The sequence below is a fragment of the Streptomyces sp. NPDC024687 genome (assembly GCF_055559055.1).
On record NZ_JBVHLJ010000014.1, the window covers coordinates 111,023 to 167,474 of the forward strand.

The following is a 56,452-nucleotide window of genomic DNA, read 5'->3' on the forward strand; positions in this document are numbered from 1 at the left end:
CCGGGTGGGGAAGTGCCGGTACAGGGTGCCGGGACCGACACCGGCCTCCTTGGCCACCGCCTCCAGGGAGGTGCCGACGCCATGCCGCAGGAAATGACGCTGCGCGGTCTCCAGCAGGGCAGCGCGGTTGCGCTGGACGTCCGCGCGGGGCCTGCGTTCGCGCTGTGCACCGGCGCTCATGCGCCCTCCTGCCTGCCGTCACTCTGCGGCGCATCAAAACGGATGCAGCCTCCGTATGCCTTCGAGAGTAAAACGGAGGCGGCATCCGGTCAAATGGGCGGCCAGAGCGCCGGGCTCGGACAGCGGCCAGGACGTGAGGAGGTGAGCTGCACCCGGTGTCCGATGACGGAGAGCAGTTCGAGCTTGCTGTGGCTCTCAGTGCCGGGGCGGGTGGTCAGCACGACCAGGGTCTGGGCGCGGTTCTCGGTGTAGAGGAGCTGGGCGTCGACGTCGATGCGGCCGAGTTCGGGATGCAGGACGGTCTTGCAGTCCTCGTAGCGCTGGGCGACCTCCTGGAGTTCCCACATGCGGACGAACTCGGGGCTGTGTTCCTGGAGTTCGGCGAGGATCCGGGCGGCTCGGGGGGTGTCGCTGCCATTTGTCAGCGCGGCCCGCAGGCGCGCTGCCTGGGCCCGGCCGTGGCGTTCGTGGGACTCCTCGGGAACCGTCAGACGCTCGGCCGGGTCCATGAACCAGCGGTAGAAGCCGCTGCCGGCCAGACCGGTGTGGCGGGTCAGGTCGCCGAGCAGCGCGACGGCCGGCGGGTTCATCGCGAGGGTGTCGACCAGGTCGGTCTGCACGAGGGCCGGAGTGTCGTCCAGACTGTCCAGGACCCGTAGCAGGGTCGGGCTGACGTGTTCGGAGCGGCGGAAGCGGGCCGGGGCGTTGTGGCCGATGAGGGCGAAGAGATGGTCGCGCTCGTCCAGGGTCAGCCGCAGCGCCCGGGCGAGAGCCGCGGTGATCTGCACGGAGGGCTGCGGAGCACGCTGCTGCTCCAGCCGGGCGTAGTAGTCGGTGGACATGCCGGCGAGCTGGGCGACCTCCTCACGGCGCAGGCCCCGGGTACGCCTGCGCGGCCCCTCGACCAGGCCGACGTCGCCGGGGCGCAACGTCTCACGCCGACGGCGCAGGAAGTCGGCCAGTTCCTTCTTGTCCATGGCCCCATCCTCGCCGCATCCCACCCGGCTATCCAGAGACCACCGATCCATGGTTGAGCAGTCGGGCGCTCGCAGCGAGACGGCCTGATGGCCGCGTGACCTGCATGACCTGCATGACCCCCGGGAGATTCGCCGACCGTCGGCGGTGCGCCGCAGGCCATCGGCGTGGAGGACGGCCTGCGGGGACGGCCTGCAGGGTGAGCCTTGTAGGTCGGTCAGATGCCGCTGAGCATGGCGAGGACGTCGTCGTAGGAACCGTTGGCCACCGCGTCGCGGAGGAACCGGGCGCGCTCGACGACCAGCTCCTTCGTGTCCGGCTTCTCACGCAGCAGCTCGAGGGTCTCGGTGAGGAAGTCGTCCAACGGCATGGAGTTCTCGTCGTCCTGCTGGCCGAGCAGAGTCGTGCGCACGCCCGGCGGCACCACCTCGATCACCTGGACGCTGGCGTCGGCACCGGCGAGCTGGATGCGCAGGCTCTCCGAGAAGGAGTGCAGCGCTGCCTTGGTCGCGCTGTAGGTCGGCGTGATCGGGAACGGTACGTACGCCAGCGCCGAGGTGACGTTCATGACGACCGCGTCGTCCTTGCCCACCAGCAGCGGCAGGAACGCGTACGTCATCCGGATCGTGCCGAGCAGGTTGATCGTCACGTGATCCTCGGCGACCTGGAGTCCGGCCGGGTCGAGGACGTTCTCCCGCAGCATGATGCCGGCGTTGTTGACCAGGACGTTCAGTCCCGGGTGGCTCGCCGCCACGGTCTCGCGGGCCCGGGCGATCGAGTCGGGGTCGGCGACGTCGAGGACGAGCGCGTCGATGCCCGGGTGCTCGGCCGTGATCTCGTCGAGGAGCTCCTTGCGCCGGCCGGCGACGATCACCTTGTTGCCGGCCTCGTGCAGGCGCAGGGCCAGGCCGAGGCCGATACCCGAGGTGCCGCCGGTGATCAGGATGGTGTTGCCGGTCATCTTCATGGGGGGTCTCGCTCCTTCGTTACGGCGGGCCGGTGAGCGCCCACGGCTTCGAACGTAGGGGCGCCCGCACAGGGGCGGGAGAGGAAGGTTTATCCATGGATCGGCCGTCTCTGCCTCGTGAAGCGGCTGTACGACGGTGCCCTGCCACTCGTCGCGGAAGGACTCGGCGACCTGCCTGGAGACCGAGTCGGGGCCCAGGGAGGAGGAGTCGATGTGCAGCTGTAGGACATCGAGCGGATGCTCACCCTCACCGTGCGCCGGCGCCGGCTCCACGACTCCGCGCAGGCGGTGGCCGTCCGCCCTGTCACACCGGCGGCCGTCTGCCCGCCGTGAGCAGATGCCCGCTCGCCCCCAGCAGTGTCGGCTCCGACTCGATGTGCCGGCACGCGGCCAGCACGGCCTCGCGCCGGTCCGGGTCGTCCAGCCAGTCCTCGAGGCCGGCCATCAGCCAGGCGACGCCCTCGACGCCGTACTGGCCCTCCACGGCCAGTCGCGCGTCGGTGAACTCCTCGGTCACCTCGTCCGGCGCGGCGAAGTGGGCGACGGTGAAAAAGCCCTCGTCGTGGTGGGGATGCCGGCCGTCCACGAGGACGGCGTCGGTGCGTTCGCGGTGTGCCGGGGTGAAGTAGCACTCCTCGCGCAGCAGGTCGTGCAGTTGTGCGTACCGGTTGATGGTGGCCGCGACCACGAGCCCGCCCGGCCGGACCACCCGGACGGCCTCGGCCAACGCCCTTACCCGGTCTGCCTGTTCGGGCAGGTGGTACAGCGGGCCGAGCAGGAGCACCACATCGTACGAGGAGTCGGACGCGGCCAGCTCGCGCGCGTCCCCGAGTCGGGCGGAAACCCCCGGCAGCCGCGAGGCCTGTTCGACGTGGAGCGGTACGGGGTCGACGAGTTGGACCGTGTATCCGTCCCGCGCGAGCCATTCCGCGTGCACTCCGCTCCCGCCGCCGACGTCCAGTACGCGAGCGGGTGCGGCCGGCAGCAGTCTGCGCAGTACGTCCTGGGTGCGCCAGAACTCCAGCCGCCCGATGGGTGTTCCGCCCTCTCTGAGCCGGGCGTCCTCCTTGCCCCGGGCGTAGTAGGCGAGGATCTCCTGGCGCATCTGCGGCGGTGTCTCGGTCATCGCCTCATGGTGCTGATCCATGGCCCGAGCCGACAACGGAATTTCAGGAACCGCGTGCCGTCACCAGTCCCGACTCGTAGGCGAACACGACCAGTTGGGCGCGGTCCCGGGCGCCCAGCTTCGTCATCGCCCGGCTGATGTGCGTCTTGGCCGTGAGGGGGCTGATCACCATGTGCTCGGCGATCTCCTCGTTGGTCAGGCCGCGGGCTGCCAGGGCGGTCACCTCGCGTTCGCGGCGGGTGAGGCATTCCAGGCCGGGCGCGGTGGACCGGTCGGGTGGGCGGGAGACGAACTCGCCGATCAGGGTGCGGGTGACCGCGGGGGACAGCAGGGCCTCGCCCCGTGCCACCACTTCGATGGCCTGGAGCAGGTCGGCCGGTTCGGTGTCCTTCAGCAGGAAGCCGCTCGCGCCCGCCCGCAGCGCCTCGAAGACGTACTCGTCGACGCCGTAGTTGGTGAGGATCACCACGCGGACCCCGGCCAGCTCCGGGTCCGCGGCGATCCGCCGGGTCGCCTCGATGCCCGTCATCACCGGCATCTGTACGTCGATCAGCGCGATGTCGGGCACCTGCGCGCGCACCAGCTCCACGCCCCGCTCCCCGTCCGCCGCCTCCCCGACCACCTCGATCCCGTCCTCGGCGTCGAGCAGGGCCCGGAACCCGGCCCGCATCAATGCCTGGTCGTCGATGAGCGCCACCCTGATCACGCCCACACCTCCACGCGCCCCACCATGCCGCCCTTCGCCCCGATCACGCCGACTCCCGAAGGACCCGCACAGGGCCCACCCCCGAGAGCCCACCCACCGAGAACCCCGCCCACGCCCGCGCACAAGACCCCGCGCATACCGGGGACCAGTTCCGCACCCCGAGAAGCCACCCTCCGCTCACACCGACTCCCCCACCCCCAACGGCAGTTCCGCCCGTACCGAGAACCCGCCCTCCTCCCGCGGCCCGGTGTGCAGCGTCCCGCCCAGTGCCGTGACGCGTTCGCGCATGCCGGTCAGGCCGTGGCCGGGCTGCGGTGGGCAGTCCGGACGGGCGGCCCCGTCGTCGTCCACGCGTATCGCCACGTCGTCCTTGCCGTAGGCCAGTTCGACCCGTACCTTCGCCGGGCCCGCATGCCGGGCCGCGTTCGTCAGGGACTCCTGGACGATCCGGTACACGGCCCGGTCCAGGGGAGCGGGCAGGGCGCACTCCTCGCCCGTCACGCTCAGTTCGACGGCCAGGCCCGCCGCCCGCGCCCGTTCCACGAGCAGCGCCGGGGTGCCGGTCGGCTCGTCGGTGCGCAGGACCTCCAGCGTGGCGCGCAGCTCGCGCATGGCCTCGCCGCCGGCCTCCTGGATGGCGAGCAGAGCGGGAGGAACCTCCTCGCCGCGCTTGCGCGCCAAGTGGACGGCCACGCCGGCCTGGAGCTTGACGATGGAGATGCTGTGGGTGAGGGAGTCGTGCAACTCCCGGGCTATCCGCAGCCGTTCCTCCCCGGCGCGGCGCAAGGCCGCCTCCTCCCGGGTGCGCTCCGCCTCCAGGGCACGTTGTTCGGTCTGGCGCAGATACGCCTGCCAGTTGCGGCCGGCGAGACCCGTCACCACCGCGCACACGAACCAGCCCGCGAGCAGCGCGGTCTTCTCGATCGCCTCCTGGGCCGTCGAGCCGGTCGCCGCGTACGCCCCCAGGAAGATCCCGCTCGCCCCGGCCGCCCAGCCCCGGTGCCCCAGCTGGGACGCCAGATGCACGGCGGCGAAGACGGACAGCGCGCCAAGCGGTCCGGGGTGTGCGTGCAGGACGTACGCGGCCCCGGTCACCGTGGCCACGGCGAGCACCACGAGCGGGACCGCGCGATAGAACGCGAGGGCGACCGCACTCACCACGAGGAGCCCGTGGTCGAGGGCGGTCGTGTCCGTGTCGAAAGCCGCCACGGTCACGACGAGGGCGCCGACCACGACCGCGAGGGCCAGGTCGGCGAGCCGCTGGGAGGTGGCCGAATCGACCGGGTGCCCGCTCATGCCCACACGCTAGACCGCCGCACCGACACCGGCGTCAGCCCTGTGGACAACTCCTTGTCTACTCCCCCCGTAGTAGCCCCGGACCCGCCCCGCACTCGTCGGCGCAGCGCCAACTCCCTTCAGCCGTACGACGACCGGGACCCGTACCGGAGCGCACGCTGCTGTGCATGTCCACACCCTTCCGCTACACCGAGCCCCTGCCGCCCAAGGCCGCCACCGGCCGTGTCGCCGAGGTCTACGAGCAGGTGTCCCGCGACTTCGGCATCGACGAACCCGCCACCTTCGTGGTCCTGTCCTCCGCACCGGAGCTCCTCGCCCCCACGTGGGCGCTGATGCGCGAGTCTCTGATCGCGGGCCCCGGCAACCGCACCGGCAAGGAGCTGGCGGCGCTCGGGGTGTCGCTGGCCAACCGCTGTCCGTTCTGCGTGGACGCGCACACCATGCTGCTGCACGCCACCGGCGACCACGCACTCGCCGAACGCGTCGCCCGAGGGGAGCGGCCCAAGAACGAGGAGCACGCACGCGTGCTGGAGTGGGGCAGGCACACGCGCGTGCCGGGCGGCCTCGACGCAGCGCCGTACCCGTTCCCGCGCGAGCACGCTCCGGGCTACCTCGGCACCGCGTTCGCCTTCCACTTCATCAACCGGATCGTGTCCGCCCTGCTCACCGAGAACCTGCTGCCGGGCAACGCCCAGCGCTTCCGGGCCGTCCGCTCTCTCGGGGGCCGTACCCTCGCCCGGACCGTACGCCGGTCCGCCCGGCCCGGCGCGTCGCTCCCGCTGCTCGACCTGCCCGACCCCGGCGAAGCCCCCGCGTGGGCGGACGGTACGCCTGTCGGACTCGCGTACGCGGCGCTGCTGCGGGCGGCCATGGCGGGCGCCGGCCTCCTCGGCGTCGACGACCAGGACCTCGTGGAGGAGACACTGCTGGACTGGGACGGGTCGCACCCGCCGCTCGATCTCAGCGGCTTCCCGGACCGGCGGGAGCGCCCCGGTGCGCGTCTGGTGCTGCTGGCCGCGCTCGCGCCGTACCGGATCACCGACGAGGACGTGGCGGCCTGGCGGCGGCCGGAGCACACCGACGAGCGTCTGGTGCACCTCGTGGCCTACGGGGCGTTCCTGGCCGTGGACCGTGTCGAATCGGCCCTCCACCGGCCCATCACCCGGACATAAACGGACACATGACGCATCGATGGCAGGGTGCGGTGACGGCACAGGTACGGAGCGAGTTCAGACTTCCGCCCCACAGGCAGACATGTGAAACTGGCGTCCCGTCCGCAGTGCGGACCCCTCCGCACCGTCCGTCCCCCACGAAAAGTGCGCCGTGCGAAATCTTTCCCTGCCGCTCGCGCTCACCGCGCGCATCTCGCCCGTAGTCGTGCTCGCCGCGGCGGGCTGGGCGCTGACGTCGGGCCCGGCCACCACCACGCCGGCCGCCGAGAAGGAGTCGGCGCCGCGGTCCGCCGGCGAGTCCCCCTCGGGCGCGTCCACGGCGGCACCCACGAAGCGGTACGCCGCCGCGCCCGCGCCCTGCGGCAGCATCAGCACGGCCACCATCAAGTCGCTCGTGCCGGGCGCCAAGACGGCCGGCAAGGAGATCCCCTCCACGGACACCGCGCTGCGCCGCACCTGCTCCTGGAACGCGCTCAAGGGGTACGACTACCGCTGGCTCGACGTGTCCTTCGAGATCACGGAGTCCGATGTGGCGGCCGCCAAGTCGTACAAGGAGAACATCTCCGAGAAGAGCGGCGGCGGGAGCGTGCCCGGGGTCGGCGACGCGGGGTACTCGGTGGTGAACCTCACGACCCAGGACAAGCAGCAGACCCGCGAGGGCGTGGTCATGATCCAGGTGTCCAACGCGCTGGTGACCGTGACGTACAACGGCAGCGACTTCGAGTCGAAGAAGGCGCCCAGCACGGACGAGATCAACAAGGGCGCCATCAAGGCCGCCAAGGAAGCGGTGGCGGCGCTGGAGAGCGGTCGGAAGACCTGAGTCGGTGGACCCGGGGCCGATCCGACCGCCCTCCACGCGCGCGTGACGCGCACGGTCAGGCCGCGATGCCCTCCTGCTCCCTGCCCTTCGGCAGCATCAGCGCGATGTACAGCAGCAGGGACGCGCTCAGGCCCACCGCCCAGCCGTAGTCGGCCAGCGGCTTGAGGAACGGGATCAGACCGTCGGTCGGGAACGGCCCGGTCTTCTTGCCGTCCGCGCCCACAGCCGAGTACGAGCCGCCGACCGCGAGCAGACCGCCGACCACGAAGGCGGCGATCGCCCGCCAGTTCCAGCCGTTGGTGTACCAGTAGCGGCCGCCGGGCGTGTACAGGTCCACGAGGTGCAGGACCGTGCGCCGCACGATCCAGTAGTCGGCGATGAGGATGCCCGCCACCGTGCCGAGCAGACCGCCGACCACGCCGAGCCACGTGAAGATGTAGAACTCCGGCGTGGAGATCAGCTTCCACGGGAAGATCAGGACGCCGAGGACGCCCGTGATCAGCGCGCCGGTGCGGAAGTTGATGAACTTCGGGGCCAGGTTGGACAGGTCGTACGCCGGTGAGACCACGTTCGCCGCGATGTTCACGGAGACGGTGGCGACCAGCACGATGACGAGCGCGAAGAGCAGACCGAAGGCGTTGTCCGTCTTGGCGGCCAGCGCGACCGGGTCCCAGATGGCCTCGCCGTAGATGGCCTCGGATCCGGAGGTGACCAGCACGGCGAGGACCGCGAACAGGGTCATGGTGGTGGGAAGTCCCAGGGCCTGGCCCCAGGTCTGCGCCTTCTGACTGGCGCCGAAGCGGGTGAAGTCGGGGATGTTCAGCGACAGAGTGGCCCAGAAACCGATCATGCCCATGAGGGACGGGAAGAAGACCGGCCAGAAGTCCGCGCCCCAGCCGAGCTTGGACGGCTGGTCGAGCAGCGCGCCGAAGCCGTCGGCCTTGACGGCGATCCAGATCAGCAGCACGAGGGCGCCGGCGATCACGAAGGGCGCGGCCCAGTTCTCGAAGTGCCGCAGGAAGTCCATGCCGCGGTAGATGATCGCGATCTGGAGCGCCCAGAACAGCACGAAGCAGAGCCACAGGGGCCAGGGGTTGCCGGCGATCTCGGCCGCGTTCTCCCAGTGGCCGCCGGTGAGCTTGGAGCCCAGCGCGAAGATGCCGCTGCCGCCGATCCAGGTCTGGATGCCGAACCAGCCGCAGGCCACGGCTGCCCTGATCAGCGCCGGGATGTTGGCGCCGCGCAGCCCGAAGGAGGCACGGGCGAGGACCGGGAAGGGAATGCCGTACTTGGGTCCGGCGTGCCCGGTGGCCAGCATCGGCAGCAGCACGATGATGTTGGCCAGGGCGATGGTGAACACGGCCTGCTTCCAGTCCATGCCGAGTGCGACCAGGCCGGAGGCCAGGGTCCAGCTGGGGATGCAGTGCGCCATGGAGATCCACAGGGCCGCGAAGTTGTACGTGGTCCACTTGCGCTCGGAGACCGGTACGGGACGCAGGTCCTCGTTGGCGAAGGGGCTGTCGGTGGGGAAGGCCTCGGGGGCGAGTTCGACGCGGCCACCGGCGGACTGCGGTATCGGCGACCCCGGAGGGACTGTTTCGGTCATGGCAGGCCAATCGATCAGAGCGGGACGGGAAAGGCCGTGCGGGGGCCTTGGGCCCCTCTCCGCCCCGGGACGGCGGGGCTGAGAGGGGAGAACAAGGTGTGGGGGGTCGGGGATCGCATATCAGGCGTTGAGCGCGGGGATGACCTTCGAGCCGTACGCGTCGATGGTCGCTTCCTGGGCGTCGTGCATGTCGTAGACGGCGAACTGGTCGACGCCCAGGTCACGCAGCGCGTTCAGCTTCTCGATGTGCTTCTCGACCGGTCCGATGATGCAGAACCGGTCGACGATCTCGTCGGGCACGAACGCGGTGTCCGGGTTGTCGGCCCGACCGTGGTGCGAGTAGTCGTACCCCTCGCGGGCCTTGATGTAGTCCGTGAGTTCGTCGGGGACGGCGGCCGAGTGCTCGCCGTACTTGGAGACCAGGTCGGCCACGTGGTTGCCGACCATCCCGCCGAACCACCGGCACTGCTCGCGCGCGTGGGCGAGTGCCTCGGGCGAGTCGTCCTCGGTGACATAGGCGGGGGCGGCGACGCAGATCTTGACCTCGTCCGGCGAGCGTCCGGCGGCGACGGCGGCGTCCTTGACCGCCTTCACCATGTACTCGGTGAGATACAGGTCGGCCAGCTGGAGGATGAACCCGTCGGCCTCCTCACCGGTCATCTTCAGCGCCTTCGGCCCGTACGCCGCCATCCATACGGGGAGTTCGGCGCCCTCCTTGATCCACGGGAACCTGATCACCGTGCCGCCGAGGTCGGCCTCCTGGCCCGAGCCGAGCGCCCTGATGACCTTCATGGCCTCGCTGATCCGGGCCAGCGTGTTGGGCGTACGGCCTGCGACGCGCATCGCGGAGTCGCCGCGGCCGATGCCGCACACCGTGCGGTTGCCGAACATGTCGTTGAGGGTGGCGAAGGTGGAGGCGGTGACCTCCCAGGTGCGGGTGCCCGGGTTGGTGACCATCGGGCCGACCTTCAACTTCGTGGTGTTGGAGAGGATCTGGCTGTAGATCACGAACGGCTCCTGCCAGAGCACGGCGGAGTCGAAGGTCCACCCGTAGGTGAAGCCGTTGCGTTCGGCCCGCTTCATCAGGCTGATGACCTTCGATGCGGGCGGATCCGTCTGCAGGACGAGTCCGAAGTCCATGGGCGCCACTCCTAGTTGAGGTACTGACAGGTGGAGCGGGGGGTGTACGTGCCGTGCCCGGCGTGCCCGGTGTACTCCCGCTCGGTGATGACGAGTTCGCCGCGCGAGAGGACCGTCTCGACCCGGCCGGTGAGGCGCTTGCCCTCGTAGGCCGAGTAGTCGACGTTCATGTGGTGGGTCTCGGCGGAGACGATCTGCTCGGCGTGCGGGTCGTAGATGACGATGTCCGCGTCGGCGCCCGGGGCGATGGTGCCCTTCTTCGGGTACATGCCGAACATCCGGGCCGGGGTGGCGCAGGCGATCTCGATCCAGCGGCGGCGCGAGATGTGCCCGTCGACGACACCCTGGTGGAGCAGGTCCATGCGGTTCTCGACGCCAGGGAGGCCGTTGGGGATCTTCGAGAAGTCGCCGCGGCCGAGTTCCTTCTGGCCCACGAAGCAGAAGGGGCAGTGGTCGGTGGAGACGACCTGGAGGTCGTTGGTGCGCAGGCCCTGCCAGAGCTTGGCCTGGTGTTCCTTCGGACGCAGCGGGGTGCTGCACACGTACTTCGAGCCCTCGTAGTCGGGCTCCGCGAGGTTGTCCGTCGAGAGGAACAGGTACTGCGGGCAGGTCTCGCCGAAGACGTTGAGCCCCTCGTCACGCGCGCGTGCCAGCTCGGCCACCGCCTCCATGGCCGAGACGTGCACGACGTACAGGGGCGCGCCGGCGACCTGCGCGAGCTTGATGGCGCGGTGGGTGGCCTCGGCCTCCAGGAGCGCCTTGCGCACCTCGCCGTGATAGCGGGGGTCGGTCTCGCCGCGGGCCAGCGCCTGCTCGACCAGTACGTCGATCGCGATGCCGTTCTCGGCGTGCATCATGATCAGGCCGCCGTTCTCGGCGGAGCGCTGCATGGCGCGCAGGATCTGGCCGTCGTCGGAGTAGAAGACGCCGGGGTAGGCCATGAACTGCTTGAAGGAGGTGACCCCCTCCTCCACCAGCAGATCCATCTCCTTGAGCGTCTCCTGGTTCACATCGGAGACGATCATGTGGAAGCCGTAGTCGATGGCGCAGTTGCCCTCGGCCTTGGCGTGCCAGGCGTCCAGGCCCTCGCGCAGGGTGTGGCCGACGCTCTGCACCGCGAAGTCGACGATCGTGGTCGTACCGCCCCAGGCGGCGGCCCGGGTGCCGGTCTCGAAGGTGTCGGAGGCGAAGGTGCCGCCGAACGGCAGCTCCATGTGGGTGTGGGCGTCGACGCCACCGGGGATGACGTACTTCCCGGTGGCGTCGATCGTGCGGTCCGCGGTCCAGCTCTGGGTACCGGGCACGGCGAGGGCGGCGATGCGGCCGTCCTCGATCAGCACGTCGGCGTGGATCTCGTCGGACGCGGTGATGACGAGGCCACCGCTGATGACGGTACGGCTGCTCATGTTCCCTCTCCTGCCAAGGTGGTCGGTTCGGTCAGGGTGCGGTCAGCGGGGGGTAGGCGTCCGGGCGGCGGTCCCGGTAGAACTGCCAGCGGTCGCGGACCTCCCGCAGCTTGGCCATGTCCAGGTCGCGGACGACGAGTTCGGTCTCCTTGTCGCTCGCCACCTCGCCGACGAACTGGGCCTCCGGGTCGACGAAGTACGTCGTCCCGTAGAAGTCGTTGTCGCCCAGCTCCTCCACGCCCACCCGGTTGATCGCGCCCACGAAGTACTCGTTGGCGACGGCCGCCGCGGGCTGCTCCAGCTGCCACAGGTAGGCGGACAGTCCGCGCGAGGTGGCCGACGGGTTGAAGACGATCTCGGCGCCCGCGAGGCCCAACGCCCGCCAGCCCTCCGGGAAGTGGCGGTCGTAGCAGATGTACACACCGATCCTCCCGACCTTGGTGTCGAAGATCGGCCAGCCGAGATTGCCGGGACGGAAGTAGAACTTCTCCCAGAATCCCGGGACTTGGGGGATGTGGTGCTTGCGGTACTTGCCGAGGTACGAGCCGTCCGCGTCGATCACCGCGGCGGTGTTGTAGAGGACGCCGGGCTGCTCCTCCTCGTACATCGGCAGGATCATGACGATGCCCAGTTCCTTGGCCAGCGCCTGGAACCGCTTGACGATCGGGCCGTCCGGGATCTGCTCGGCGTACTCGTAGAACGACTTGTCCTGGACCTGGCAGAAGTACGGCCCGTAGAACAGCTCCTGGAAGCACAGGACCTGAGCACCCTGCGCGGCCGCGTCCCGGGCCGCCTGCTCGTGTACCTGGATCATCGACTCCTTGTCGCCCGTCCACGCGGTCTGGAAGAGGGCGGCACGAATCACTCTGCTCATCGGGACCTCCGGTCACTCGGTGTGCGAGAAGACTAGGAAGTCCGAAAAGCTGCTCTGAGTTGCACGGTGTCACGTCCGCGGGCCTTGGGCGTGCCACGGTGTCACCCTGTCGTGAGCCCATGTTTCACCGCCGTTTTCCCAGGTCGTGGCATGTTTCAGCCCTGTTGCGCGTCGTGCGCGAGAAGTGCGATGTGCACCGAGGCGGCCTGCTCGAAGTCGTCGAGGTCGACGCCGAGCCGGCCCTGTATGGCTTCCAGCCGCCGGTACAGCGCGGGGCGGGAGACGTGGTGGAGCTGGGCGGTGCGGGACTTGTTGCGGCCGGTGGCGAGGTAGGTGCGCAGCACCGCCAGCAGATCGTCTCCCGCCGCGCACAGCAGTCCGTCCAGCTCGCGCTCGGCGAAGGACTGCACGTGCGGGTCGTCCCGCAACAGCCGTATCAGGCCGCGCAGATGGACGTCCTTGAGGCGGACGACGGCCGGGAGGTCGAGCACCCCCGAAGCGACGGCGTCCGCGACATGCCGGGCCTCGCGCATGCCGGCGGGAACGTCGTCCCACACCGTACGAGGGTCGGCCGCCGCCACGACCATCCCCGTGAGCCGCGCCGCGAAGTTGGCCGTGAGTACGGCGGCGTCCTGGTCCCGGGCCAGGCTCAGCAGGACGGCGGTGGCCCCGTCGGCGAGTTCGGCGACGATTCCCGGCAGCCCCAACAGCCGTAGCACCCGGTCGAGTTCCGCCGGGTCACCGTCCCGTACGACGAGCGGCACGAAGGTGCGCCGGTTGACGGGCAACCCGGCCGCCCGCGCGCGGGGCAGCAGCTGCCGGGCCGGTACGACCCCGCTGACCAGGTCGGTGAGCAGGCTCTGCGCGGACTGTTCCTCCCAGGTGTGGGCGGAGGTGCCGCCGAGCATGCGGTGCAGGACGAGGGACTCGGCGGCTCGGTCGGCGAGGAGGCGTCCCGTGGCCGTGTCGCCCCGGTAGCCGCACAGCATGATCTGGCCCCAGCGTTCCCCGCGCCCGGCCAGTTCGGCGCGGATCCAGCCGTCACCCTCGCTGCCGCCGGCCTGGCGGGCGATGCGCTCCCAGTCGCGCAGCACGTCGTCCACCGCGGACCGCTCCCCCGCGGTGGCGAGCACCCGGTGGGCGAGGTTGGTGACGACGACGGGACAGCCGCTGTGGTGGGCGATCTCGTCCAGCATCCGCTGGAGCGGGGCGCCCGCGGTGATGAGTCCGGTGAGGGCGGTGCGGACGGCCTCGGACATGCTGACGGCGGCGAACTTCCGCCGTACCAGCCGGGCTTGGACCTCCTCCGTCAGCTCGGCGAAGGGAAAGGGCCGGTGCAGGACGACCATGGGCAGCCCGCACCGTTCGGCGGCCCGGCGCATCACGTCCGGCGGGGCCGGGAAGGCGCGGCCGAGTCCGAGGACCACGGCCGCGGCCTCCGCGCGGTGCAGGGACCGGATGTACTCGGTCTGCTTGTCGTCGTCACCGGCGAGCAGCACGCCGGTGGTGAGGACCATCTCGCCGCCGCTGAGCATCACGCCGACGTCGGCGGCCTCGGCCACGTGCACCCAGCGCACGGCCCGGTCGAGCTGGCCGGCGCCGGCCACCACCTCGGGCTCCCCGGCGAGCACCCGTTCCAGCATGAGGACCTGGCGGACCGACAGGGTCGGCTCCAGAGGTTCCAGGGGCTCCAGGCGCTCCAAGGTGGTGCTCATGACGGTGTTCCCTTGCTGTGGACCTACTGGATGGTGCTCCTCAGAGCGTGTTCGAGGATCGCGGCGCCCTCTTCGGCCTCCGCGACGGTCAGGGACAGGGGTGGGGCGATCCTGAGGGCGCTGGTGTTGTGCCCGCCGCCCTTGCCGAGCAGCAGCCCTTCGGCGCGGGCCGCCTCCAGGACGGCGGACGCGGCCTGCGGGTCCGCCTCGTCGGTGCCGGGCTTGACCAGCTCGACGCCGAGCATCAGACCGCGCCCGCGCACCTCCCGTACGCCGGGAACCTGCGCGGCGACGGACCGCAGCCGCTCGAGGAGCAGTCCGCCGACCCGCCGGGCGTTGCCCTGGAGGTCGTGTTCCAGGAGGTACGTCAGGTTCGCGAGGCCGGCCGCCATGGTGATCTGGGTGCCGCCGAAGGTCGAGATGCTGTTGGAGTCGAGGCAGTTCATGATCTCGCCGCGGGCGACGACTCCGCCGATGGACATGCCGTTGCCGATGCCCTTGGCGAAGGTGAGGATGTCCGGCGGGCCGGACTGCCCGTGCGCCTGCCAGCCCCAGAAGTGGTCGCCGGTGCGGCCCCAGCCGGTCTGCACCTCGTCGGCGATCCAGAGGATGCCCCGCTCCTGGAGCACTTCGCGGAAGGCGGCGTAGAGGCCGTCGGGCGGCGAGGTGAAGCCGCCGACGCCCTGGATCGGCTCGGCGATCAGGGCGGCGGGCGGGCGGGTGTGGCCGAGGAGGTCCTTGAGGTCGTCGACGCAGGCCGCGATGAAGTCGTCGTCGCCGAGGGAGGCGTACGGGCCGCGGGTGCGCACGCCTCCGTGGACGTACAGCGTCTGCAGCGGGGACAGCGAGGTGGGGGACCAGCCGCGGTTGCCGGTGATGCCGACCGCGCTGAAGGAGCGGCCGTGGTAGCTGTTGCGCATCGCCAGGATGGTGTTGCTGCGGCGGTAGGTCGTGGCCAGCAGCAGCGCGGTGTCGTTGGCCTCGGTGCCGGAGGTCGTGAAGAAGACCCGGGCGTCCGGGATGCCGGACAACTGGGCGACGCGCTCGGCGAGTTCGACCATCGGACGGTTCAGGTACAGGGTCGACGAGTGGATGATCCGCCCGGCCTGTTCGCTGACCGCCTTGGTGATCTCGGGCAGGGCGTGCGCGGTCATCGTGGTCAGGATGCCGCCGAAGAAGTCGAGGTACTTGTTGCCCTCGGAGTCCCAGACGTACCGGCCCTCGCCGTGCGTGATCTCCAGCGGCTGCTCGTAGTAGAGGGCGAGCCAGTCGGGCAGGACGGCCCGGTGGCGTCCCAGCAGGTCCTCGGTCACGGCTGCACCAGCCCTTCGTAGGCGTCGGGGCGGCGGTCGCGGTAGAACGCCCACTGCTGCCGCACTTCTTCGACGAGGTCGAAGTCCAGGTCGCGGACGACCAGCTCCTCCTCCTTGTCGCTCGCCGTCTCCCCCACGAACTGGCCGCGCGGGTCGACGAAGTACGAGGTTCCGTAGAAGTCGTTGTCGCCGTACTCCTCGACGCCGACCCGGTTGATGGCGGCGACGAAGTACTCGTTGGCGACGGCGGCCGCGGGCTGCTCCAGGCGCCACAGGTGGGAGGAGAGCCCCCGGTGCGTGGCGGACGGGTTGTAGACGAGCTGGGCGCCGTTCAGGCCCAGCTGCCGCCAGCCCTCCGGGAAGTGCCGGTCGTAGCAGATGTAGACGCCGACCTTGCCGACGGCGGTGTCGAAGACCGGCCAGCCGAGGTTGCCGGGCTTGAAGTAGTACTTCTCCCAGAAGCCCTTGACCTGCGGGATGTGGTGCTTGCGGTACTTGCCGAGGACGCTGCCGTCGGCGTCGATCACGACCGCGGTGTTGTAGTAGAAGCCGGACTGCTCGACCTCGAACACGGGCACGACGATCACCATGCCGGTCTCGCGGGCGAGTGCCTGCATACGACTCGTGGTGGGGCCGTCGGGCACCGGCTCGGCCCAGCGGTAGTGCTCCGGTTCCTGGACCTGGCAGAAGTAGGGGGCGTTGAACACTTCCTGGAACCCGATGATCTTCGCGCCCTGTCGGGCCGCCTCGCGGGCGTGCTCCTCGTGTTTCGCCACCATGGACTCGGTGTCGCCGGTCCAGGTGGCCTGGACCAGAGCGGCACGTACGACGTTGGCCATGAGCTGCTCCTTCGGCGGGACGTCAGAGCCTCTACGCCCGTAGATGTAGCCGTAGAGGGACGAACGTAAGCCTCCTGGAGAGGCTTGCCAAGACCATCGTCGTTAACCCGCGAAGTCGATCACGTTTCACACTCCAGTGGAGGAGTGACGTGCCGGGCCGGCGGGATTGTGGGGGACCTGTCAGGCGGAGAATCCGGCGACCCGCAGGGCGTGCACCAGGTCCCAGTGCCGCTCGTCCGAGACACCTCGCGCGGCGGCCAGCAGGAGCGGTACGAGGGTCCCCGGGCCCGGCTCGGCGCTGCGGGCGGCCTCCTCGGGGGTGCGGACGCGGACGTAGGCGTCGAGGAGCGCGGTGACCTCACGGCGGCGGCCCTCTGCGGCCAGCGCGAGCACGGCGGCGCCGATCTCGCCCGCGGGTCGCGCGACCCCCTGCCTGAGCACCTGCTCGCCGTCCGCGCTCCGCCCGGCCGCGACCAGGGCGTCCGCGGCGGCCACCAGCCGGTCGGCGGGGAGCGAGGCGGCCTCCCACAGCAGGGACGCCCAGTCGGCGCCGAGCCCGGCGTGCTGAAGCTCCGCGGCGAGCAGCGGGAAACGGTCGGCGGGCCAGTGGGCGACCTCGACGAGCAGGGCGTGCGCCTCGCCGGTACGCCCCTCCGAGCGCAGCCGCACCAGCGTGGCGACCGTCTCGGCGGTCTCCCGCCACGCCACCACGTCCGACGGCTCGGCCCACTCCTGCTCACGCACCGCCGGCACCTCCGCGGCCCCGGCGAAACGGGCCCCGCGCAGACTCCGTCCCTTCGCCACCGGCGCGGCGGGCAGATCGGGCACGGCGGCCGGGGGTACGGCCACGGGGGCACCGCCCTCGTCGCCCATACCGGCGAAACGGGCACCGCCACGCCGGCGCTTGCGCTTGGGGGCGGCTGCCTCCGGCGGCGGGGCAGGGGTGGGCTGTTGCGGGGGTTCCACGTCGTGGCGGGTGACCTGCGCCGGGGCCTGCGGGTACGGGGCGTATCCCGAACGGGTCACTTCAGTGGCACCGTGTTGCGGCGGTACGTCTCCGGGGGCATCCGCCCAGGTGGGGGCTGTCGACTGCGGTGCGTGCCCTGGGTGGAGCGCTTCGGCGTCTGTCTCCCTGACCGCGTCGCGCTGCTGCGGCATGTTCGGGAACTCGGCGCCTCGACCGCCGCCGGCAGCGCCACCCCCGAAGCCCCCCTCCCCGACCCGGCCCCGTCGGATCGCCCGGGCCTGGTCGGTCATCGCGCGGTGGTCCAACTCGGCTATCCGGGACTGGAGTTCGGCGCAACGCCGTACGGCGCGCTCGTGGTCGTCGCGGGCCCAGGCGAGGTCCAGGCGGATGGCGTCGGCCTCCTCCTGGGTGGTGGCGGTGGCGAGCCGGCGGCCCAGTTCGGCCTGCCGTTCCGCCGCGTAGCGCTGTTCGCGGAGCATGACGTCGAAGCGGTCGCCGAGGGCGTCCCGGCCGCCGGGGCGGGCGTCGTGGGCGGCCTGGGCGGCGGCGTGCAGGGGGCGGGCCCGCTCAGCCTCGGCGTGGGCCACCTCGGGGCCGTACTCCGCGGCGAGGTCCTGCAGGAGCGCCTCGACCACGTCCCAGGGCGGCACTTCGCGGCCGTCGAGGCAGGCCTGCATACCGTCCGGGTCGCGCTGCCAGAACACCGCGCACCAACCGGCGCCCTGATCCAGGCGCGCCAGTACACCGTCCAGATAGGCCACGAACTCCCGCATCCGGCCCGGGAGTTGATCCACTGCCATCGCTCAACTCCCGTTAGACCGGAGCACTCCGGTCCGTAAGGCAACACCAGCAGTGTTACGAACGGGCTACAGGCAGTTTGCAAAGGCGCAGCAGGTGCCTCCCGGCGCGCTCCCGGTCACTGAGCGAACTCCCGTCACACGCCCGCCAACTCGCACAGTCCGGCCAGCTCGTCCATGGACAGCCCGAGCGCCCGGGCGAGCGCGGCCACCGTGAAGAACGCCGGCGTCGGAGCCCGTCCGGTCTCGATCTTCCGGAGGGTCTCCGGGGAGATCCCGGCGGTCGTCGCGACCTCCGTCATGCTGCGGCCGCCGCGGGCCTCGCGCAGCAGCCGGCCGAGCCGTTCGCCGCGTTCGTGTTCTTCGGGAGTGAGAGGGGTGCGCACCATGGCCCCCATTCTAATACCGGTATAGTAATTGGCATGGTGGAGCTGAAGACGGATACCTCGATGGATGCCATGTACGAGGCGGGACAGGTGGTCGGGCGCGCCCTGACCGCCGTACAAGAGGCCGCTGACGTGGGCGTTTCCCTGTTGGAGCTGGACGAGGTGGCGCGTGGGGTGCTGCGGGAGGCCGGGGCGTCCTCGCCCTTCCTGGGCTATCGCCCCACCTTCGCCACCACTCCCTTCCCCGCCGTGATCTGCGCCTCCGTGAACGACGCGATCGTGCACGGCATCCCGACCGGCTACCGGCTGCGCGACGGCGACCTCGTCTCGATCGACTGCGGTGCCCAACTCGGCGGCTGGGCGGGGGACTCGGCGATCAGCTTCACCGTGGGCAGGCCGCGCCCCGCCGACCTCCGGCTGATCGAGACCGCGGAGCGGGCGCTGGCGGCGGGGATCGAGGCGGCGGTCGTGGGCAACCGCATCGGCGACATCGCGCACGCCATCGGCACGGTGTGCCGGGACGGCGGGTACGGCATCATGGACGACTTCGGCGGCCACGGCATCGGCCGCCGTATGCACGAGGACCCGCCGGTGCCGAACGAGGGGCGCCCGGGGCGGGGGCTCGCGCTGCGGCACGGCATGGTGCTCGCGATCGAGCCGATGCTCATCGCCGGCGGCACCGACGAGTACCACACGGCACCGGACGGCTGGACGCTGAAGACGAACGACGGTTCGCGCGCGGCGCACACCGAGCACACCGTGGCCATCACCGACGTGGGACCACGCGTCCTGACGGCGCGCTGAGCAGGCTCTCCGCAAGCGCTCGGTGGACCGGCGTCGGCCCGCCGAGCGCTGCGTGTGCCCCGCTCCCCCATCCGTGCGAAGGTGTAACCGGCTGACACCCGGGTTACCCGGCCCCGGCACGTCGATCAGCGAGGGGTGTCCCCGGCCCGCGCGGGGATGCCGGATGGGAACGCCATGACCAGCGGATTCAGCGGACCGGAAGGCTATGACGCCTTCGGAGAGTTCCTCGCCCGTTTCTTCGGCGGGCCGCGTCCCGGCCCCCGGCAGATCAACATCGGCCAGTTGCTGAGCCAGCCGGCCAGGGAGCTGGTGCGGGGCGCCGCGCAGTACGCCGCCGAGCACGGCAGCCGGGATCTGGACACCCAGCACCTGCTGCGGGCCGCCCTCTCCGCCGAGCCGACCCGGACCCTGCTGAGCCGGGCCGGAGCCGATCCCGACACGCTCGCCTCGGAGATCGACGAACGCTCCGGCCCCGTCCAGCACCAGCCGGAGGAGGCCCCGCCGCCCACCTCGCTGTCCCTCACCCCGGCCGCCAAGCGCGCCCTGCTCGACGCGCACGAGCTGGCCCGGGCCCGGGGCGCCGGTTACATCGGCCCGGAGCACGTGCTCAGCGCCCTGGCCGCCAACCCCGACTCGGCCGCCGGGCACATCCTCAACTCCGCCCGGTTCGCCCCCACCGGCCTGCCTCCCGAGGCGGCCCCGGACGGGGGACAGCCGAGCGGTGAGACACCGCGCGGCACGAGCACGCCCACCCTCGACAAGTACGGCCGCGATCTCACCGACCTGGCCCGCCACGGCCGTATCGACCCGGTCATCGGCCGGGACGAGGAGATCGAGCAGACCATCGAGGTGCTGTCCCGCCGCGGCAAGAACAACCCGGTGCTCATCGGTGACGCGGGCGTCGGCAAGACCGCCATCGTGGAAGGCCTGGCCCAGCGGATCGTCGACGGGGACGTACCCGACGTGCTGATCGGGCGCAGGGTCTTCGCCCTCGACCTGACCGGGGTGGTCGCGGGCACCCGCTACCGGGGCGACTTCGAGGAGCGGTTGACGAACATCGTGGGCGAGATCCGCGACAACTCCGACCGGCTGATCGTCTTCATCGACGAGCTGCACACGGTCGTCGGCGCGGGCGGAGGCGGCGAGGGCGGCTCCCTGGACGCCGGCAACATCCTCAAGCCCGCCCTGGCCCGCGGCGAACTGCACATCGTGGGCGCGACCACGCTGGAGGAGTTCCGCAGGATCGAGAAGGACGCGGCCCTGGCACGCCGCTTCCAGCCGATCCTGGTGCCGGAGCCCACCCCCGCGGACGCGATCGAGATCCTGCGCGGGCTGAGCGACCGCTACGAGGCCCACCACCAGGTCCGCTACACCGACGAGGCGCTGGTGGCCGCCGTGGAGCTCTCCGACCGCTACCTCCCCGACCGCCGGCTGCCGGACAAGGCGATCGACCTCATCGACCAGGCAGGAGCGCGGGTACGCCTCCGCGCCCGCACGAAGGGCACGGACGTACGGGCCCTGGAGCGCGAGGTCGAGCAGCTGAGCCTGGACAAGGACCAGGCGGTCGCCGACGAGCAGTACGAGCAGGCCACCCAACTACGCGACCGAATAGCCGAGTTGAAGCAGCGGATCGGCGAGGCCGGCGGGGACGGCGAGGCCGACGAGGGCCAGCACCTGGAGGTCACCACGGAGGCCATCGCCCAAGTGGTGTCCCGGCTCACCGGCATTCCGGTCAGCAGCCTCACCGAGGAGGAGAAGGACCGGCTGCTCGGCCTGGAGCGGCATCTGCACGGGCGGGTGGTCGGCCAGGACGAGGCCGTACGGGTCGTCTCGGACGCCGTCCTGCGCTCCCGTGCCGGCCTCGCGAGCCCGGACCGGCCGATCGGCAGCTTCCTCTTCCTCGGCCCGACCGGCGTCGGCAAGACCGAACTGGCCCGCGCCCTCGCCGAGTCCCTGTTCGGCAGCGAGGAGCGCATGGTCCGCCTGGACATGAGCGAGTACCAGGAGCGCCACACCGTCAGCCGCCTGGTCGGCGCCCCACCCGGATACGTGGGCCACGAGGAGGCGGGCCAGCTGACGGAGGTCGTCCGCAGGCACCCGTACTCCCTGCTCCTGCTCGACGAGGTGGAGAAGGCTCACCCGGACGTCTTCAACATCCTCCTCCAGGTCCTCGACGACGGACGGCTCACCGATTCACAGGGCCGTACGGTCGACTTCACCAACACGGTGATCGTGATGACGAGCAACCTGGGCTCCGAGGCGATCATCCGACGCGGCGCCGGCATCGGGTTCGGCGCGGGCGGCTCGGACACGGACGAGGAGGCGAGGCGCGAACAGATCCTGCGCCCCCTGCGCGACCACTTCCGCCCGGAGTTCCTGAACCGTATCGACGAGATCGTCGTCTTCCGCCAGCTGACGGGAGAGCAACTGCGCGAGATCACCAGGCTGTTGCTGGAGCGGACCCGCCGCATGCTCCACGCCCAGGGCATCACGGTCGACTTCACCGACCGGGCGATCGACTGGCTGGCCGAACGCGGCTACCAGCCGGAGTACGGCGCCCGTCCGCTGCGCCGCACGATCCAGCGAGAGGTCGACAACCAGCTGTCCCGGATGCTCCTCGACGGCACGGTCGAGGAGCGCGGCCAGGTGACGGTGGACGCCGAAGCGGGCGCCCTGGAATTCCGTACGGGGAACGCCTCCTAGGCGGCTACGGCGCGCGGTGCACCACCTGTGCGGACCCGCCACCGCGCCGAGAGGTCTCGGCAGCCGCGAGCCACTTCCCGCCCGGCAACCGCTGCACACCCGTCGCCGCCCCGATCTCCGGGTTCAGCTTGAAGGAATGCCCGATCGCCTCCAGCTGGGACCGCACCCCGCTGCTGTACAGCGCCGGCTCCAGCTCGGTCTGCGCGGCGTTGCGCTGGCTCGCCCGCGGCGCGGCGATCGCGTCGACCAACGGCAGCCCGCGGTCCACGAACTCGGTCAGCACCTGGAGCACGGTCGTGATGATGGTCGCCCCGCCGGGCGAACCCAGGGCCACCACGGGCTGGTTGTGCCGGTCCAGCACGATCGTCGGCGAGATCGAGGACCGCGGCCGCTTGCCGGGCCCCGGCAGGTTCGGGTCGTGCACAGCGGGGTTCGCCGGCACGAAGGAGAAGTCCGTCAGCTCGTTGTTGAGGATGAACCCGCGCCCGGGCACGGTGATCGCGCTGCCACCGGTCTGCTCGATGGTCAGCGTGTAGGAGACGACGTTCCCCCACTTGTCGGCCACCGTCAGATGCGTGGTGTTCTCGCCCTCGTACGTCGTCGGAGCCGCGGTGCCCCGGTCCGTGCACGCCCCTGGATTGCGCGGGTCCCCGGGCGCCACCGGACTCGTGAGCACCGAGTCGTCCCTGATCAGACAGGCCCGCGAGTCGGCGAACCGCTGCGACAGCAGCCCCTTCGTCGGTACGTCCTCGAAGGCGGGGTCGCCGACCCAGCGCCCCCGGTCCGCGAACGCGATCCGGCTGGCCTCGATGTAGTGGTGCAGGTACTGGACCTCACTGGCCTTGGAGAGGTCGGTGTGCTCGAGGATGTTGAGGGCCTCGGCGACCGTCGTACCGCCCGAGGAGGAGGGCGCGATGGAGTAGACGCCGAGCCCGCGGTAGGAGGTCTTGGTGGGCTTCTGAAGCTTGGCCCGGTAGGCGGCGAGGTCCTTCTCGGACAGCTCACCCGGCCGTGCGTTCCAGCCCGAACTCGGGTCCACGGGCGGGTGGTTCACCGTGTCGACGATGTCGTCGCCGAGGTCGCCGCGGTAGATCGCGTCGGCGCCCTTGCGGCCCAGCTCCCGGTAGGTGCGGGCGAGGTCGGGGTTCTTGATGGTGGACCCGACGACCGGCAGCTGCCCGCCGGGCAGGAAGAGCTTCGCGGTGTCGGGGAAGTACCGGAACCGCGTCTCGTTGGACGCGGTCTGCGAGCGGAAGGTGTCGTCGACCGTGAACCCGTTCCGGGCGATCCGCTCGGCCGGCTTCAGGACGCTGCCGAGCGATCTGCTGCCCCACTCGCCCAGGGCCGTGGCCCACGTGGCCGGTGTGCCCGGCGTGCCGACGCTCAGGCCGCTGCTGACGGCGTCGGCGAAGGCGAGCGGCTTGCCGTTCTCCACGAACAGGTCGGAGTCGGCGGTCAGCGGTGCCGTCTCGCGGCCGTCGATCGTGTGGACGGTACGGGACTTGGCGTCGTAGTAGACGAAGTAGCCGCCTCCGCCGATGCCGGAGGAGTACGGCTCGGTGACGCCGAGCGCGGCGGCGGTGGCGACGGCCGCGTCGACCGCGTTGCCGCCCTTCCTCAGGACCTCGATGCCGGCGGCGGAGGCGTCCGCGTCGACGCTGGAGACGGCGCCGCCGTAGCCCACGGCGACGGGTGCCTTCCCGGGTGCCGAGGCGGCCTGGGGCGGTGCTACCGCTCCCACCGACACCACGGCGGCCGAGACCGCCAGCACCGACAGTTTCCGTGCGACAGGGCGACGCATCCGTACCTCCAGTCCAGGACCGTCCGCGCAGCGTAACCACATCACCGGGACCCCGACACCCCCCATCGGGTCAGGTGTCATGCGAATGCCACACATCGAACACCGGTACGTACCAGCCGTGTCGGCCGCTAGCATGCGCGCACATGACTGACGACGTGCGCAACATCGTCCTGGGTGTGGTGGCGGCGGGCATCAGCGCCGCGCTCGGCTGGCTCGCCCGGACGTATCTGTGGAAGCGGAAACTCCGCCGCAAGCAGGCGTTCTTCGGGCTGCCGGACAACTCCGAGTCACTGCTGGTCGTGAACCGCGGCGCGGGCGGCCCGGACCTGGCGGTGATGCGCTACGACGTGTTCGCCCTTCTGGAGCTCGCCGCGCTCATCAAGGACTGCAACGCGCACGCCCAGGTCCTTCCGCACGACGCGGCACGGCAGGGCTTCGGCGAGCGCACCGAGTTCTGCGTCGGCGGGCCGGCCTCGAACCGCCGTATGGCCGCCCACCTTTCGTCCCTGCTGCCCGGCGTCCGGGTCAACGTGGACGCCGAACCGAGCCCGGACCGCGGCGCCTTCCAGGTGGGCACCGAGCGCTACCGTGTGGAGGTCGGCACGTCCGAGTACGCCCTCCTCGCCCGGCTCACCGTCGAGCAGAGCAACGGCGCCCGGCCGGTGTTCCTCTTCTGCGGCCAGACCGCGATCACCAACCAGGCCGCGACCCGCTATCTGGCCCGCAACCACGAGCGGTTGACCCGCAAGTACGGCGACAGCACCTTCGTCCTGCTGCTGCGGGTGGTCAACTCCGGTGCGTACGGCCCGGACGTCGTGGAGCTGGTCGCGGACGTGACCCGGGAGGCCAAGACGCCTCTTCCGGCGACCGCGGCTCCACGCAACTCCCACCGCGCCTCCTGAATTGATTCACATGCCAACAATCGTTACTCCCACGTAACTTACCGACGGGTTACCTCCGGTAAAGCCTCGAGGTTACCGTCTGGTCACTTTGCATTGACACGAGTAGGGAGTGACCCGTGGGACACCCTCGCAAGGCCCTGCGTACGACCACCGTGGGCGCCGTCTCCGCGACTCTGATCGCCGGAAGCGCCCTCGGACTCGCCCCCACCGCCCAGGCGGCGGACGCCGTCCGTTTCGTGGACATCACCGGCGACGGCGGAACCGTCCTCAAGGCGAACGTCATCACGCCCGCCGGAGCCGACGACTCCCGGCGCTACCCGCTGCTCGTCCTGCCCACGAGCTGGGGTCTGCCCCAGATCGAGTACCTCGCCCAGGCCCAGAAGCTCGCGGACTCCGGCTACATCGTGGTCAGTTACAACGTCCGCGGGTTCTGGCAGTCGGGCGGGGAGATAGAAGTGGCGGGTCCTCCCGACACCGCCGACGCGTCCAAGGTCATCGACTGGGCGCTCGCCAACACCCCCGCCGACGCACAGCACATCGGCATGGCGGGCGTCTCCTACGGCGCCGGCATCAGCCTCCTCGCCGCCGCACACGACAAGCGCGTCAAGGCCGTCGCCGCGCTCAGCGGCTGGGCCGACCTGATCGACTCGATCTACTCCGGCCGCACCCAGCACGTCCAGGCCGGGGCCCTGCTGGACGGTGCGAGCCTGGTCACCGGCCGCCAGAGCGCCGAGATCCGGCAGATCTTCGACAACTTCTACGCGTCGAACCTGTCGAAGGAACAGGAGATGATCGATTGGGGGAAGAAACGTTCGGCCGCAACATACGTGGACCAACTGAACAAGAACGGCGCGGCGGTCATGATGGCCAACGCGTGGGGCGACACGGTCTTCCCGCCCAACCAGTACGCGGACTTCTACGAGAAGCTGACCGGCCCGAAGAGACTGGAGTTCCGCCCCGGCGACCACGCCACGGCCGAACTGACCGGACTGTTCGGCCTGCCCAACGACGTGTGGACCGACACCGAGCGCTGGTTCGACCACTACCTCAAGGGCACGGACAACGGGATCGACCACGAGGAGCCGGTCCGGCTCAAGTCCCGTTCCACGGGCGGCTACGAGGGTTATCCGGACTGGAAGTCGGTCGGCGCGACCCGCAAGAAGATCGCTCTCTCGGGCACCACCACGATCCACACCAACGTCGACTCGGGCGCGGACGGCGGGATCGTCTTCCTGTCCAGCATCCTCGACCAGATCGCCCAGGCTCCGCCGGTCGCCTCGATCCCGCTGCTTCCGCGCCGGTGGGCCGCCGTGTGGCAGTCGGAGAAGTACCCGAGCGCCCAACGAGTGCGCGGCACCGCGAAGTTGCACACCACCGTCACCCCCACCAAGGAGAGCGGCACCCTCGTCGCCTACCTCTATGACGTGGGGCCGCTCGGCCTCGGCAAGCTGGTCTCCAACGCGCCGTACACCTTCCACGGCCAGACGCCGGGGAAGCCGTTCGGCGTCGACCTGGAGCTGTTCTCCACGGCCTATGACGTCCCGGCAGGGCACCGGCTGGCCCTGGTGGTGGACACGGTCGACCCGCTCTACATCGAGCACAACCCGTCCGGCGCTCAGCTGACCTTCTCCTCACCGGCGAACGACCCGTCGTACGTGTCGATTCCGCTGCGCGAGCAGTGATCTCCGGCCGGCGCCGGGCGGGTAGGGCTCTGTGACTGTTGCCCCCTACGGCTGACGGGCCGTGGGGGGTCCCCCACCCGGCAGCAGCGTCCCTGGAGGTTCGGTCGCCGTCACCCTGGGGGTGAGCGGACCATCGTAGTCGAGGCTCGAAGCCATGGCCGTCGCTCCTCTCAGTGCTTGAGGATCTTGGAGAGGAAGTCCCTGGCGCGCTCGCTGTCCGGGTTGGTGAAGAAGTCGTCGGGGGCGCGGTCCTCGACGATGCGGCCGTCGGCCATGAACACCACGCGGTTGGCGGCCGAGCGGGCGAAGCCCATCTCGTGGGTGACGACGACCATGGTCATGCCCTCCCGGGCCAGTTGCTGCATGACCTCCAGGACCTCGTTGATCATCTCCGGGTCGAGGGCCGAGGTGGGCTCGTCGAACAGCAGGGCCTTGGGCTCCATGGCGAGGGCGCGGGCGATGGCCACGCGCTGCTGCTGACCGCCGGAGAGCTGGGCCGGGTACTTGTCCGCCTGGTCGGCGAGGCCCACCCGGTCGAGGAGTTGGCGGGAGCGCTGGTCGGCCTGGTCCTTCTTGCGGCCGCGGACCTTGACCTGGGCCAGCGACACGTTCTGCAGGACCGTCTTGTGGGCGAACAGGTTGAAGGACTGGAAGACCATGCCGACCTCGGCACGGAGCTTCGCGAGGGCCTTGCCCTCCTCGGGCAGCGGCTGCCCGTCGAGCGTGATGGAACCGGACTTGATGGTCTCCAGGCGGTTGATCGTCCTGCAGAGCGTGGACTTGCCCGACCCCGAGGGGCCGATGACCACGACCACCTCCCCCTTGCCGACGGTGAGGTTGATGTCCTGCAGGACATGCAGCTCCCCGTAGTACTTGTTGACGTCACGCAGTTCGATCAACGGATCGACGACGGCCATACCCAGCCCTACTCACTCTCAGCTGTGTCGTGGTTGCCGCAACCTATCGAGGCAAGATCGGACTTGAGGAACGACACGCACTTTTCGATCATAAGCCGTATTTACGCCGCGCTTACGGCCATGGATTCACTCCTCGGCGACCTCGGCGTAGAGCTGCGACAGCTCGGGCACCCCGCTCGCGGCCCACTCGTGCCCGGAGGCCACCACGTCGAACTCGCGGCCCGATTCCAGCCGGATCACGGGCTGGCCGTCCGAGCGCAGATCCCAGGCCGCCCCCGGGACGGTCCGCACGATGACCGTGCCCAGATAGAGCCCGGCGTCGTTGCCCAGCCAGAGCAGGATCTCCTCGTCGTCCCGCCAGCCCGGCACGAGCTGGTCGAGCGCCTCCAACGAGGCCGCCGTGTCGTCCAGTAGGACACCCGAGCGGGAGGCGTGGGAGCGCAGGAGCTCGCACTCGGAGAGGAGTTCGGCGATGCCCTCGGGATCGCGGGTCCCCGGCTTCTCACTCCAGCCGCCCAGAAAAGGGATCTTCATACGCCCAGCGTGTCACTCACTCGGCCCTGTGCACCACAGGCGCGCGGGCTGTCGTTTCCACCGTGCCGGGTGAGCGAGGCCCGGACGTCCACGTCGTGGTCCAGGCGTCCGGATCGTGGTCTAGACGTCCAGGTCGACGACGACCGGTGCGTGGTCGGAGGCGCCCTTGCCCTTGCGCTCCTCGCGGTCGACGTACGCGTCGGTGACGGCCTTCGCGAAGGGCTCGTTGCCGTAGACCAGGTCGATGCGCATGCCGCGGTTCTTGGGGAAGCAGAGCTGGCGGTAGTCCCAGTACGTGAACGGGTGGTCGTACTTGAGGGGCCGCGGGACCACGTCCGACAGGCCCGCCTCGCGCAGGGCGGCGAGGGCGGCGCGCTCGGCGGGGGTGACGTGGGTGAGGCCCTCGAAGGCGGCCACGTCGTGGACGTCATCGTCCGTCGGCGCCACGTTGTAATCACCCAGGACCGCGAAGGGGCGGCTGCCGGCCGCGTCACCGGCGACGGCGGCCTTCAGGGCCTCGAACCACTGGAGCTTGTACGCGTAGTGCGGGTGGTCGACCTCGCGGCCGTTGGGCACGTAGACCGACCAGACGCGGACCGGGCCGCAGGTCGCGGAGATCGCGCGGGGCTCCGTGGCACCGTCGTAACCGGGGTCACCGGGCAGGCCCTTCACGACGTCCTCCAGGCCCACCCGGGAGATCACCGCCACGCCGTTCCACCGGCCCGTCGCGTGGACCGCCGCCTCGTAGCCCGCCTCGCGCAGCTGGTCGAACGGGAACTGCTCCTCGGCGAGCTTGGCCTCCTGGAGGCACAGCACATCGGTGCCGGTGCTCTCCAGCCAGGCCAGCAGCCTCGGGAGACGAGCGGTGATCGAGTTGACGTTCCAGGTCGCGATGCGCATGCCTGACAACCTACCCGGCGGCACTGACACTCACAGAGCCGTGCTCTCCCCCGGCTTCAGCCGCAGGTGCTCCGCGCCGCCGAGGGCGCCGATCTGGCTGTCGTAGACCGGTCGGGCGAGGTCCGTGAGAAGGGCGTCGTGGATGTCGTAGGCACGCTGGGGCCCTACCTCACGGACGTAGTCGATGACCTCGGAGATCTTGCTCCAGGGGGCCATGACGGGGAGCATCAGCGTCTCGACGGCGTGGTCGGGGACGGTGAGGGCGTCGCCGGGGTGGAAGACCGCGCCGCCGTCGATCAGGTAACCGACGTTGGTGATGCGCGGGATGTCCGGGTGGATCACGGCGTGCAGCTCGCCGTGGACTTGGACGTCGAAGCCGGCGGCGGTGAAGGTGTCGCCGTGGCCGACGGTGTGCACGCGGCCCGGGAAGGCCGTCCCGATCTTCTCGGCGACCGACTTCAGCGTCCAGATCTCGGCTGCCGGATTGGCGTCCAGGGCCACCCGCAGCCGTTCCTCGCTGAAGTGGTCGAGGTGCTCGTGGGTGACGAGGATCGCGTCCGCGCCGAGGGCGGCGTCCTCCTCGCTGAAAGCCCCGGGGTCGAGGACGAGCGTCTGTCCGTCCTTCTCCAGACGGACACAGGCGTGCGACATCTTCGTGAGCTTCATGGATCCATCCTGCCTGGGCGAAGCGCCCGGCTCACTCGGTGGGGGTGGTCTCCTCGCGGATGACCCGCTGGGCCACCTTGAACGCGCTGGCGGCCGCCGGAACACCGCAGTAGACGGCCGCCTGGAGCAGCACTTCCTTGATCTCTGAGGGAGTGAGGCCGTTGCGCAGGGCGGCCCGGGTGTGGACGGCGAGCTCGTCCAGGTGGCCGCCCGCGACCAGCGCGGTGAGCGTGGCGACGCTGCGGGAACGGCGGTCGAGCCCCGGCCGGTCCCAGATCTCGCCCCAGGCGTAGCGGGTGAGGAACTCCTGGAAGTCGCCCGAGAAGTCGTCGGCCTGCGCCAGCGCCCGGTCGACATGCGCGTCGCCGAGCACCTCGCGGCGCACCTTGATGCCGGTGTCGTACGGATCGGCACGGCCCGCCGTGTGCGGGTCCGGGGCGGCCGGTGCGATCTCGGCGATCGGCACGGGGTGCGGCGGCGCGGCGTTGAGGACCGGTGTGAGGGGGGCGGTGGGGATCGCCGTCTGGCCGGTGCTGGAGTCGAAGGCGGCCTGCCAGGCGGTGGAGAAGTGTCTGACCAGGAGGTCGGTGACGGCGGCGGGCTGCTCGACCGGCACCAGGTGGGAGGCGCCGGGTACGACGGCGAGCCGGGCGTCCGGGATGCCCGCGACCAGGGTGCGAGCCTCGGCGGGGCCGGTGACCTGGTCGTCGGAGCCGACGAGGACCAGGGTCGGCACCCCGACGCTCGCGAGGCCGGCCCGCACGTCGAACGCGGCGAGCGCCTCGCAGGCCGCGATGTAGCAGCCGGGGTCGGTGGTGCGCACCATCTGCACGGCCCACTCGGTGATCGCGGGCTGGGCGGCGGCGAACCCGGAGGTGAACCAGCGGTCGGGCGAGGTGCGGGCGATGGGATCGAGCCCGTTCGTCCGCACGATCACCCCGCGCTGGCGGAACTCGTCGGCGGTGCCGAAGCGGGGCGAGGCGGCGATCAGCGCGAGGGAGGCGAGCCGCTCCGGGTGGCGCAGCGCCAGCTCGATGCCGACCGCGCCGCCGAGCGCGCAGCCCGCGTAGCCGAAGCGCTGCACCCCGAACCGGTCGAGCGTGGCGAGCAGCCGGTCGGTGAGGTCGCCGACCGAGCCCGCCGGGTAGGCGGGGGCGCCGCCGTGTCCCGGCAGGTCGAACCGGAAGACGCGCCACTGCTTGACCAGTTCGGGGACCTGGCGGTCCCACATGTGCCAGGTGGTACCCAATGAGGGACCGAGGATCAGGACGGGAGCCTCTTCTGGCCCGTCGAAGCGGTATTGCAGGGTGTTCGGTGGTGTCTCGCTCACCCGTCCGAGCCTCTCATCTTTCACGACAGCCCCTCTGAGCGGGGTCCCGGCTGCATCTGTCCGACCAGGTGGAAGATCTCCCGGGCCGCGTGGCGCTCGCGGCAAGGGGCGGTTTCGCGACGGGACTTGCCCCGCCGAAATCCGCAGGCGACACCCCCGCCCGCCGGGCAGAATCGCCCTCATGTCACAGCGTGCCGAACACCTGCTCACGGCAGTCGACCGGCTCTCCTACCCCCACCGCATGCGTGAGTTGGCCTTTGCTGCCCGGCGCGCCGCGGCAATGGGGGCGGTCGACGAGCTTGTGACCGGGCTCGCCGCCCACGGCGTCCACGGGCAACGGCTCGCCGCCACCGTGGCGGACATGGTGCGCCACGACACGTATCTGGAGGGCTGCCTCGCGGACCCCGACCGCCTCGTCCGCGCCCCCGCGATCAGGGCGCTGCGGCAGGGGCGGCTCACGGACGCCACCGTGATCGAGGCCATCGAGGACGCACCCGCCGCCGTCCGGCAGCAGCTCGTGCACGCCATCGCCGTAGCGGGGCGTACGGGCCTCGCCGAGGCGCTGGTCGAGCCGACGTACCGGCGATGGGGCGCCGAGGCCGCCGCGGAACTGCTCGCCGCCTGCACGGCAGAGACCGCAGGCCGGCTGCTGCCCCGCCTGTTCCGCGGACTGAGCTCCTACCGGCTGCTCGCCGCCCGCCATCCCGCTCTGCTGCTCGCCGAGGTGGAGCGCCGGCTCGACACCCTCCCCGCCGTCGTACGGGACGGCTGGCTGGCGTCCCACGCGGACGCGCTCGCGCTCCTCGCCGAACGGGATCCGCTGGGTGTGCTGGCTGTGCTCGAGCGTTACGAGACGCTGCCGATGCCCGTGGATCGCAAGCTGCACCTCCTGGTCGAGGCGGATCCCGGCCGTACGGTGCGGCTGCTGCTGCGCCCGAAGCTGCGGTCCCGGCTGAACGGCGGCCACCTCGAACCCGCCGTGCTGCGCCGCCTCGTCCGCCACGACCCGGCGGAACTCACCGACCTTGCCCGCGCCTGGAACGACAACGCGGCCGCTCTCGCCCGGCTGCTGGCCTGCCTGCCGCCCTCCCGCCGCGGCGCCCTGTTCGACGCGGCGATGGAGGGCAAGGACCTCGCCCACGCGGACCTCAGCCCCGCCCTGCTCGACGTACTGCCGTATGAGCGGCGCACTGCCGAGGCCCGGCGGATGGCAACGCTGGCCCGCGGCAGGGGCGCGCACTGGACGCAGATACTGACAGCAGCCGCCTGTCTGCCGCCGGACGAGGTCCGTGACGACCTTCTCACCGCCGTCCGCCGCTCCGCCGCGGACGACCGCGCCACGGCGTACCCCCTGCTCGTCCGCAACGCAGCACGCTCCCGCGACCCACAGGAAGTGAGCCGGTTGCTGCGTGCGCTGGTGCGGCTCCGCAATGAACAGGACCCGGTCCGCAGCGCCGCCCTCTCCGCGCTGGCAGAGGTGCCTCCTTCGCTGTTCGCGGAGGACGCCGCCGAGGACCTCGGACGAATCGCCGTCGACGCCGTCGAAGCCCGCGACTCCTCCTGGAGCACCCGTCACGCGCTCAGCACGCTCGCCCTGTCCGTGCTGCGCGAGCACGCCGTCACGGGCGGCACGCGTCTCATCGGCTGGGCCCTCGACACCCTCACCCGGCTGTCCGGCCACACCGGCGGCGTGAACGTCGGCCGCCTCGACACCGTGCTGCGGCGCGGCCAGGAGTACGAGGTGCTGGCGGCGCTACGGCCGTGGCTGGAGGCCGCCACCGACAAGGCCGACTACTCGCTCGTCTTCGCACTCGTACGGGCACTCGGGCGGCGCGCGTGGGGGATGGCCGAACTCCAGGAGTACCTGTGGCAGGCCGTCCAGTTCGGAAACGACGCGTCCGTCCGCACCGCCGTCGACCTCTGGCTGGAGCAGCCGAAGGGGCGCGACGAGCGGGTGGAGCGGATCGTGCGGCTGGAGCCGTCCGCCGCCGTCCTGCCGTCCGTTCTGAGAGTCCTGACGGAGCGGCGTACGGACCTGCTCGACCCGGTGCTGGCGGACACCCCACCGTACGGCCGTTTCCTGACCGCCCGCAGCCACTGGACGCCACCCACCCACCGGGCCCACCGCTGGGTGCCGCGCCAGCAGCGGGCGGCGGCGGAGCTGCTCGCGCGCACAGCGGGCGACGCGGGGCAGCCGGTGCATGTGCGCGTCCGGGCCCTCGCGGCGGCGGCAGTGATCCCGGGGGCGGGCCCGGAACTCGTCCGCCGCTATACGGGATCGTCGAACGTCCCGCTGGCGGAGGCGGCCCTCGGCGCGCTGCCGTGGACCGATCGCCCCGACGAGGTGCTGCCGCTGCTGCTGGAGCACGCGGGCGGTGACCGCGCCCGGGTCGCGGTCTACGCGGCGACGCGGGCCGCGCAGTACGTCGCGCCGTCGCGGCTCGCCTCGGAGCTCCGCAGGCTGCTCACGCCGAAGGACCCGCGGACGGTGAAGGTCACCAGCCGCAAGGAGGCGGTGCGCCTCGCGGCGACGATGCTGCCCCCGGTGCAGGCGGCGCCGCTGCTGCGGGAAGCGTTCGAGCTGCCCGGGCAGCACCACGACGTGCAGTCGGTGTGCGTCGCGTTCGTCCAGGGGATGCTGGCGGAGCCGGCCGGCTGGCCCATGCTGGAGTCGGCCGCGCAGGGACGTACGGAGCTCCGCCGGGAGCTGGCACGGGCGGCCGTGGCCGAGGTGGACGAGGAGCATCGGGCCAGGTACGCAGGGCTGCTGCTTCGTGCCTGCGAGCTGCCGCTCGAACCGGAAACGGCTGCGGCGCTGTTCCCGGCACTGGCGGAATGGGCGCCGTGGCAGCCGGAGATCGCCGAGTTGCTGGTGGCCGCCACCACGGACCTTGCCGATCGGGCTGTGTGGGCGATGGCCGGGCAGGAGCTGGTGGAGCTCGCGGCGGACGACGACGGCCCGTACCTTCGGGCCCTGCGGGCGATGCTGGAAGCCACAGGAGACCCGGACCAGCCCGACGCCGAGCCCGAACGCGACCGGCCGGCCCGGCAGCGGGCCGCGAGCCTGCTGCACCACCTCCTGCTCCACCATCGCTACCGGGGCGGGGGCCGACCGACGGCGGACGTGCTGCTGCGCGCCGCCGACACCGCCGCCGCCGCCGCCGGGCACGAGGATTTCGCACGCTCCGTCGCCGAACTCCGGCTGTACGCCCTCGACCTGGACAAGGACGCCAGCGCGCTGTCGGCGGGCCTGCGCCGATTGGCTGCCGACTGCGAAGGACGTCCGCTGCTCGCCCGGGACATCGCCGAAGGACTCAGCTCGCGGCTCGGCGCGATCAGCGGCCCCGCGCCGGACGCGTGGTGGGAGACCGCCCGCACGCTGGGTGCGGAACGGGGCCTGGCCCAGGGCCTGTTCGCCATCAAGCTCACCGTCTCCGGCGGCAGCCGCTCCCGGTGGACGGAGCCGTGGCGCGGCCGGCTCCGCACTCTGCGCCGGCACGCACACCCCGACGTCCGCGCGTCGGCACGCGAGACGGTCACGGCACGGGAGGCGCCGCCGTCGGTCCCGGGGACGATCCAGTGGTGACCGGGGCCCGCGCGGTGGCGCCGGCCGGTGACCGCCTGGCCGTGATCGCCTCTGCGTACACACCCACGACGACCGCACCGACGCCGCATGGAAATACACGACGAGCACAGCAAGGCCGCGTCGCACGCCACGCACCGAACCGTCCCCGAACACAGACCCCGCCGGAGCCGGGCCGACTGCAGCCCAGCTCCTCCGCGGCACCGCGCGGCGGGCCTGCCCACGCGTCATTCCGGCGGAATGCGGAACTCGAATGTGGGCCGGTCCCACGGCACGGCGGGCGGGTTCGCGAGCGCGGTCCCGATCCGGACTGCGCCGACGCGGTGGTAGAAGTCCTCGGCGGGGCGATGCGACACGACCTTGACACGGTCGAGCCCGGCGGCGCGGGCCTCGGACTGCATGTGCGCGACGAGCAGCCGTCCAATACCCCGACCTTGCGCCTCGTCGGCGACGAACAGCAGGTCGAGCTCCGGTGGAGCGAGGACGAGCGAGTAGAACCCGAGGACCCTGCCGCCTTCATACTCGTCGGCGCCTACGGCTACGAAGACACGGTGGGCGTCGATGTAGTCAGGACCGACCCGGTAGCCCGCCACTGCGGCTGCGTATTTGCCCTCGTAGGCCCCTGAGCCGCGCACGAGCCGTGTGAGCCGTTTGGCATCCCGTGCGACGGCCCTCCGAATGGTGATCGGCCGGCTGATCCGGGAAGTGCGTGAACTCATCGGGAGAGTATTGCGCACCGGGGAATGCTTTCCTGCGGCGGGTCGACACGGCGCGGAGCAACCGGGTTCAGTGCCCGTGAGAACGGTGAAGAAACCAGGGAAATCGATTGCGTGTTCTCGTATTCGCCGGGCACGAGGAGCGACGGAGGTTGATAACTATGGTTCCCCTGCTTCTCGTTCTTCTGCTGGCACTGATCCTCTTCGGCGCGGGCTTCGCGCTGAAGGCACTGTGGTGGATCGCCGTCATCGTCCTGGTCGTCTGGCTGCTCGGCTTCGTCATGCGCTCCGCCGACACAGGCGGCCGCAAGGGACGCTGGTATCGCTGGTAACCCGCCGATCCCGGACATGCCTGGGGCCCCAGGAACGTATTCCGGGGGCCCCAGGCATGTCCGGGATCAGAGCATCCTGCCGTTGGAACGGTCTCGTCACCCGCGAATGCGTTGCGGTCAGGAGCCGACAATGCGGCGCACGTTGTCCACGGCACCGCAGCCTTCCTTGAGCTGACGCTCGCGCTCTTCCACGAACGCCTCTCCCAGTTCCTCGCGGCGCTCCATGGCCACGTTCTCGCGTGCTCCGTTGAGGATGGTGCGCTCCTCCTCGTCGGCGTGGTGGGTGACGGCCTGCACGAGTTCTTCCAGCTTCTCGTCCCACTCCTCGGAGCCGACCTCGTCGACCTCCAACAGCTCCAGAAGTGCCTTGTTGCCCTCCTCGTGCTCCTCCTCGCCGTGTTCCACCTCGTCGTCGTCGATCTTCTTGTAGCTCTTGAGGGCGGGATAGACCTTGGCCTCCTCCGCCAGCGCGTGTGCGATCAGCAGATCGGAGAACTCCCGAAGAGCGGCGCCCCGGTCGGCTTCGACGCTGCGCATCAGACGAAAGAGATCCTCCATCTTCCGGTGGTCCTGGAGAATGAGTTCAACGACGTCTCGTGTCTCTGCCATGGGTTGAGGCATCACCTTCGTGCGGGGGGAAATCTGCCGGTATATCCCGTACCCCGTCCTGCCTCGTTCATCACGACGACCTGATCGTGGAAGGAGTTGGCATGAAGGCGGGAGGAAGGGGTAGACGCGGCTGCGGCGAGCCGAAATGGCCTGTCAGCAGGACCGACAGGGGAGGGACACATGATCTCGGATACGGCAGCGACGGCGACGACGGCGGATGCGCACTGCTCTGCCTTGCCGGAGGTGGCCGACCCGTCCAAGGTCGCTCCGAAGGACGCGCGTGAACTGACCCGCCTGTTCTTCCAGCAGCTGGCCCTCCTGGAGGAGGGCACGCCGGAGTACCAGTACGCGCGCAACACGCTGATCGAGATGAACATTTCCCTGGTCCGCTTCGCGGCTTCCCGGTTCCGCAGCCGGGACGCGGAGGAGATGGAGGACATCGTCCAGGTCGGTGTGATCGGTCTGATCAAGGCCATCGACCGGTTCGAGATCTCCCGGGAGGTGGAGTTCACCTCCTTCTCGATCCCCTACATCGTGGGAGAGATCAAGCGTTTCTTCCGTGACACCACGTGGGCCGTACACGTTCCGCGACGTCTGCAGGAGGCCCGCGTCCAGCTGGCCCGCGCCACCGAGGAACTGAGCAGCCGCCTGGGCCGCACACCCACCGTGGCCGAACTGGCCCAGCTGATGAACCTGGACGAGGAGGAGGTCATCGAGGCACGTCTGGCCTCCAACGGCTACCGCTCCTCCTCCCTGGACGCCGCCATCAACAACAGCGAGGACGGCGAGACGGCCCTGGCCGACTTCATCGGCAACGAGGACAGCGCACTGGAACTGGTGGAGGACTTCCACGCCCTCGCTCCGATGATCGCCGACCTCGACGAGCGCTCGCGCAAGATCCTGCACTGGAGGTTCGTGGACGAACTGACCCAGGCCCAGATCGGCGAACGACTCGGCGTCTCCCAGATGCACGTCTCCCGACTCCTGTCACGCACCCTGGCCCAGCTGCGCGAGGGCATGCTCACCACCCACTGACCCGCCGCGTCACACACGACGCCTTCGCTGTCGTCAGGCGGCCACTACGCCCCCGGTGCGGTCACGCCGCCCGGCGTGCTCCCGGCAGGACCGTGCCGCGGAAGTGCCCCGAGGGGAGCCGCGGCGTAGAAGTGGCCGCCTGCGCGTGCGGTTACAGGCTGAGGAAGAAGCACACCGTCGTGCCGGACCAGCGTCAGGCCCGGGCCGCCCACCTGCCCGCGCTCGGCAGGGCCCGTTCCCACGGCGGACGTGTGAGGGCGCTGATCTCACCACGGGCGCGTATCTCAGAACGACCCACCGGACACTGCCGTTCGACATCACTGATGCACCGCACGGAAGAGGCCCGCTCAGGCGAAGCTGAGCTCGGCCCACACCGTCTTGCCGGGGTGGCGCGGGGTGACGCCCCAGCGGTGGGAGAGTCGTTCGAGGAGTTGCAGGCCGAAGCCGCCGGGCTCGATGTTCGTGGTGGCGCATACGCGCGGCCGACGGTCGCCGTGATCGCTGACCGCGATGCGCAGCAGCCGACCGTTCCAGGTGAGTCGGATCACCGGTGAACCGGCGCCGTGGCGGATGGCGTTGGTGATCAGTTCCGAGACGAGCAGCTCGGCGGTCTGGATCATCCGGTGGCGGCGCAGCGGGCCGCCGAAACCCTCCACGCACTCGCGGACCCAGTGCCGGGCGGCTCCGATGCTCGCTGTGACCGCGGGGAAGCGTGACTCGCAGGATGGGATGGTCGGTTCGCTGTCCAGTTCGCTGTCCACGCGCTCCTCCAGCGGGGTAGCCCTGCGCCGTCGCCGACTGGCGCTGTGCACAGCCAGTGTCAGTCGTCCTCCGGGTTACCGCTGCCCGCCCGGTGAACCATCTGTCGCCGCCGGATGACCGGCAGATCCTGTGAAGGCTCGTACACCGCTGTCGACGGGACTGGTGGTGGCGGCCCGGAGGGCGCTGGCAGAATCATCCCGTCACACGAAACGGAGCCACGCCGGTCGCGCTGCCGCCGTGGTCCGAGAACCGAGGGAGCCCACATGGAACAGGTTTCGGATGTGGAGATTCCACTGGACCGTGATGTGTTCCTGCGGACCTTGGTGCGTGAGCTGGCGACATCGCTGGAGTCGGTGATCGGTATGGAGGAGGCGTCCGGCTACGTCAGCCTCGTGGGACAGGCCGTCGGCACCCAGATCGACGAGATGTACCTCAAGGCGCTGGGAGCCGACCGGCTCACAGGCGAGCAGGTCGCCGAGGCCCTCGTAGACCTCAAGCGCCGTATCAACGGTGACTTCTACGTCATCGAGCACGACGAGACGAAGATCGTGCTGGGCAACCGGATGTGCCCGTTCGCGGAGAAGGTGGTGGGCCGCGAGTCGATGTGCATGATGACGTCCAACGTCTTCGGCACCATCGCCGCCCGCAATCTGGGCTATGCGCGGGTGGAGCTGGAGGAGACCATCGCGCGCGGCGACGCGGGCTGCCGCGTGGTGGTGCATCTGATCCCCGACGTGGACATCGAGACGGTGAACGGCCGTGAGTACTTCGACGACCGGGCTGTGGCTCCATGACCCTTGGCCTCTTCCGGGCCATCACCAAACCGCTGCCCCACGCGGTGCTGCTCTGCGGGGCCGACGGCCGCGTGCTGGCTGCCAACCCGGCGGCGATCCGCTCCGACGACCGGCTGTGCCCGGGTGCCAGCGTGTTCGATCTACGGCCCGACGACACGCCGCGGCTGCGTCAGCAGATGGCTGTGTGGCTGCGCAGCGGCAGCCCCGTGCCCGGCGCGCTGGTTCTCAAGGACGCCGACGGCCGCAAGCGGCGGTTTCGCTGTCACGGGGCGCGGGCCACTTGGTGGGACGGCCCACAGCCCGCCGTGCAGCTGCACCTCGTCGAGGCCGGCGCCTCCGACCGGTTCGTCGCGCTCAGCCAGCAGGTGGAGGCGCTGAACCGGGAGGTGGCATTCCGCCGTGCCACCGAAGTCGACCGGGCACGGCTGCTGGCCGCCGAACAGGCCGCCCGCGCTCAGTTGCAGCACATGTACGACCTGACCGCCGCCTTGGCCGCCGCCATCAGCCTCGCGGAGGTTTCCCGCGTCGTCAGCGAGGTGGCGCCGGCCGCCCTGGGAGCCACCGCGGCGGAACTCTTCCTGCACTCGGCGCGGCTGGTACCGCTCCTGCAGCCCGAGGACAACGGCCTTCGGGCCGACGCGGGCGGCTGGACCGACCTGGACCGGCCGTACCGCGCGGACGACTCGCTTCCCCGCGAGGCCGGGGACGCTGTGCCGCTCGCTCTGTCCCTGGAGGCGGACGGCGTCCAGCTCGGCATGCTCGTCGTGCACGGCTCACAGCACTCCACCGTCTCCGCGCACGTGACGGCCGTGGCGCAGCAGATCGCCCAGGCCCTGCGCCGGGCGGGGCTCCACGAGCACGAACACCGGGTCGCCGAACGTCTCCAGCTCAGCCTGCTGCCACAGCTGCCGCAGCTGTCCGGCCTGGAGACGGCCACCTGCTACGCCCCGGGCAGTGACCTGCTCTCGGTCGGCGGCGACTGGTACGACGTCTACGAGGTGGACGCCGACCACATCGGCCTGAGCATCGGCGACGTCGCCGGCCACGGACTGCACGAAGCGACCGTCATGGCCCAGGTCACCGCGGCCCTGCGCAACATCGTGCCGCGCTGCGGCACCGACCCCGCCGCCGTTCTCGACGAGGTCAACACCTTCCTGGGCCGGTACCACCCGGGGCGGATGGCCACCGCCTGCTACCTGGTCTTCGATCGCCGGACCCGCACCCTGACCTACGCCACCGCCGGCCACCCGCCACCGCTGCTCATCCACGCCGACGGCACCAGCGACTACCTCAACAAGGCCACCTCTCCGCCGCTCGGGCCCGTCAGGAACGTCCGCTACCGGCAGGCCGACACCGCCGTGGCCGAGAACGACACGCTGCTGCTGTACACCGACGGACTGATCGAGCGCCGCCGTGAGGACCTCGCCATCGGCCTGCAACGGCTCACCGAGTTCGCCCGCACCACCAGCCGCCTGGACATCACCGAGCTGTGCGACCGCTTCCTGCACCACCAGCCCGAGGCGGCCTTCCCCGACGACCGGGCCCTGCTCGGCGTCCGCTTTGCCCCGTCGGTCTGACCTAGAGGTCGGTCGGTGTGCCCAGGCCCGTGAGGGCGCCGACCGGGTCCAGGTCAGGGGTGCCGCGGGGCCACCAGTCGCCGCGGCCCGGTTCGGACTCGTAGGCGTACCACAGGCCGTCGTGGCCGAGGCGGAGCTGGATGTGGCCGCGAGGGTGGGTGAGGTGGTTACGCCAGGGGCGGAAGGCGGGGAGGTCGGCGGCGAGGAGGAGGGGACGGGCGCGGTCGAAACGGCCGGCCGGTGGGTCCCAGGGCTCTTCGAGGACGGCGAGTCCTTCGAGTCCGCCCTGCCGCCAGGCGGCGACCGCGCGGGCCAGGTCGGCCGGGGTGCGGTCGGTGGCCGCGGCGAGGGAGGCATAGAGGGCGCGGGTGCCGGCGGTGAGGCCGGAACCGGGGCGGGCGGCGGCGAGGCGGACCGCGTCCTGCCAGAGGGTGAGTTCGCCGACCGGGTCGCGGCCGGTGCCGAGCAGGGCGTGCGCGCGGGCGGCGGCGTCGGTGGCCAGCTGGTCCAGGGCGAAGGGGTCGGGGCCGCCCGGGGACGCGGGATAGGCCGGGGGCTGCTCGGGATGCGGAGGGACGGGCAGCGGGGCCGGGAGTGGTGGGAGTCGGCGGGGCGCGAGTGCTTCACCGGCCCGTACGCCGGGCAGCGGCTCCGGCTCCTGTTCCTGGGCGGCACGGGCCGCGCGGGCGGCGCTGAGGCGGGACAGGGCGTCGAGCAACTCGCGTTCGCCACGGCCGCGCAGCAGGAGCAGGACGAAGGGGTCGGCGTCGAGGAGGCGTGCGGTCTGGTAGCAGAGGGCGGCGGCGTGTTTGCAGGGGTGGCCGCGGTCGGGGCAGCTGCACTGCGGTTCGAGATCACCGGGGCCGGGAAGCAACGGCACTCCGCACTCGGCCAGCGCCTCGGGCATCTCCTTGTCGAGCAGTGCGGCGATGTGTCCGGTCCGGTCGGCGGCGAGGTCCAGGAAGCGGTCCCAGTCAGCGTCGCCGAGCGTCCGCAACCGCACCTGCACGCGGTACGGCCGGGCGCGGCTGCCCTGCACATAGGCGAGCACGAGACCGGGCGTCACGGTGATCGCGTCCACGTTCCCTTGCTCGGCGTAACCGCGGCCCCGCGCGAGTCGCTTGGCGTCCAGCGCGCCCTCCTCCAGCGCGGTGACCCAGGCGTTGCCCCACCAGGTGGCGGCGAACCGGGAGTCCTCGGAAGCGTGGGGAGAAAAGGCCGGGAAGGTGCGCCGCAGCTCGTTGTCCCGGTTGGGGGCGGCCATGGAGTGGGGGTGACGGGGTGCGGACGGGGTGTTCAGGGGGCTGCCGACAGGAACGTGGCTCCCCGGGACGGAACTGCCCTGCTGTGTAGGGCCGTTGGCCTCAGGGTCCTCCGCCGGCAGGGTCGCGTCGTCGGGCATCCGGAAGACGTCGGCCAGCAACTCCCGTACGTCACGCGCCCGGACGCCGGCGGTGGGACTCGGCGTACGGTTCCGGGTCGGGGCCGGGGTCGCTGAGGTGCTGCGCGACCGGCGCGCGTGGGCCGCCTCCGGTTCCGCGGCCTCGGCGTCCGCCCGCCTCTTGCGTGCCGCGCGCAGCGCTTCGCGGACCGCATCCGCAGGGCGTGCGCCGGGACGAGCCGCCTCAGCGACGCGATCCGTGTCTCGGTCCGTGGGTTCGACGGAGGGGGAGGCGGTGGGCGCGGTGGTGGGGGCTGCGTCCGCGTCGGACCGACCTGTGGCGCCGGTCGTGTCCACGATCGACTCACGCCGGGCCGCGACGGCTTTCGGTAGGGGTGCGCCGGAGGCAGTGGCACCGGCGCCCGACTCGGACCGTCCCGTGACACCACGCCGCGCCGCGACAGCTTCCCGCAGGGCCGCACGGGCGGCGTCACCTGGCCGGGGCTCGGCCAGGTCGGGTTCGGCCACGGCGTTCTCGGACACCGTGTCCTGCCCGTCGGCGGTATCCGGCCCGACGGCGTCCGCGCTCATCCGGCGAGCCGTACCTTCAGCGGCGGCGCGGTCCGCCGCCGTAGCCGCGGCCCGCGCCGCAGAGTTGCCCCCTTGATGCTCCGCGAGGCTGCCCCCAGGAAGGCGCCCCCTTCCCGGCACCGCAGAGCTCCCGGTAGCCCCGGCCGCGCGGCTCTCCGCACCGTGCGCCCCGTCGTGCCCCGTCCCCTTCGCCTCTGGGCTGCCGCTCTCCTCGACCGCGCGGCTCCCCGTCCCCTGCGCCGCAGAACTCCCGGTCTCCACAACCGCACAACTCCCGGCGTCGGACGCCACAGAGTCATCGGTCTCCGACACCGCCGAGGTGTCATCGCCCGCCACCGCGAAGCTCCCGGCATCCGCCGCCGACGGATTCCCGGCCTCCCCCGCCGCCGTGGGATTTCCGGCCTCCGCCACGGCCGGAACGCCACCCCCCGCCACCGCGAAGCCCCCGGCACCCGCCGCCGCGGAATTCCCGGCCTCCCCCACCGCCGGAACGCCACCCCCCGCCACCGCGAAGCCCCCGGCACCCGCCGCCGCGGAATTCCCGGCCTCCCCCACCGCCGGAACGCCACCCCCCGCCACCGCGAAGCCCCCGGCACCCGCCGCCGCGGAATTCCCGGCCTCCCCCACTGCCAGATCGCCATCCCCCTCAGCCCCGAAGCACCCCGCACCCCGCGCTGCCGAATCGTCAGCCTCCCGCGCCCCCGGACCACCACCGGCTTCAGCGGTGCGGGCCCCCGCACCCGCCTCCGCCGAGTTGTCCGCCCGCGCGTCCTCGCCGCACGCCCCGGTGACCGTCTCCCCGCCCGCGTCCTCCGTCGTTTCCCTCGCCGCCCGCTCCCGTGCCGCCCGCAGGGCTCGGCGGGCCTCGTCGGCGGGGCCCGGGGTCATGACGACCTCCTCAAGGAGACCAAGTCGGTCAGTTCGCGGTCGGTGAGTTCGGTGAGGGCGGACTCTCCGGAGCCGAGGATCGCGTCGGCGAGGGCGCGCTTGGATTCGAGCATCTCGGCGATGCGGTCCTCCACCGTGCCCTCGGCGATGAGGCGGTGGACCTGGACGGGCTGGGTCTGGCCGATGCGGTAGGCGCGGTCGGTGGCCTGTTCCTCGACGGCCGGGTTCCACCAGCGGTCGAAGTGGACGACATGGCCCGCGCGGGTGAGGTTGAGGCCGGTGCCCGCCGCCTTCAGCGACAGCACCAGGACCGGGATCGCGCCGCTCTGGAAACGGTCCACCATGCGTTCCCGCTCCGGTACCGGCGTGCCCCCGTGCAGCAGGTCCACCGGGACCGCGCGGGCGGCGAGGTGGGCGGTGATGAGGCGGGCCATGCCCACGTACTGGGTGAAGACGATGGCCGAGCCGTCCTCCGCCAGCAGGGTGTCCAACAGCTCGTCCAGCAGGGCCAGTTTGCCGGAGCGGGCGACCAGGCGCTCTCCGGCCGTCGGCTGAACCTCCTCCTTCAGGTACAGCGCGGGATGGTCGCAGATCTGCTTCAGCGCGCCGAGCAACTTCAGCACCAGGCCCCTGCGCGCGATGCCCTGTGCCGTCTCGATCGCCAGTAGCGACTCGCGCACCACCGCCTCGTACAGCGAGGCCTGCTCGCGGGTGAGCGGGACGGGATGGTCCGTCTCCGTCTTGGGCGGCAGCTCGGGGACGATGCCCGGGTCGGACTTCTTGCGGCGCAGGAGGAAGGGCCGCACGAGCCTGGCCAGCCTGGTCACCGCCTCCTGGTCCTCGCCGTTCTCCACCGCGCGCGCGTGCCGGGCGCGGAAGGATTTCAGGGGGCCGAGGAGTCCGGGGGTGGTCCAGTCGAGCAGGGCCCAGAGTTCCGAGAGGTTGTTCTCGACCGGTGTGCCGGTCAGGGCCACGCGCGCGGGCGACGGGATCGTGCGCAGGGCCTTCGCGGTCGCCGAGTACGGGTTCTTCACGTGCTGGGCTTCGTCCGCGACGACCATGCCCCAACGCTGTTCGGCCAGTCTCGTCGCCGCCGCGCGCATGGTGCCGTACGTGGTGAGGACGAAGCCGCCGTCGAGGCCGTCCAGGCTGCGGTCCGTGCCGTGGAAGCGGCGGACGGGGACACCGGGCGCGAACCGGGTGATCTCCCGCTGCCAGTTGCCCAGGAGGGAGGCGGGACAGACGACCAGGGTCGGCTCTCGGCGCGCGCGACGCAGATGCAGGGCGATGACGGTGATCGTCTTGCCGAGTCCCATGTCGTCGGCGAGGCAGCCGCCGAGCCCGAGGGAGGTCATGAGGTCCAGCCAGGCCAGGCCGCGGAGTTGGTAGTCGCGGAGGGTGGCGTGCAGTCCCGCGGGCGGTTCGGCGGGCTGCACTCCGGTCGTCAGGCGGTCGCGCAGGGCGGCGAGCGCGCCGACCGGGACCGCCTCCATCGTCTCGCCGTCGACCTCCGCGCTGCCGGTCAGGGCCACGGAGAGCGCGTCGACCGGGTCGAGCAGGCCCAGTTCGCGCTTGCGGGCCTTGCGGACGAGGGCGGGGTCCACCAGCACCCACTGGTCTCTGAGGCGTACGACGGGGCGGTGGGCCTCGGCCAGCGTGTCCATCTCGGCCTCGCTGAGCGGGTCGCCGCCGAGGGCCAACTGCCAGCGGAACTGGAGGAGTTCCTCACTGTCGAAGAAGCCGGTGCCGTCGGTCGCCGAGCCCGGGGCGGACCGTACGACCGCCGCCGCGGTGAGGTCCTGCGCCAGGTCCCGCGGCCAGTGCACCGCGACTCCCGCCGCGGCGAGCCGGGTCGCGGCCACGCCGAGCAGGTCGCCCAACTCCTCGTCGGACAAGGCCAGTACGTCGGGTACGTCCTGCTCGGAGAGCCGGTCCAGGGGCGGCCAGACCCGTGCGGCGCGGCGCACGGCGAGGGCCGCGTCCACGCGTGCGCGTGGCCCGAAGACGGCGTCGGCGTCCCCCGCCCACAGGGCTGCCGCGTCGGTCACCAGGGTCGGGTCGGCGAGGCTGTGCACCTGGACGATCGCGGCGCCCGCGCTGCGCACACCCCCGGCGCCGGCGTCGAACAGGTTGTCCGCCGACAGGGCCAGGCGCAGGGAGATCCGCACGCCCGCGTCCATGCCGGCGGCGACTTCGGCGGCCCAGTCCTGGGCGTGCGGCAGTCGCTGGGGAGCACGGGCCGCGAAGGGCTTGCCGGACGCGTAGGGGGCCGCGGGGGTGCGGGGCAGGGTGTCGGCGACCGCGTCCAGGAAGGACCGCATCAGGGCTTCGGGTTCCGGCAGCCGGAGCGGGCCGGGGCCGGGCAGCGGGACCGCGTGTCCCTCGGGGGGCAGGGCGGCCGCGATCGCGCGGAGGTGGGCGATGTCGTCCGGGTCCAGGGGGCCGGCCCGCCAGGCGTCGTGGCCGGTGGGGGTGAGTCCGGGCAGGAGACGGCCGCGGGCGGTGAGCCGCAGCGCGTGCAGGGCTGCCGCGCCCCAGCAGGCGGTGGCGGGGTGGGCGGCGGGATCACGCCGGGCCCGGACGAGCAGCGGCAGGGCCTCACCGACCGGGAGCGAGAGGGCGGGAGCGGTCCGGCGCCGGCCCGCGGCTCCGTGCGGCCGTACGACAGTGAGTTCGGTGCGCTCGGGGGACGTGGTGTCGGCGTCGGGACTCTCGGCCGGCAGGGGCTCGCCCTCGGGGTCCCAGAACGCGATCCGGCCCTCTCGGGGAAGGGGCGCGGGCAGGAAGACGGCGGCGAGCCGGACGGGGACGGCCGCGTCCTGCCGCTCACCCCTGCGCTCGGCCACCAAGGCCCTGTCGCTCATACGTCCTGTCACCTCCCGCCCGCACGTCGGATCAGTCGTCTTCGACTCTACGGGCGGGGTCTGACAATCGGCTCCGGCGGCCGCGTCACGGAACCGTGCGCGAGACGACGTACACCTTCGGGGCGTTCGGCACGGTGAGGTTGACCATGACGTCCTGGGTGGGCGCCGGGTCCTTCTGCGGGTGGCTCAGGCCCCACCAGGAGCGCGGGCCGTCGAACTTCCAGCCGCTGACCTTCCGGTCGCGCTCGCTGATGGAGATGTCGCCCTTCTTCAGCTCGGCGCGGCTGACGCCCATGGCGGTGAGGAAGGCGTCCAGGCCGGCGTCGGTCGTCCGGAACTGGACGTAGAGGCGGCTGGTCTTCCAGTTGTTGGTCTCGTAGGAGGCGACCAGGTCGGCGGGGTGCGGGACGGGCACCTGGTAGAGGCGGCGCTGGACCTTGGACGGCCAGTCGGGCGTGAGGCCCGTCGCGGAGTACTTCGCCTCCTTGTCCTTGCCGCTGTCGCGGCTCTGGTTGGCGGAGATCACCAGATAGCCGGCCGGGACGCCGATGAGCAGACCGATGATGAGCAGCGTGATCGCCCTGCGGCGGATCATGTGGCGGCGGTCCTCGGGGGGACGCTCCGGTTCGTCGGGGGGCGCCGAGGCCTGGTGCGGCAGGGATGCCGTCATGCGGTGTCCCGGGACGTACGGCGGGCCTCCACGTACCGTTCGTAGCGCTCGTGCCGCTCCACCCGGCGCCGGTTGGCGCGCCGGAAGCGACGGGCGACCAGGCGGGCGAGGTCCGCGGCGCCGACCATGCCGGCCTCGGGGCCGAGCTGGGCGCGGGCGATGCGGGCCTCGGGGCGGTAGCCACGGCCGGTGAGCTGGCGCTTGAAGGCGTCCCGCGCGGGGCCGATCAGCAGGTCGTCGGCCGCGCTGACGCCGCCGCCGATGACGAAGCAGGACGGGTCGAGGGCGGCGGCGAGGTTGGCGATGCCGACGCCGAGCCACTGGCCGATGTCCTGGAGCAGCTCGATGCACATCGCGTCGCCGTCGCGGGCCAGCTCGGTGATCATCGGGCCGGTGATGTCGCCGATGTTGCCCTTGACGTGCTCGATGATCCCGTACGCCACCGGGGAGTCGGCCGCGGCCAGCTCCCTGGCCTCCCTGACCAGCGCGTTGCCGGAGCTGTACTGCTCCCAGCAGCCGCGGTTGCCGCACGGGCAGCGGTGTCCGCCGGGGACGACCTGCATGTGCCCGAACTCGCCGGCGACGCCGTACTTGCCGCGCTTGACCTGGCCGTCCTCCAGGATCGCGCCGCCGATGCCGGTGCCGAGCGTGATCATGACGAGGTGGTCCTCGCCACGCCCCGCGCCGAAACGCCACTCGGCCCAGGCGGCGGTGTTGGCGTCGTTGTCCACCAGGACGGGGACCGCGAGGCGGCCGGCGATGCGGTCCCGCAGCGGTTCGTTGCGCCAGGACAGGTGGGGGGCGAACAGGACGCGGTTGCGGTCGGCGTCGACCCAGCCGGCCGCGCCGATGCCCACCGCGTGCACGTCGTGGCGGTCGGACAGGTCCAGGACCAGTTCGACGATCGTGTCCTCGACGACCTTGGGGCTCTTGGACTTGTCCGGTGTCTCGGTGCGGACCTTCTCCAGGATGTTGCCGTCGGCGTCGACGACACCCGCCATGACCTTGGTGCCGCCGATGTCGATGCCCACCGTCGGCACGCGCGGTGCGGTCAGGTGTGAGCGGCGTTCCCTCGTGCCGACGGTCCGCAGGGCGGGGGCGCGGCGGGAGCCTATGGGGGCGGTGAAGTTGCCGTAGGTGCTCATCGGCCCTGATTCTGCCTCACCGCCGGGCCGGGTGCCGTACAGGGCGGCAGGGAGAGCGCGCGGGACTCCGATACGGCCCCGCGTCCCTCAGGGGCGTACCAGGAGCTGGAACTCGAACGAATAGCGCGTCGGCCTGTACGTATGCGTGCCGTACTCCACCGCTCGGCCGGTGTCGTCGAAAGTGACGCGTTGCATGGTGAGCAGGGGGGCGCCCGCCTCCTCGGCCAGGCGTTCCGCCTCCGCCGCCGTGGCCGCTCGCGCGCCGATGGACTGGCGGGCGCTGTGCAGGGTGATGCCCGCCGCGCGCATCATGCGGTACAGGCCGGTGGCCTCCAGCTGGGCGGTGTCCAGGTCGAGGAGGGCCGGGGGGAGGTAGTTGCAGAGGTACGCCATCGGCTCGCCATGGGACAGGCGCAGGCGTTCCACCTGGTGCACCTCGCTGCCCTCGGTGACGCCGAGCGCGGCGGCGATCTCGGCGGTGGCGGAGACGAGGGTGTTGACGAGGACCTTGGTCGCGGGGCGCTGGCCGGCCGCCTCCAGGTCGTCGTAGAGGCTGCTGAGCTCCAGGGGGCGCTTGACCTGGCTGTGCACGACCTGGGTGCCGACTCCGCGGCGGCGCACGAGCAGGCCCTTGTCGACGAGCGACTGGATGGCCTGGCGGACAGTGGGCCGGGACAGCCCGAGCCGGGCGGCGAGCTCGATCTCGTTGCCCAGCAGGCTGCCGGGGGTGAGCGTGCCGTGCTCGATCGCGGCCTCCAGTTGCTGGGACAGCTGGAAGTACAACGGCACCGGGCTGCTGCGGTCCACACTGAGCTCGAGCGTCACGGTCGGGTCCACTCCTGGTTTCGGCACGGGCCCGAGCGTAGCTCCGTGCGCTGTTGACGGGAAGTCGTGTAGTCAGATTGTCCGGACATACGCATTGACAGCACGGGGTTCGCGACCACACTTTGTTCACATGCGCATCGGGGTCATAGGGACGGGCCGCATCGGCACCATTCATGCGAACACGCTCAGCCGCCATCGGGAGGTCGGTTCCTTAATCCTCACGGACGCGGACGGCGCGCGGGCCCAGGAGCTCGCGCACCGCCTGGGGGAGACCGCTGCCCCCGGCGTCGACGAGATCTTCAAATGGGGCGTGGACGCGGTGGTCATCACCACGGCGACCTCCGCCCACGCCGAACTGATCGGCCGGGCGGCGCGCTCGGGACTGCCGGTGTTCTGCGAGAAGCCCATCGCGCTCGACCTGCCCGGCACGCTGCAGGCCATCGCCGAGGTGGAGACCGCCGGGACGATTCTCCAGATGGGCTTCCAGCGCCGCTTCGACGCGGGTTACACCGGTGCGCGGGAGGCCGTGCGCTCGGGGCGGCTCGGGCGGCTGCACACCGTGCGGGCGCTCACCTCCGACCAGGCGCCGCCGCCGGCGGAGTGGCTGCCACTGTCCGGGGGGCTGTACCGGGACACCCTGATCCACGACTTCGACATCCTGCGCTGGGTCACCGGGCACGAGATCGTCGACGTGTACGCCGCGGGCTCCGACGCCGGTCCGCCGATGTTCCGGGCCGCGGGGGACGTCGACACCGCGGCGGCCGTGCTCACCCTCGACGACGGGACGCTCGCCACGGCCACGGCCACGCGGCTGAACGGGGCCGGGTACGACGTGCGCATGGAGCTCGCCGGGGAGCTGGACCAGGTCGTGGTGGGCCTGGACGACCGCACGCCGATCGCGTCCACGGAACCCACCGGGCCGCCCGCGGCGGACAAGCCGTGGACGGGGTTCATGGAGCGGTTCGGACCGGCCTACGAGGCCGAACTGGACGCGTTCATCGAGGTGGTGCGGGGTGAGAGAGCGAACCCCTGCGACGGGCGCGAGGCGTTGCAGGCGCTAAGGGTCGCCGAGGCCTGCGAGGTGTCCCGACGCGAGCGCAGAGCCGTGCGGCTGGCGGAGATCCTGGGAGGCGCGAGCGCGTCCGCGTTCTGAACCTGTGGGAACCCGGGCGGCGCCCCTTGACGCCCACCGGGGCCGGGGTGTGAGCCTGTCGCGCCCACGGGGCCCGTCCTTCACGCCCACCGGATCGCCCCCTGTCGGGCCCAGGGGACCGCATCCCGCGACGCCCTGCTGACCGCATCCCGGCCGAGCCGCCCACCACCGCAACCCGACACGCCCCGGACCACGCCCCGTGACACCCACCCGAGCGCATCCCACGATGCCCTGCCGACCTCACCGCGGCCGGGCCGACTACCACCGCACCGGCAGGCTCCGTACCCCCCTGATCAGCATCCCCGGCAGCCACTCCCCCGCGGGTCCGTCGAGGGCGAGGGCGGGGGCGCGGTCCAGCAGGGTCCGGATCGCCGTGCGGGCCTCCAGGCGGGCCAGCGGGGCGCCCAGGCAGTAGTGGATGCCGTGACCGAATGCGAGGTGGCCGCGGGGGTCGCGGCGGATGTCGAAGCGGCCCGGCGCCGGGTAGCGGGAGTCGTCGCGGTCTGCCGCGCTCAGACAGATCATCACCGGGTCGCCCTTGGCTATGGCCCGTCCCGCTATCTCCAGGGGCTCGGCGGCGTACCGGAACGTCGCGTTCTCCACCGGGCCCTCATAGCGCAGCGTCTCCTCGACCGCGCCGTCGACGAGGCTCATGTCGGCGCGCAGTGCGGCGAGTTGGTCCGGGTGGGTGAGCAGGGCGTGCACGCCGTTGGTGATGAGGTTGACCGTGGTCTCGTGGCCCGCGATCAGCAGCAGGAAGGCCATGCCGCGCAGTTCCGACGGGGAGAGCCGGTCGCCGTCCTCGGCGGTGGTGCGGATGAGGTCGCCGAGCAGGTCGTCGCTGGGTCCGGCGCACCGCTTGTCCTCGATGAGCTCCGTCAGGTACTCACCGAGGCGCGCGACGGCGTCGTACGAACTCTCCGCGCTGGTGGGTGCCACGACCTCCGTGGACAGCTTCCGGAACTCGGTGCGGTCCATCTCGGGTACGCCGAGGAGCTCGCAGATCACGGTGATCGGCAGCGGGTAGGCGAGGTACCGCACCAGGTCGGCGCGGCCGTGCGGCAGCATCGCGTCGAGGAGGTCATCGGTGATCTGCTGGATCCTGGGCCGCAGTTGCTCGATGCGGCGCATGGTGAAGGCGCGGGAGACCAGGCCGCGCAGCCGGGTGTGCTCGGGCGGGTCGCTGCTGAGCAGATGGCGGCCGATCAGGGCCTCGTCGTCGAACACCATGCCGATCCTGCGGCCGTCCTTGGACAGCCTCGGGTCGGCGAGGGCCGCGCGCGCCTCCTCGTGCCCGACGATGAGCCAGGTCGAGTAGTCGGCGTCGGAGCCGGGCGGTCGCACCCGGTGGACGGGGCCGAGTCCGCGCAACTCGGCGTACACGGGGTGCGGATCGACACGGAACGCGTCGCCGTACTCCCCCAGGTCGATCACTGCTTCGGTCATGAGCTCCCCCTTCACTCCGTCAACGCCCGACGCCCGCACCTAGTGCCCGCCCTGCCCGGATTCCTCGGACTGTTCCAGCAGTCCCGCGTCGTACGCCAACAACGCGATCTGCACCCGGTTGTTGAGGTCGAGCTTGGCGAGGACGCGGGAGACGTGGGTCTTGACGGTGGCGACGCTCATGTAGAGGGCGGCGGCGATCTCGGCGTTGGACAGTCCCTGGCCGACGGCGACGGCCACCTCGCGTTCGCGGTCGTTGAGTGCGGCAACACGCTCACGCGCGCGTGCCCGTCGGGTGTCGGCGGCGGTCCCGGCCGCGTGCTCCATCAGCTGGCGGGTGACGGCGGGCGACAGGACGGGATCGCCGGCCGCGACGCGGCGGACTGCGGCGAGGATCTCGGCGGGCGGGGTGTCCTTGAGGACGAATCCCGCCGCGCCCGCGCGCAGGGCGCGCAGGACCTGCTCGTCGGCGTGGAAGGTGGTCAGGACGACGACCTGCGGGGCGTCGGGCCGGGCGCGCAGCCGCTCCGTGGCCGTGAGACCGTCCACCGCCGGCATTCTGATGTCCATGAGGACGACGTCGGGGCGGGTCCGGTCGACGGCGGCCTCGACCTCGGTGCCGTCCGCCGCCTCTCCGACGATCTCGATGTCCTCGGCGCCTCCCATCATCAGGGACAGGCCGGCCCGCACGAGGGGGTCGTCGTCGACGAGGAGCACTCTGATCACAGTCATGGGCCCTACGTAATCACGCGGAGGCGGGACGCAATCACCCTTGTGGGCGGGCGAGTTGCACCACTGAGGACACCACGGACGACACCTGGGACCGTCACCCCCACGGCAGCCACGCCCGCACCCCGAACGCCCCGTCCCTCTCCACCCCGTGCTCCAGCCGGCCCCCGGCGAGCGTCGCGCGCTCCGTGAGGCCGATCAGGCCCTGGCCGGAGCCCGGGACCAGCGGCACCTCACCGTCGGGCGGAGGGTTCCGGACGGTCACGACGAGGCCTTCGCCCGGGCCGCCGGTGACGGTGACCGTGACCTCCGTGCCGGGAGCGTGCTTGCGGGCGTTGGTAAGGCTCTCCTGGGCGATGCGGTAGGCGGTGCGGCCCACCGAGGCGGGCACGGCGTCGGCGTCGGTGACCCGGCTGTCGAGGACGACCTTCATGCCGGCCTCGCGGGACTCGGCGACCAGGCTGTCGAGCGCGGCGAGGGTCGGCTGGGGGCGGCCCGTGTCGTCGTGGTCCGCGGCCCGCAGCACGCCGATGATCTCCCTGAGGTCCTGGAGCGCCTCGTGCGCGCTCTCGCGGATGACGCCGGCCGCCCGGGCGACCTCCTCCTGGGGCGCGTCCGGTCGGAACTCAAGGGCGCCCGCGTGGACGCTGAGCAGGGTCAGCCGGTGCGCAAGGACGTCGTGCATCTCGCGCGCGATGGCCTCACGGGCGAGCCGTTGCGCCTGCTCGGCCCGCAGCCGCGCCTCGGTCTCCGCGCGCCGGGCGCGGTCCCGCAGGCTGAACATGAGCTGCCGTTTGGCCCGCACCAGCAGGCCCCAGCCGACGATCGCGGCGACCAGCACCCCGGTGAGGACGACGGATGCGAGGTAGGGCAGGTCCGCGTCGGGCCGCAGCCGGAAGGTGAGCGGGACCATGGCGATGTTGATGCCGCCCACCCAGGCGACGTATCGGAAGGGGCGGTGTACGGCGAGGGTGAAGACGGCGATCATGCAGGCGCCGCCGGCGGTGTCCGAGAGGAGGCCGAGCGGGATGGTGCCCAGGGCGAGGCCCAGCGGCCAGCGGCGGCGCAGCCACACGGCGCCGCAGGCGACCGCGCCGAGCAGTTGGTCGAGGGTGGCCGCGGTGTGTGACACATGCGGGTTTTCGCCCACCGCGTCCGCGGCGAACATGCCGATGAGGACGGCCAGGAGGAAGCAGGAGAAGTCGACGATCCAGTCGCGCGCGGTGCGCCGGGGCCGCCGTCCGGGCCGCGCGTCGGCGGAGTCGAACTCGTGGATCACCGCGGACGGCATCAGCCAGCGCCGGCCGGGGAAGGCCGGGGTTCCGGGTACCGTCTCGTCGCCGCTCACGGTCGACAAATCTACGCAGTGAGAAGCCCAGGACGCCTCCCCGAGACGGGGATCGGCGACCAAAGTCGCGGCACCGACGACTTTCGGCGCGGACGGCCTCGTAGCTCCGATGCTTCGGCGGTACGGGGCTCGCCCCGCGGCCGATGTGCGTGGGGGGTCCGCGGGGCGAGGGTCTACCCATGAAGCAACTGCTGGAACTGCTCGGTTTCCTCGCCCTGGTGCAGGGCGGTATGGGTCTGCTGCACGAACTCACCGACTGGCACGTCGGCCTCGTCCAGCGGATCGGTGTCCTGGACGGCTACGAGGTCTACGCGAGCGTCGCCCTGATCGTGCTGGCGTTCGCGCTGTTCGCCGCCGCGGAGAGCCGGGGGTCCGGCTGACAGGGTGCTGTCAGCAGCCGAAGTCGACCAGGTTGAACGTCGCGTAGTGGTCGGCCGTGTAGTAGTCCTCCTGGCTCTGCTCCCCGGTGACGATCCGGCGCGCTCCGCGCGTGGAGGAGCCCGGGGTGATCACCGTGTACTCGTGGTAGTAGCCGGTCGACTCACTCGGCAGGACGCCTTCCCGGTTCTGGAAGACGACGCCGTCCTGCGAGTAGGGGTAGGGGCCACCCTGTTCGATCAGGTCCAGGGTGTCGTGCGCCTGGGAGGGCAGCCTGGTGTAGCAGATACTGCCGACCGCGGCGGCTGCCGGGGTCGCGGTGGTGACGGTGCCGCCGATGAGGAGGGCGGACAGGACGGCGGCCGTGGCGCCGATGCGAGTGATCCGTGGGGGGAATCTCATGCCCTCCATGATGACGCGCGTAGACAGTGGCATGTCAATGACAACTCTGTGGAATTTCCCGGCAAGTCCGAGGAGTTTTCAGGGAGTTAACCTGCCGCCCGGCGTCTTCACGAACCCCGGGCGGCGGCCGGGCGGTCAGGGGTTCTCGGGGACGTCGAAGGAGCCGTATTCCGGACGGCCCGCGAGGTCGTTCGACTGGATGGAGACGCCCGTGGAGGTGATTCGTCCGCCCGCGCGCCGGAAGGCGGTCGGGGTGGCGCCGTCCAGGAAGAGCCGGCGGCCCGCCCTTGAGGGCGGTGACCTCCTTGGCGAAGTCGCCGCCGATCACGGTGGTGCCGTGCCACCCGGGGTCGGTGAGGGTGGTGGAGACGACGTACTTGGGCAGGGCGTTGAGCTTGGCGGCGACGGGGTTGGCGGGATAGGTCACCTTCGGCCAGAACCCGGCGAAGATGTCGTACGTACGACGGCCCAGGAGGAACGCGCCGACGTTGCCGAAGACCTCGTCGACGAACCGGCCGAAGTCCTCGACGTCGTACGGGACGACCCAGCCGCCCTGTGCGAAGCCGTCGCTGCGGTCCTCCTCCTGACCGCCGGGGGCCTGGTAGACGCCGCTCAGACCAGACCGGCCTCCGCGACTCATCGGTGGAGCCGACGAAGGCCGTGTCCGTTCGCCGCCAGCGGTTCGGGGGCCGGGCCACTTCGATGGGAGGCATGACAACGACTTACAGAACTCTCAACGGCAAGGTCGCGCTCGTCACCGGGGGCAGCCGGGGGATCGGTGCGGCCACGGCGGTGCGGCTGGCGCGGGAGGGCGCCGACGTGGCCGTGACGTACGTGGACGGCAAGGAGGCGGCCTCGGACGTCGTACGGCGGGTCGAGGCACTGGAGCGGCGGGCCGTCGCCCTGCGGGCGGACTCCGCGGACGCCGAGGAGGCGGCGGGGGCGGTTCTGCGTACGACGGAGGCGCTCGGTGGGCTGGATGTGCTGGTGAACAACGCGGGCGTGGGAGTGCTCGGTCCCTTGGGCGAGCTGTCTCTCGCGGACGTCGACCGGGTGCTGGCCGTGAACGTGCGCGGGGTGTTCCTGGCCTCTCAGGCGGCGGCCGCCCGGATGCGGGACGGGGGACGGATCATCACCATCGGGAGCTGTATGACCCAGCGGGTGCCCGGCCCCGGCGGAACCCTGTACGCGACGAGCAAGTCGGCCCTGATCGGGCTGACCAAGGCCCTCGCGCGTGAGCTGGGGCCGCGGGGCATCACGGCGAACATCGTGCATCCCGGGCCCATCGACACGGACATGAATCCGGGGGACGGGCCGTTCGCGGCGGGGCAGGCCGCGCTGACCGCGGCGGGGCGGTTCGGGACGGCGGAGGAGGTGGCGTCGATGGTGGCGTATCTGGCGGACGCGGAGTACGTCACCGGTGCGGAGTTCTCCGTGGACGGGGGGCACGCGGCGTGAGGTAGCCCGGGGCGTGAGGTAGCCCGCGGTCGCGGTGTCTCGACGCGGAAGCGGACCTCGGGCATGAGGGAGCCGCCCACTCGCCCCCGCCGCCTCCGCCCCGGGAGGAGTTGTCCCCCGGGGGACCGCCTCAGCCGCCCAGCTCCTGGTGCCTCGCCGACAGCGCGGCCGCGCCGCTCTCGGTCAGCGAGCCGAACAGCCGCAGGCGGGAGATCCCCCCGTCCGGGAAGATGTCCACGCGCGCGTGCGTGCCCACCGCGGGGGCCGGCAGCACGAAGCGGTGGTTCGTGTCGGGCTGGAGACGGGTGCGCGGGAGCAACTCCCGCCAGTCGCCGTCCTCGCCGTCGCGGACCGACACCGAGGCCCAGCCCGCGCTGTTCCCCTTCAGATACGCCGTGTCGATCTCGATCGCACGGATCTGGGACTGGGCCACCAGCCGGTAGCGGATCCAGTCGTTGCCCTGGTCACGGCGGCGGCGGGTCTCCCAGCCGTCGTCCATCTTGCGGGAGCGGCCCGGCTGGATGGTGTTGGACGCCGGTGAGTAGAAGAGGTTCGACGCGTCCTCCGCCTGGCCGCCGTTCTCCAGGGCGACCACGTCGAAGGTTCCGAGGATCTCCAGCCACGCAGGGTCCGGGACAACCTCGCCGTACACGCGCAGGCGGGCGATGCCGCCGTCGGGGTGCTGGTTGACCCGCAGGTGGGTGAAGCGCTGTTCCAGCGACACCGGGAAGCCGTTCGCGGCGTGGCCGCCGACCGGTGTCCGCGGGACCAGCGTCGTCCACTTCACGTCGTCACCCAGCAGTTCCTGCGGGGACGGGGACCCTGCCACGGACGTGCCTTCGACCGACACCGCCTGCGGGTAGTTGCCGCGGAAGTGGGCCGTGTCGACCACGATCCCCCGGATCACCCCGGGCGCGCCCAGGCGCACCAGCGCCCAGTCGTGGTCCTCGGCCGTCGGCCAGGGGTGCTCGGCCGAGGCGCCCCGGCGGCGCCGCGTCTCCCAGCCGTCCATGATCTTGCCCTTGTGCCCGAAGTGCTCGGGGTCGAACTCGGCCCGCTCGGGCATCAGCAGGTTCTCGCGCTGGGCGAAGAACTCGTCGTTGGCGGCGACGACTCCGGCGCCGAGGCTTCGTGCGGCGAGGTTGGCGTACTGGGTGAAGGGGAAGTCGGCGGTGCGGTAGTCCGCGTACGGGTCACCGCCCCCGTACGGGTTCGCGTCGCCGGTGAAGCTGGGAATCGCCGTCA

General features: G+C 71.4%; 48 protein-coding genes and 1 pseudogene (2 of these 49 cut by a window edge). 14 read left to right on the forward strand and 35 right to left on the reverse strand.

Annotated elements, in window-relative coordinates:
- From ACZ39I_RS38120 to ACZ39I_RS38145, 6 genes are all read right to left on the reverse strand, one after another.
- Positions 1-180, reverse strand: partial view of a TetR/AcrR family transcriptional regulator gene (locus ACZ39I_RS38120; protein ID WP_467249806.1) — the start only. Its footprint begins 414 nt before the window's first position; only the first 180 of its 594 coding nucleotides appear in the window; its start codon is at positions 178-180; the stop codon falls past the left edge of the window.
- 89 nt (positions 181-269) lie between these two features.
- Positions 270-1,157 carry a helix-turn-helix transcriptional regulator gene (locus ACZ39I_RS38125; RefSeq protein ID WP_467249808.1) on the reverse strand — a complete coding sequence of 296 codons (888 nt, stop codon included), beginning with the start codon at positions 1,155-1,157 and terminating at the stop codon, positions 270-272.
- 215 nt (positions 1,158-1,372) lie between these two features.
- Positions 1,373-2,122 carry an SDR family oxidoreductase gene (locus tag ACZ39I_RS38130; RefSeq protein WP_467249810.1) on the reverse strand — a complete coding sequence of 250 codons (750 nt, stop codon included), beginning with the start codon at positions 2,120-2,122 and terminating at the stop codon, positions 1,373-1,375.
- Between the two features lie 304 nt (positions 2,123-2,426).
- Positions 2,427-3,248: a class I SAM-dependent methyltransferase gene (locus ACZ39I_RS38135; RefSeq protein WP_467249812.1), complete on the reverse strand. Its 822-nt coding sequence runs from the start codon at positions 3,246-3,248 to the stop codon at positions 2,427-2,429.
- 43 nt (positions 3,249-3,291) lie between these two features.
- Positions 3,292-3,954 carry a response regulator gene (locus tag ACZ39I_RS38140; RefSeq protein ID WP_467249814.1) on the reverse strand — a complete coding sequence of 221 codons (663 nt, stop codon included), beginning with the start codon at positions 3,952-3,954 and terminating at the stop codon, positions 3,292-3,294.
- Positions 3,955-4,131: 177 nt separating this feature from the next.
- A complete protein-coding gene (locus tag ACZ39I_RS38145; RefSeq protein WP_467249816.1) occupies positions 4,132-5,250 on the reverse strand; it encodes a sensor histidine kinase in 1,119 nt (372 codons plus the stop codon).
- Positions 5,251-5,417: 167 nt separating this feature from the next.
- On the opposite strand from ACZ39I_RS38145, the gene ACZ39I_RS38150 reads away from it, so the two are divergent.
- Positions 5,418-6,422 carry a carboxymuconolactone decarboxylase family protein gene (locus ACZ39I_RS38150; RefSeq protein WP_467249818.1) on the forward strand — a complete coding sequence of 335 codons (1,005 nt, stop codon included), beginning with the start codon at positions 5,418-5,420 and terminating at the stop codon, positions 6,420-6,422.
- 151 nt (positions 6,423-6,573) lie between these two features.
- On the forward strand, positions 6,574-7,242 hold the full coding sequence (locus ACZ39I_RS38155) for a hypothetical protein (protein ID WP_467249819.1): 669 nt from the start codon (positions 6,574-6,576) through the stop codon (positions 7,240-7,242).
- 55 nt (positions 7,243-7,297) lie between these two features.
- Here the strand turns inward: ACZ39I_RS38155 and ACZ39I_RS38160 are convergent, their stop codons facing one another.
- From ACZ39I_RS38160 to ACZ39I_RS38200, 9 genes are all read right to left on the reverse strand, one after another.
- Positions 7,298-8,848, reverse strand: coding sequence for an NCS1 family nucleobase:cation symporter-1 (locus ACZ39I_RS38160; protein ID WP_467249821.1), 1,551 nt, complete (start codon positions 8,846-8,848; stop codon positions 7,298-7,300).
- A gap of 120 nt (positions 8,849-8,968) precedes the next feature.
- On the reverse strand, positions 8,969-9,988 hold the full coding sequence (locus ACZ39I_RS38165; RefSeq protein ID WP_467249823.1) for a TIGR03842 family LLM class F420-dependent oxidoreductase: 1,020 nt from the start codon (positions 9,986-9,988) through the stop codon (positions 8,969-8,971).
- Positions 9,989-9,999: 11 nt separating this feature from the next.
- Positions 10,000-11,394, reverse strand: a complete 1,395-nt coding sequence (gene hydA, locus ACZ39I_RS38170; RefSeq protein WP_467249825.1) for a dihydropyrimidinase — start codon at positions 11,392-11,394, stop codon at positions 10,000-10,002.
- Between the two features lie 31 nt (positions 11,395-11,425).
- Complete coding sequence (locus ACZ39I_RS38175; protein WP_467249827.1) at positions 11,426-12,268, reverse strand: nitrilase-related carbon-nitrogen hydrolase; 843 nt, start codon at positions 12,266-12,268, stop codon at positions 11,426-11,428.
- 155 nt (positions 12,269-12,423) lie between these two features.
- Positions 12,424-13,983, reverse strand: coding sequence for a PucR family transcriptional regulator (locus ACZ39I_RS38180; protein ID WP_393598575.1), 1,560 nt, complete (start codon positions 13,981-13,983; stop codon positions 12,424-12,426).
- A gap of 23 nt (positions 13,984-14,006) precedes the next feature.
- Complete coding sequence (locus tag ACZ39I_RS38185) at positions 14,007-15,296, reverse strand: aspartate aminotransferase family protein (protein ID WP_467249829.1); 1,290 nt, start codon at positions 15,294-15,296, stop codon at positions 14,007-14,009.
- Positions 15,293-16,135, reverse strand: coding sequence for a nitrilase-related carbon-nitrogen hydrolase (locus ACZ39I_RS38190; protein ID WP_403665108.1), 843 nt, complete (start codon positions 16,133-16,135; stop codon positions 15,293-15,295). Before ACZ39I_RS38190 ends, ACZ39I_RS38185 begins: the two co-directional genes overlap by 4 nt.
- Positions 16,136-16,315: 180 nt before the next feature.
- Complete coding sequence (locus ACZ39I_RS38195; protein WP_467249832.1) at positions 16,316-17,902, reverse strand: hypothetical protein; 1,587 nt, start codon at positions 17,900-17,902, stop codon at positions 16,316-16,318.
- A gap of 134 nt (positions 17,903-18,036) precedes the next feature.
- Positions 18,037-18,288 carry a helix-turn-helix domain-containing protein gene (locus tag ACZ39I_RS38200; protein WP_352381469.1) on the reverse strand — a complete coding sequence of 84 codons (252 nt, stop codon included), beginning with the start codon at positions 18,286-18,288 and terminating at the stop codon, positions 18,037-18,039.
- A 33-nt stretch (positions 18,289-18,321) separates the two neighbouring features.
- On the opposite strand from ACZ39I_RS38200, the gene map reads away from it, so the two are divergent.
- Positions 18,322-19,089: a type I methionyl aminopeptidase gene (map, locus tag ACZ39I_RS38205; RefSeq protein ID WP_467249834.1), complete on the forward strand. Its 768-nt coding sequence runs from the start codon at positions 18,322-18,324 to the stop codon at positions 19,087-19,089.
- Positions 19,090-19,263: 174 nt separating this feature from the next.
- Entirely contained in the window at positions 19,264-21,792 is a 2,529-nt protein-coding gene (locus ACZ39I_RS38210) for an ATP-dependent Clp protease ATP-binding subunit (protein WP_467249836.1), read from the forward strand.
- Between the two features lie 4 nt (positions 21,793-21,796).
- On the opposite strand, the gene ggt is transcribed toward ACZ39I_RS38210, so the two are convergent.
- Complete coding sequence (gene ggt, locus ACZ39I_RS38215; protein ID WP_467249837.1) at positions 21,797-23,593, reverse strand: gamma-glutamyltransferase; 1,797 nt, start codon at positions 23,591-23,593, stop codon at positions 21,797-21,799.
- 143 nt (positions 23,594-23,736) lie between these two features.
- On the opposite strand from ggt, the gene ACZ39I_RS38220 reads away from it, so the two are divergent.
- Together ACZ39I_RS38220 and ACZ39I_RS38225 are read left to right on the forward strand one after the other, a co-directional pair.
- On the forward strand, positions 23,737-24,495 hold the full coding sequence (locus ACZ39I_RS38220) for a hypothetical protein (RefSeq protein WP_467249839.1): 759 nt from the start codon (positions 23,737-23,739) through the stop codon (positions 24,493-24,495).
- 116 nt (positions 24,496-24,611) lie between these two features.
- Positions 24,612-26,177 (forward strand): CocE/NonD family hydrolase, encoded by a 1,566-nt coding sequence (locus ACZ39I_RS38225; protein WP_467249841.1) that lies wholly within the window; start codon positions 24,612-24,614, stop codon positions 26,175-26,177.
- Between the two features lie 170 nt (positions 26,178-26,347).
- Here the strand turns inward: ACZ39I_RS38225 and ACZ39I_RS38230 are convergent, their stop codons facing one another.
- From ACZ39I_RS38230 to pcaDC, 5 genes are all read right to left on the reverse strand, one after another.
- The gene (locus ACZ39I_RS38230; protein ID WP_356022428.1) at positions 26,348-27,094 is read right to left on the reverse strand and encodes an amino acid ABC transporter ATP-binding protein; all 747 of its coding nucleotides are present in this window, start codon (positions 27,092-27,094) and stop codon (positions 26,348-26,350) included.
- Between the two features lie 126 nt (positions 27,095-27,220).
- Positions 27,221-27,628 carry a DUF6278 family protein gene (locus ACZ39I_RS38235; RefSeq protein ID WP_306974396.1) on the reverse strand — a complete coding sequence of 136 codons (408 nt, stop codon included), beginning with the start codon at positions 27,626-27,628 and terminating at the stop codon, positions 27,221-27,223.
- Between the two features lie 120 nt (positions 27,629-27,748).
- On the reverse strand, positions 27,749-28,528 hold the full coding sequence (locus tag ACZ39I_RS38240) for an exodeoxyribonuclease III (protein ID WP_467249843.1): 780 nt from the start codon (positions 28,526-28,528) through the stop codon (positions 27,749-27,751).
- Between the two features lie 30 nt (positions 28,529-28,558).
- Complete coding sequence (locus ACZ39I_RS38245) at positions 28,559-29,194, reverse strand: MBL fold metallo-hydrolase (RefSeq protein WP_467249845.1); 636 nt, start codon at positions 29,192-29,194, stop codon at positions 28,559-28,561.
- A 31-nt stretch (positions 29,195-29,225) separates the two neighbouring features.
- The gene (gene pcaDC, locus ACZ39I_RS38250) at positions 29,226-30,524 is read right to left on the reverse strand and encodes a bifunctional 3-oxoadipate enol-lactonase/4-carboxymuconolactone decarboxylase PcaDC (protein ID WP_467249847.1); all 1,299 of its coding nucleotides are present in this window, start codon (positions 30,522-30,524) and stop codon (positions 29,226-29,228) included.
- A 181-nt stretch (positions 30,525-30,705) separates the two neighbouring features.
- Between pcaDC and ACZ39I_RS38255 the strand changes: the two genes are divergently transcribed.
- Complete coding sequence (locus tag ACZ39I_RS38255) at positions 30,706-34,110, forward strand: hypothetical protein (RefSeq protein WP_467249849.1); 3,405 nt, start codon at positions 30,706-30,708, stop codon at positions 34,108-34,110.
- Positions 34,111-34,334: 224 nt separating this feature from the next.
- Here the strand turns inward: ACZ39I_RS38255 and ACZ39I_RS38260 are convergent, their stop codons facing one another.
- Positions 34,335-34,826, reverse strand: a complete 492-nt coding sequence (locus tag ACZ39I_RS38260; RefSeq protein WP_467249851.1) for a GNAT family N-acetyltransferase — start codon at positions 34,824-34,826, stop codon at positions 34,335-34,337.
- A 158-nt stretch (positions 34,827-34,984) separates the two neighbouring features.
- Here ACZ39I_RS38260 and ACZ39I_RS38265 point away from each other — a divergent pair, with 158 nt between their 5' ends.
- A complete protein-coding gene (locus tag ACZ39I_RS38265; protein WP_030933194.1) occupies positions 34,985-35,155 on the forward strand; it encodes a DUF5670 family protein in 171 nt (56 codons plus the stop codon).
- Positions 35,156-35,272: 117 nt separating this feature from the next.
- On the opposite strand, the gene ACZ39I_RS38270 is transcribed toward ACZ39I_RS38265, so the two are convergent.
- The gene (locus ACZ39I_RS38270) at positions 35,273-35,764 is read right to left on the reverse strand and encodes a hemerythrin domain-containing protein (RefSeq protein ID WP_467249852.1); all 492 of its coding nucleotides are present in this window, start codon (positions 35,762-35,764) and stop codon (positions 35,273-35,275) included.
- Positions 35,765-35,944: 180 nt separating this feature from the next.
- Here ACZ39I_RS38270 and ACZ39I_RS38275 point away from each other — a divergent pair, with 180 nt between their 5' ends.
- The gene (locus ACZ39I_RS38275; RefSeq protein ID WP_467249854.1) at positions 35,945-36,799 is read left to right on the forward strand and encodes an RNA polymerase sigma factor SigF; all 855 of its coding nucleotides are present in this window, start codon (positions 35,945-35,947) and stop codon (positions 36,797-36,799) included.
- A 347-nt stretch (positions 36,800-37,146) separates the two neighbouring features.
- On the opposite strand, the gene ACZ39I_RS38280 is transcribed toward ACZ39I_RS38275, so the two are convergent.
- Entirely contained in the window at positions 37,147-37,560 is a 414-nt protein-coding gene (locus ACZ39I_RS38280; protein ID WP_467249856.1) for an ATP-binding protein, read from the reverse strand.
- 264 nt (positions 37,561-37,824) lie between these two features.
- On the opposite strand from ACZ39I_RS38280, the gene ACZ39I_RS38285 reads away from it, so the two are divergent.
- Positions 37,825-38,355 carry a methanogen output domain 1-containing protein gene (locus ACZ39I_RS38285; RefSeq protein ID WP_467249858.1) on the forward strand — a complete coding sequence of 177 codons (531 nt, stop codon included), beginning with the start codon at positions 37,825-37,827 and terminating at the stop codon, positions 38,353-38,355.
- The gene (locus ACZ39I_RS38290) at positions 38,352-39,932 is read left to right on the forward strand and encodes a SpoIIE family protein phosphatase (protein WP_467249860.1); all 1,581 of its coding nucleotides are present in this window, start codon (positions 38,352-38,354) and stop codon (positions 39,930-39,932) included. The genes ACZ39I_RS38285 and ACZ39I_RS38290 overlap by 4 nt, the downstream gene beginning before the upstream one ends.
- 1 nt (position 39,933) lies before the next feature.
- Here the strand turns inward: ACZ39I_RS38290 and ACZ39I_RS38295 are convergent, their stop codons facing one another.
- The 5 genes from ACZ39I_RS38295 to ACZ39I_RS38315 all read right to left on the reverse strand — a co-directional run bounded on the left by ACZ39I_RS38295 (position 39,934) and on the right by ACZ39I_RS38315 (position 48,296).
- Positions 39,934-41,904 (reverse strand): SWIM zinc finger family protein, encoded by a 1,971-nt coding sequence (locus ACZ39I_RS38295; protein WP_467249862.1) that lies wholly within the window; start codon positions 41,902-41,904, stop codon positions 39,934-39,936.
- Between the two features lie 884 nt (positions 41,905-42,788).
- Positions 42,789-45,656, reverse strand: a complete 2,868-nt coding sequence (locus ACZ39I_RS38300) for a DEAD/DEAH box helicase (protein ID WP_467249863.1) — start codon at positions 45,654-45,656, stop codon at positions 42,789-42,791.
- Positions 45,657-45,741: 85 nt separating this feature from the next.
- A complete protein-coding gene (locus ACZ39I_RS38305) occupies positions 45,742-46,326 on the reverse strand; it encodes a sugar kinase (protein ID WP_467249865.1) in 585 nt (194 codons plus the stop codon).
- On the reverse strand, positions 46,323-47,471 hold the full coding sequence (locus ACZ39I_RS38310) for an ROK family glucokinase (protein WP_352381501.1): 1,149 nt from the start codon (positions 47,469-47,471) through the stop codon (positions 46,323-46,325). The genes ACZ39I_RS38305 and ACZ39I_RS38310 overlap by 4 nt, the downstream gene beginning before the upstream one ends.
- An 87-nt stretch (positions 47,472-47,558) precedes the next feature.
- Positions 47,559-48,296, reverse strand: a complete 738-nt coding sequence (locus ACZ39I_RS38315; RefSeq protein WP_451476505.1) for a GntR family transcriptional regulator — start codon at positions 48,294-48,296, stop codon at positions 47,559-47,561.
- A gap of 130 nt (positions 48,297-48,426) precedes the next feature.
- Between ACZ39I_RS38315 and ACZ39I_RS38320 the strand changes: the two genes are divergently transcribed.
- Entirely contained in the window at positions 48,427-49,449 is a 1,023-nt protein-coding gene (locus ACZ39I_RS38320) for a Gfo/Idh/MocA family protein (protein WP_403665192.1), read from the forward strand.
- Between the two features lie 258 nt (positions 49,450-49,707).
- Here ACZ39I_RS38320 and ACZ39I_RS38325 read toward each other — a convergent pair whose 3' ends face one another.
- From ACZ39I_RS38325 to ACZ39I_RS38335, 3 genes are all read right to left on the reverse strand, one after another.
- Positions 49,708-50,895 carry a cytochrome P450 family protein gene (locus ACZ39I_RS38325; RefSeq protein WP_467249868.1) on the reverse strand — a complete coding sequence of 396 codons (1,188 nt, stop codon included), beginning with the start codon at positions 50,893-50,895 and terminating at the stop codon, positions 49,708-49,710.
- Between the two features lie 39 nt (positions 50,896-50,934).
- The gene (locus ACZ39I_RS38330) at positions 50,935-51,624 is read right to left on the reverse strand and encodes a response regulator transcription factor (protein WP_467249870.1); all 690 of its coding nucleotides are present in this window, start codon (positions 51,622-51,624) and stop codon (positions 50,935-50,937) included.
- Between the two features lie 94 nt (positions 51,625-51,718).
- A complete protein-coding gene (locus ACZ39I_RS38335; RefSeq protein ID WP_467249872.1) occupies positions 51,719-52,978 on the reverse strand; it encodes a sensor histidine kinase in 1,260 nt (419 codons plus the stop codon).
- A 170-nt stretch (positions 52,979-53,148) separates the two neighbouring features.
- On the opposite strand from ACZ39I_RS38335, the gene ACZ39I_RS38340 reads away from it, so the two are divergent.
- The gene (locus tag ACZ39I_RS38340; RefSeq protein ID WP_467249873.1) at positions 53,149-53,349 is read left to right on the forward strand and encodes a hypothetical protein; all 201 of its coding nucleotides are present in this window, start codon (positions 53,149-53,151) and stop codon (positions 53,347-53,349) included.
- A gap of 10 nt (positions 53,350-53,359) precedes the next feature.
- Here the strand turns inward: ACZ39I_RS38340 and ACZ39I_RS38345 are convergent, their stop codons facing one another.
- Positions 53,360-53,749 carry a guanyl-specific ribonuclease gene (locus tag ACZ39I_RS38345; protein ID WP_467249875.1) on the reverse strand — a complete coding sequence of 130 codons (390 nt, stop codon included), beginning with the start codon at positions 53,747-53,749 and terminating at the stop codon, positions 53,360-53,362.
- Positions 53,750-53,884: 135 nt separating this feature from the next.
- A pseudogene (locus ACZ39I_RS38350) lies at positions 53,885-54,389 on the reverse strand (dihydrofolate reductase family protein).
- Between the two features lie 71 nt (positions 54,390-54,460).
- Here ACZ39I_RS38350 and ACZ39I_RS38355 point away from each other — a divergent pair.
- Positions 54,461-55,207, forward strand: a complete 747-nt coding sequence (locus ACZ39I_RS38355; protein WP_467249877.1) for an SDR family oxidoreductase — start codon at positions 54,461-54,463, stop codon at positions 55,205-55,207.
- A gap of 130 nt (positions 55,208-55,337) precedes the next feature.
- Here the strand turns inward: ACZ39I_RS38355 and alc are convergent, their stop codons facing one another.
- Positions 55,338-56,452, reverse strand: partial view of an allantoicase gene (alc, locus tag ACZ39I_RS38360; protein ID WP_467249879.1) — the 3' portion only. It continues 1 nt past the right edge of the window; the window shows 1,115 of its 1,116 coding nt (coding positions 2-1,116); its start codon straddles the right edge of the window (only 2 of its three bases are visible, at positions 56,451-56,452); the stop codon is at positions 55,338-55,340.

Coding starts and splice junctions, on each gene's coding strand:
- ACZ39I_RS38190 (WP_403665108.1), bottom strand. CDS start 16,135: ATGGCCAACGTCGTACGTGCCGCTCTGGTCCAGGCCACCTGGACCGGC.
- ACZ39I_RS38295 (WP_467249862.1), bottom strand. CDS start 41,904: ATGAGCGCGGACGCCGTCGGGCCGGATACCGCCGACGGGCAGGACACG.
- ACZ39I_RS38130 (WP_467249810.1), bottom strand. CDS start 2,122: ATGAAGATGACCGGCAACACCATCCTGATCACCGGCGGCACCTCGGGT.
- ACZ39I_RS38160 (WP_467249821.1), bottom strand. CDS start 8,848: ATGACCGAAACAGTCCCTCCGGGGTCGCCGATACCGCAGTCCGCCGGT.
- ACZ39I_RS38230 (WP_356022428.1), bottom strand. CDS start 27,094: ATGGCCGTCGTCGATCCGTTGATCGAACTGCGTGACGTCAACAAGTAC.
- ACZ39I_RS38345 (WP_467249875.1), bottom strand. CDS start 53,749: ATGAGATTCCCCCCACGGATCACTCGCATCGGCGCCACGGCCGCCGTC.
- ACZ39I_RS38310 (WP_352381501.1), bottom strand. CDS start 47,471: ATGAGCACCTACGGCAACTTCACCGCCCCCATAGGCTCCCGCCGCGCC.
- ACZ39I_RS38240 (WP_467249843.1), bottom strand. CDS start 28,528: ATGCGCATCGCGACCTGGAACGTCAACTCGATCACCGCTCGTCTCCCG.
- hydA (WP_467249825.1), bottom strand. CDS start 11,394: ATGAGCAGCCGTACCGTCATCAGCGGTGGCCTCGTCATCACCGCGTCC.
- ACZ39I_RS38145 (WP_467249816.1), bottom strand. CDS start 5,250: ATGAGCGGGCACCCGGTCGATTCGGCCACCTCCCAGCGGCTCGCCGAC.
- ACZ39I_RS38200 (WP_352381469.1), bottom strand. CDS start 18,288: ATGGTGCGCACCCCTCTCACTCCCGAAGAACACGAACGCGGCGAACGG.
- ACZ39I_RS38260 (WP_467249851.1), bottom strand. CDS start 34,826: ATGAGTTCACGCACTTCCCGGATCAGCCGGCCGATCACCATTCGGAGG.
- ACZ39I_RS38135 (WP_467249812.1), bottom strand. CDS start 3,248: ATGACCGAGACACCGCCGCAGATGCGCCAGGAGATCCTCGCCTACTAC.
- ACZ39I_RS38195 (WP_467249832.1), bottom strand. CDS start 17,902: ATGGCAGTGGATCAACTCCCGGGCCGGATGCGGGAGTTCGTGGCCTAT.
- ggt (WP_467249837.1), bottom strand. CDS start 23,593: ATGCGTCGCCCTGTCGCACGGAAACTGTCGGTGCTGGCGGTCTCGGCC.
- ACZ39I_RS38265 (WP_030933194.1), top strand. CDS start 34,985: ATGGTTCCCCTGCTTCTCGTTCTTCTGCTGGCACTGATCCTCTTCGGC.
- ACZ39I_RS38165 (WP_467249823.1), bottom strand. CDS start 9,988: ATGGACTTCGGACTCGTCCTGCAGACGGATCCGCCCGCATCGAAGGTC.
- ACZ39I_RS38125 (WP_467249808.1), bottom strand. CDS start 1,157: ATGGACAAGAAGGAACTGGCCGACTTCCTGCGCCGTCGGCGTGAGACG.
- ACZ39I_RS38180 (WP_393598575.1), bottom strand. CDS start 13,983: ATGAGCACCACCTTGGAGCGCCTGGAGCCCCTGGAACCTCTGGAGCCG.
- map (WP_467249834.1), top strand. CDS start 18,322: ATGGTGGAGCTGAAGACGGATACCTCGATGGATGCCATGTACGAGGCG.
- ACZ39I_RS38270 (WP_467249852.1), bottom strand. CDS start 35,764: ATGGCAGAGACACGAGACGTCGTTGAACTCATTCTCCAGGACCACCGG.
- ACZ39I_RS38245 (WP_467249845.1), bottom strand. CDS start 29,194: ATGAAGCTCACGAAGATGTCGCACGCCTGTGTCCGTCTGGAGAAGGAC.
- ACZ39I_RS38255 (WP_467249849.1), top strand. CDS start 30,706: ATGTCACAGCGTGCCGAACACCTGCTCACGGCAGTCGACCGGCTCTCC.
- ACZ39I_RS38300 (WP_467249863.1), bottom strand. CDS start 45,656: ATGAGCGACAGGGCCTTGGTGGCCGAGCGCAGGGGTGAGCGGCAGGAC.
- ACZ39I_RS38175 (WP_467249827.1), bottom strand. CDS start 12,268: ATGAGCAGAGTGATTCGTGCCGCCCTCTTCCAGACCGCGTGGACGGGC.
- ACZ39I_RS38210 (WP_467249836.1), top strand. CDS start 19,264: ATGACCAGCGGATTCAGCGGACCGGAAGGCTATGACGCCTTCGGAGAG.
- ACZ39I_RS38285 (WP_467249858.1), top strand. CDS start 37,825: ATGGAACAGGTTTCGGATGTGGAGATTCCACTGGACCGTGATGTGTTC.
- ACZ39I_RS38275 (WP_467249854.1), top strand. CDS start 35,945: ATGATCTCGGATACGGCAGCGACGGCGACGACGGCGGATGCGCACTGC.
- ACZ39I_RS38150 (WP_467249818.1), top strand. CDS start 5,418: ATGTCCACACCCTTCCGCTACACCGAGCCCCTGCCGCCCAAGGCCGCC.
- ACZ39I_RS38330 (WP_467249870.1), bottom strand. CDS start 51,624: ATGACTGTGATCAGAGTGCTCCTCGTCGACGACGACCCCCTCGTGCGG.
- ACZ39I_RS38320 (WP_403665192.1), top strand. CDS start 48,427: ATGCGCATCGGGGTCATAGGGACGGGCCGCATCGGCACCATTCATGCG.
- ACZ39I_RS38340 (WP_467249873.1), top strand. CDS start 53,149: ATGAAGCAACTGCTGGAACTGCTCGGTTTCCTCGCCCTGGTGCAGGGC.
- ACZ39I_RS38235 (WP_306974396.1), bottom strand. CDS start 27,628: ATGAAGATCCCTTTTCTGGGCGGCTGGAGTGAGAAGCCGGGGACCCGC.
- ACZ39I_RS38355 (WP_467249877.1), top strand. CDS start 54,461: ATGACAACGACTTACAGAACTCTCAACGGCAAGGTCGCGCTCGTCACC.
- ACZ39I_RS38305 (WP_467249865.1), bottom strand. CDS start 46,326: ATGACGGCATCCCTGCCGCACCAGGCCTCGGCGCCCCCCGACGAACCG.
- ACZ39I_RS38220 (WP_467249839.1), top strand. CDS start 23,737: ATGACTGACGACGTGCGCAACATCGTCCTGGGTGTGGTGGCGGCGGGC.
- ACZ39I_RS38325 (WP_467249868.1), bottom strand. CDS start 50,895: ATGACCGAAGCAGTGATCGACCTGGGGGAGTACGGCGACGCGTTCCGT.
- ACZ39I_RS38290 (WP_467249860.1), top strand. CDS start 38,352: ATGACCCTTGGCCTCTTCCGGGCCATCACCAAACCGCTGCCCCACGCG.